Origin of the sequence: Ideonella alba (assembly GCF_018069845.1) — a bacterium.
In the GTDB taxonomy this organism is placed as follows: domain Bacteria; phylum Pseudomonadota; class Gammaproteobacteria; order Burkholderiales; family Burkholderiaceae_C; genus Ideonella; species Ideonella alba.
The window spans coordinates 339,653-397,323 of sequence record NZ_JAGQDD010000001.1 but is presented as its reverse complement, the minus strand read 5'-3'; the positions used below and the strand labels follow the sequence as shown (position 1 = coordinate 397,323).

At 69.2% G+C, this 57,671-nt stretch carries 48 protein-coding genes (2 of these 48 running past the window's edge); 33 read left to right on the top strand and 15 right to left on the bottom strand.

Annotation, left to right across the window (positions count from 1 at the left end; translation table 11 throughout):
- Window positions 1–831 carry the 3' portion of a glycosyltransferase family 4 protein gene (locus KAK03_RS01670; protein ID WP_210851434.1) on the top strand. The gene continues 438 nt to the left of window position 1, outside the view, so only the last 831 of its 1,269 coding nucleotides appear in the window; the start codon falls outside the window, past its left edge; it ends in the stop codon at window positions 829–831.
- Window positions 832–902: 71 nt separating this feature from the next.
- Window positions 903–2,015: a glycosyltransferase family 4 protein gene (locus KAK03_RS01665; RefSeq protein WP_210851432.1), complete on the top strand. Its 1,113-nt coding sequence runs from the start codon at window positions 903–905 to the stop codon at window positions 2,013–2,015.
- A 294-nt stretch (window positions 2,016–2,309) separates the two neighbouring features.
- Here KAK03_RS01665 and KAK03_RS01660 read toward each other — a convergent pair whose 3' ends face one another.
- The 5 genes from KAK03_RS01660 to KAK03_RS01645 form a co-directional block, all read right to left on the bottom strand.
- A complete protein-coding gene (locus KAK03_RS01660) occupies window positions 2,310–3,065 on the bottom strand; it encodes a WecB/TagA/CpsF family glycosyltransferase (protein ID WP_210851429.1) in 756 nt (251 codons plus the stop codon).
- Window positions 3,066–3,100: 35 nt separating this feature from the next.
- The gene (locus tag KAK03_RS01655; RefSeq protein ID WP_210851427.1) at window positions 3,101–4,039 is read right to left on the bottom strand and encodes a GDP-L-fucose synthase family protein; all 939 of its coding nucleotides are present in this window, start codon (window positions 4,037–4,039) and stop codon (window positions 3,101–3,103) included.
- A gap of 23 nt (window positions 4,040–4,062) precedes the next feature.
- Entirely contained in the window at window positions 4,063–6,321 is a 2,259-nt protein-coding gene (locus KAK03_RS01650; RefSeq protein WP_210851425.1) for a GumC family protein, read from the bottom strand.
- A gap of 277 nt (window positions 6,322–6,598) precedes the next feature.
- Window positions 6,599–6,724, bottom strand: a complete 126-nt coding sequence (locus KAK03_RS25250; protein ID WP_259375456.1) for a hypothetical protein — start codon at window positions 6,722–6,724, stop codon at window positions 6,599–6,601.
- Between the two features lie 174 nt (window positions 6,725–6,898).
- Complete coding sequence (locus KAK03_RS01645; protein WP_210851423.1) at window positions 6,899–8,068, bottom strand: nucleotide sugar dehydrogenase; 1,170 nt, start codon at window positions 8,066–8,068, stop codon at window positions 6,899–6,901.
- A gap of 251 nt (window positions 8,069–8,319) precedes the next feature.
- Between KAK03_RS01645 and KAK03_RS01640 the strand changes: the two genes are divergently transcribed.
- Entirely contained in the window at window positions 8,320–10,422 is a 2,103-nt protein-coding gene (locus tag KAK03_RS01640) for a glycosyltransferase family A protein (RefSeq protein ID WP_210851421.1), read from the top strand.
- 38 nt (window positions 10,423–10,460) lie between these two features.
- On the opposite strand, the gene KAK03_RS01635 is transcribed toward KAK03_RS01640, so the two are convergent.
- On the bottom strand, window positions 10,461–11,009 hold the full coding sequence (locus tag KAK03_RS01635; RefSeq protein WP_247660861.1) for a Uma2 family endonuclease: 549 nt from the start codon (window positions 11,007–11,009) through the stop codon (window positions 10,461–10,463).
- Window positions 11,010–11,159: 150 nt separating this feature from the next.
- Between KAK03_RS01635 and KAK03_RS01630 the strand changes: the two genes are divergently transcribed.
- The 13 genes from KAK03_RS01630 (at window position 11,160) to KAK03_RS01570 (ending at window position 24,364) form a co-directional block, all read left to right on the top strand.
- Window positions 11,160–12,578 carry an MBL fold metallo-hydrolase RNA specificity domain-containing protein gene (locus KAK03_RS01630; protein WP_210851417.1) on the top strand — a complete coding sequence of 473 codons (1,419 nt, stop codon included), beginning with the start codon at window positions 11,160–11,162 and terminating at the stop codon, window positions 12,576–12,578.
- Between the two features lie 100 nt (window positions 12,579–12,678).
- Entirely contained in the window at window positions 12,679–12,855 is a 177-nt protein-coding gene (locus KAK03_RS01625; RefSeq protein WP_210851415.1) for a hypothetical protein, read from the top strand.
- Between the two features lie 80 nt (window positions 12,856–12,935).
- Window positions 12,936–13,241, top strand: coding sequence for a hypothetical protein (locus KAK03_RS01620; RefSeq protein ID WP_210851413.1), 306 nt, complete (start codon window positions 12,936–12,938; stop codon window positions 13,239–13,241).
- A gap of 38 nt (window positions 13,242–13,279) precedes the next feature.
- Window positions 13,280–13,900 (top strand): hypothetical protein, encoded by a 621-nt coding sequence (locus KAK03_RS01615; RefSeq protein ID WP_210851411.1) that lies wholly within the window; start codon window positions 13,280–13,282, stop codon window positions 13,898–13,900.
- A 228-nt stretch (window positions 13,901–14,128) separates the two neighbouring features.
- Window positions 14,129–15,949 carry a DUF1800 domain-containing protein gene (locus tag KAK03_RS01610; protein ID WP_310738435.1) on the top strand — a complete coding sequence of 607 codons (1,821 nt, stop codon included), beginning with the start codon at window positions 14,129–14,131 and terminating at the stop codon, window positions 15,947–15,949.
- A 5-nt stretch (window positions 15,950–15,954) separates the two neighbouring features.
- Entirely contained in the window at window positions 15,955–17,463 is a 1,509-nt protein-coding gene (locus KAK03_RS01605) for a DUF1501 domain-containing protein (RefSeq protein WP_210851408.1), read from the top strand.
- 35 nt (window positions 17,464–17,498) lie between these two features.
- Window positions 17,499–18,038, top strand: coding sequence for a dTDP-4-dehydrorhamnose 3,5-epimerase (gene rfbC / locus KAK03_RS01600; RefSeq protein WP_210851406.1), 540 nt, complete (start codon window positions 17,499–17,501; stop codon window positions 18,036–18,038).
- Window positions 18,039–18,099: 61 nt separating this feature from the next.
- Window positions 18,100–19,548 carry a mannose-1-phosphate guanylyltransferase/mannose-6-phosphate isomerase gene (locus tag KAK03_RS01595; protein ID WP_210851404.1) on the top strand — a complete coding sequence of 483 codons (1,449 nt, stop codon included), beginning with the start codon at window positions 18,100–18,102 and terminating at the stop codon, window positions 19,546–19,548.
- A gap of 137 nt (window positions 19,549–19,685) precedes the next feature.
- The gene (locus tag KAK03_RS01590) at window positions 19,686–20,807 is read left to right on the top strand and encodes a UDP-galactopyranose/dTDP-fucopyranose mutase family protein (RefSeq protein WP_210851402.1); all 1,122 of its coding nucleotides are present in this window, start codon (window positions 19,686–19,688) and stop codon (window positions 20,805–20,807) included.
- A 159-nt stretch (window positions 20,808–20,966) separates the two neighbouring features.
- Window positions 20,967–21,347 (top strand): hypothetical protein, encoded by a 381-nt coding sequence (locus KAK03_RS01585; RefSeq protein WP_210851400.1) that lies wholly within the window; start codon window positions 20,967–20,969, stop codon window positions 21,345–21,347.
- Between the two features lie 190 nt (window positions 21,348–21,537).
- Window positions 21,538–22,269, top strand: coding sequence for a CatB-related O-acetyltransferase (locus tag KAK03_RS25305; protein ID WP_210851398.1), 732 nt, complete (start codon window positions 21,538–21,540; stop codon window positions 22,267–22,269).
- Between the two features lie 47 nt (window positions 22,270–22,316).
- The gene (locus KAK03_RS01575; RefSeq protein WP_210851396.1) at window positions 22,317–23,108 is read left to right on the top strand and encodes a sulfotransferase family 2 domain-containing protein; all 792 of its coding nucleotides are present in this window, start codon (window positions 22,317–22,319) and stop codon (window positions 23,106–23,108) included.
- Window positions 23,105–24,364, top strand: a complete 1,260-nt coding sequence (locus tag KAK03_RS01570) for a hypothetical protein (protein WP_210851394.1) — start codon at window positions 23,105–23,107, stop codon at window positions 24,362–24,364. The genes KAK03_RS01575 and KAK03_RS01570 overlap by 4 nt, the downstream gene beginning before the upstream one ends.
- Here KAK03_RS01570 and KAK03_RS01565 read toward each other — a convergent pair whose 3' ends face one another.
- From KAK03_RS01565 to KAK03_RS01540, 6 genes are all read right to left on the bottom strand, one after another.
- The gene (locus KAK03_RS01565) at window positions 24,365–25,687 is read right to left on the bottom strand and encodes a hypothetical protein (RefSeq protein ID WP_210851392.1); all 1,323 of its coding nucleotides are present in this window, start codon (window positions 25,685–25,687) and stop codon (window positions 24,365–24,367) included. It lies immediately after the preceding gene.
- Window positions 25,688–26,019: 332 nt separating this feature from the next.
- Complete coding sequence (locus KAK03_RS01560) at window positions 26,020–27,729, bottom strand: polysaccharide biosynthesis/export family protein (protein WP_210851390.1); 1,710 nt, start codon at window positions 27,727–27,729, stop codon at window positions 26,020–26,022.
- Between the two features lie 3 nt (window positions 27,730–27,732).
- Window positions 27,733–28,860: a KpsE/RkpR family capsule polysaccharide export protein gene (locus KAK03_RS01555; protein WP_210851388.1), complete on the bottom strand. Its 1,128-nt coding sequence runs from the start codon at window positions 28,858–28,860 to the stop codon at window positions 27,733–27,735.
- A complete protein-coding gene (locus KAK03_RS01550) occupies window positions 28,860–29,540 on the bottom strand; it encodes an ABC transporter ATP-binding protein (RefSeq protein WP_210851386.1) in 681 nt (226 codons plus the stop codon). The genes KAK03_RS01555 and KAK03_RS01550 overlap by 1 nt, the downstream gene beginning before the upstream one ends.
- A 7-nt stretch (window positions 29,541–29,547) precedes the next feature.
- The gene (locus tag KAK03_RS01545) at window positions 29,548–30,363 is read right to left on the bottom strand and encodes an ABC transporter permease (protein WP_210851384.1); all 816 of its coding nucleotides are present in this window, start codon (window positions 30,361–30,363) and stop codon (window positions 29,548–29,550) included.
- Between the two features lie 100 nt (window positions 30,364–30,463).
- Window positions 30,464–33,088 carry a glycosyltransferase gene (locus tag KAK03_RS01540; RefSeq protein ID WP_210851382.1) on the bottom strand — a complete coding sequence of 875 codons (2,625 nt, stop codon included), beginning with the start codon at window positions 33,086–33,088 and terminating at the stop codon, window positions 30,464–30,466.
- 279 nt (window positions 33,089–33,367) lie between these two features.
- On the opposite strand from KAK03_RS01540, the gene KAK03_RS01535 reads away from it, so the two are divergent.
- Window positions 33,368–34,594: a glycosyltransferase gene (locus KAK03_RS01535; RefSeq protein ID WP_210851380.1), complete on the top strand. Its 1,227-nt coding sequence runs from the start codon at window positions 33,368–33,370 to the stop codon at window positions 34,592–34,594.
- Window position 34,595: 1 nt separating this feature from the next.
- Here the strand turns inward: KAK03_RS01535 and KAK03_RS01530 are convergent, their stop codons facing one another.
- The 3 genes from KAK03_RS01530 to KAK03_RS01520 are packed head-to-tail and all read right to left on the bottom strand — an operon-like array spanning window position 34,596 to window position 38,164.
- Window positions 34,596–35,534 (bottom strand): glycosyltransferase family 29 protein, encoded by a 939-nt coding sequence (locus tag KAK03_RS01530; RefSeq protein WP_210851378.1) that lies wholly within the window; start codon window positions 35,532–35,534, stop codon window positions 34,596–34,598.
- Window positions 35,531–36,634, bottom strand: coding sequence for a glycosyltransferase family protein (locus tag KAK03_RS01525; protein ID WP_210851376.1), 1,104 nt, complete (start codon window positions 36,632–36,634; stop codon window positions 35,531–35,533). The genes KAK03_RS01530 and KAK03_RS01525 overlap by 4 nt, the downstream gene beginning before the upstream one ends.
- A 3-nt stretch (window positions 36,635–36,637) precedes the next feature.
- Window positions 36,638–38,164 carry a YifB family Mg chelatase-like AAA ATPase gene (locus KAK03_RS01520; RefSeq protein ID WP_210851374.1) on the bottom strand — a complete coding sequence of 509 codons (1,527 nt, stop codon included), beginning with the start codon at window positions 38,162–38,164 and terminating at the stop codon, window positions 36,638–36,640.
- Between the two features lie 245 nt (window positions 38,165–38,409).
- On the opposite strand from KAK03_RS01520, the gene KAK03_RS01515 reads away from it, so the two are divergent.
- From KAK03_RS01515 to KAK03_RS01440, 16 genes are all read left to right on the top strand, one after another.
- Window positions 38,410–39,132, top strand: coding sequence for a TorF family putative porin (locus KAK03_RS01515; protein ID WP_210851372.1), 723 nt, complete (start codon window positions 38,410–38,412; stop codon window positions 39,130–39,132).
- Window positions 39,133–39,157: 25 nt separating this feature from the next.
- Complete coding sequence (locus tag KAK03_RS01510; RefSeq protein ID WP_210802639.1) at window positions 39,158–39,496, top strand: P-II family nitrogen regulator; 339 nt, start codon at window positions 39,158–39,160, stop codon at window positions 39,494–39,496.
- Between the two features lie 31 nt (window positions 39,497–39,527).
- Window positions 39,528–41,063, top strand: coding sequence for an ammonium transporter (locus KAK03_RS01505; RefSeq protein ID WP_247660860.1), 1,536 nt, complete (start codon window positions 39,528–39,530; stop codon window positions 41,061–41,063).
- A gap of 423 nt (window positions 41,064–41,486) precedes the next feature.
- A complete protein-coding gene (locus KAK03_RS01500; RefSeq protein ID WP_210851369.1) occupies window positions 41,487–41,795 on the top strand; it encodes a hypothetical protein in 309 nt (102 codons plus the stop codon).
- A complete protein-coding gene (locus tag KAK03_RS01495; RefSeq protein WP_210851367.1) occupies window positions 41,792–42,766 on the top strand; it encodes a hypothetical protein in 975 nt (324 codons plus the stop codon). Before KAK03_RS01500 ends, KAK03_RS01495 begins: the two co-directional genes overlap by 4 nt.
- A complete protein-coding gene (locus KAK03_RS01490) occupies window positions 42,763–43,839 on the top strand; it encodes a glycosyltransferase (RefSeq protein ID WP_210851365.1) in 1,077 nt (358 codons plus the stop codon). Before KAK03_RS01495 ends, KAK03_RS01490 begins: the two co-directional genes overlap by 4 nt.
- Window positions 43,836–44,879: a hypothetical protein gene (locus KAK03_RS01485; protein WP_210851363.1), complete on the top strand. Its 1,044-nt coding sequence runs from the start codon at window positions 43,836–43,838 to the stop codon at window positions 44,877–44,879. The genes KAK03_RS01490 and KAK03_RS01485 overlap by 4 nt, the downstream gene beginning before the upstream one ends.
- Complete coding sequence (locus KAK03_RS01480) at window positions 44,876–46,240, top strand: hypothetical protein (RefSeq protein ID WP_210851361.1); 1,365 nt, start codon at window positions 44,876–44,878, stop codon at window positions 46,238–46,240. Before KAK03_RS01485 ends, KAK03_RS01480 begins: the two co-directional genes overlap by 4 nt.
- Before the next feature lie 31 nt (window positions 46,241–46,271).
- Window positions 46,272–47,657, top strand: coding sequence for a hypothetical protein (locus KAK03_RS01475; RefSeq protein ID WP_210851359.1), 1,386 nt, complete (start codon window positions 46,272–46,274; stop codon window positions 47,655–47,657).
- A 14-nt stretch (window positions 47,658–47,671) separates the two neighbouring features.
- Window positions 47,672–48,796, top strand: coding sequence for a hypothetical protein (locus KAK03_RS01470; RefSeq protein ID WP_210851357.1), 1,125 nt, complete (start codon window positions 47,672–47,674; stop codon window positions 48,794–48,796).
- A gap of 142 nt (window positions 48,797–48,938) precedes the next feature.
- On the top strand, window positions 48,939–51,470 hold the full coding sequence (locus tag KAK03_RS01465) for a glycosyltransferase (RefSeq protein WP_210851355.1): 2,532 nt from the start codon (window positions 48,939–48,941) through the stop codon (window positions 51,468–51,470).
- Window positions 51,467–52,228 carry a sulfotransferase family 2 domain-containing protein gene (locus tag KAK03_RS01460; protein WP_210851353.1) on the top strand — a complete coding sequence of 254 codons (762 nt, stop codon included), beginning with the start codon at window positions 51,467–51,469 and terminating at the stop codon, window positions 52,226–52,228. The genes KAK03_RS01465 and KAK03_RS01460 overlap by 4 nt, the downstream gene beginning before the upstream one ends.
- Window positions 52,229–52,382: 154 nt before the next feature.
- Window positions 52,383–53,678 carry a glutamate--cysteine ligase gene (gene gshA, locus KAK03_RS01455; RefSeq protein WP_210851352.1) on the top strand — a complete coding sequence of 432 codons (1,296 nt, stop codon included), beginning with the start codon at window positions 52,383–52,385 and terminating at the stop codon, window positions 53,676–53,678.
- 106 nt (window positions 53,679–53,784) lie between these two features.
- Window positions 53,785–55,671: a potassium transporter Kup gene (locus KAK03_RS01450; protein WP_210851351.1), complete on the top strand. Its 1,887-nt coding sequence runs from the start codon at window positions 53,785–53,787 to the stop codon at window positions 55,669–55,671.
- A gap of 13 nt (window positions 55,672–55,684) precedes the next feature.
- Window positions 55,685–56,833: a benzoate/H(+) symporter BenE family transporter gene (locus tag KAK03_RS01445; RefSeq protein WP_210851350.1), complete on the top strand. Its 1,149-nt coding sequence runs from the start codon at window positions 55,685–55,687 to the stop codon at window positions 56,831–56,833.
- Between the two features lie 59 nt (window positions 56,834–56,892).
- Window positions 56,893–57,671, top strand: the beginning of a protein-coding gene (locus KAK03_RS01440; protein ID WP_210851349.1) for a PAS domain-containing sensor histidine kinase. Its footprint extends 1,075 nt past the window's final position; the window shows 779 of its 1,854 coding nt (coding positions 1–779); the start codon lies at window positions 56,893–56,895; the stop codon falls past the right edge of the window.

Below are 57,671 nucleotides of genomic sequence, written 5' to 3'. Positions count from 1 at the left end.
GGTGGTATGGGTTCATTCCCTTGGCGATTCCTCCCTTCGCTTGGTCTGTACGGCGCGCTCTATTATTCAGCTTACAACCTGGTCAATGCGTGGCAAGAACGATTCGCGCCCCGTCCGAAGCTTGCTGCTGCTGCGGCTGGACCATCTTTGATTTCGGCCACCCCGGAAGACCAGACTGGTACGATGACGCACTGGCATAGGCCCAGTCACCTGTTGGCGGAGGTTGGACTCCCCGCCCACACTAAGGACACTCCGACCTACCGCAATAGCGATGAGCCTCTGCGTGTGGTATGGAGTGGCCTGCACATTCCCAGGAAGGCATTGCCCTTAGGTTTGAAGGCATTGTCCATTTTGCCGCCCAATATTGATTGGACCCTTGATATTCTTGGCAAGGGTCGAGAAACAAGGGCCTTGCAGCGGCTGGCTGAGAACCTGGGGATTGGCTCTAGATGTCGCTTTCATGGATGGATTGAACGACGTGTGGCTATTGATGTCATGCACCGGGCGCACGTGATGCTGATCACCAGCCTGCGCGATTTGACATCGACCGTCACAGTTGAAGCACTGGCCGCTGGCTTACCGGTTATTTGTCTCGATCATTGTGGCTTTTCATCAGCAATTGATGAAACTTGCGGTATCAAGGTGCCGGTCACTACCCCAAACGCGGTGATAGATGGTTTTCGTGATGCGCTCATTCAAATGGCGGACGAGACCCGTCGTAGAGATCTAGCAGATGGCGCCCTTAGGCGCTCAAGATTGTTCGACTGGCGCTTGAAGGTGGACCGACTGGAAGAGATCTACCGTATGAGGCTGAGCGTAGACCCGCTATGAGAGTTCTTGTTATTCATAATGCCTACCAGCAGTATGGCGGTGAGGATACCGTTGTTCGAGTGGAGTCAGAGATGCTGTCATCGCATGGCCTATTGGCGGCCTTGCACATCACATCTAATCAGGATATCCAGGGATTCGCAGGTAAAATTTCTGCAGCAGCCGGCGTGGTCTTCTCTTGGACAAGCTATCGTGTGACTCGTCAGCTGATTCGTGATTGCCAGCCCGATGTGGTGCATGTACATAACTTCTTTCCCCGGCTGTCTCCATCAGTCTTCTATGCTTGCAGGGCTGAGGGTATTCCGACTGTTTTGACCCTCCACAACTATCGGATCGTTTGCCCTACCGCCATGTTACTCCACGAAGGGAAGGTCACCGAGCGAAGCCTAACAGAAGGACCTTGGTGGGCATTTCGGCAAAGGGTCTATAGAAACTCATGGGCCGGCACGTTCTTTCTTTGCTTGATGATTTGGTTCCATCAGAGGGCAGGCACGTGGAAGCATAAAGTTGATCGATTCATAGTACTCAGTGAGTTTGGACGTGAGCGCATGAAGGCTGCCGGCATTCCGGCGGAGTTGATGGTTGTGAAGCCGAACTTCGTCGACATTCCTAGACAGGGCGACTATCCACGGGCAGGACTTTTGTTTGTAGGGCGCTTGTCTGCCGAGAAAGGCATCGGCGTTTTGCTGGATGCCGTTGCGAAACTACGTGGCACAGCATCGATCACCGAACGAGACGTGACAATCCTGGGCGGCGGACCGATGGCTAACGTTGTCGCAACGGCCGAGGTGAACGCGCTGGGTCCGAAATCAGGCTCCGAGGTCCGTCAACACATGACCACTGCCGTTGCATTGGTAATGCCCAGCATCTGGTACGAGGGTTTTCCTATGGTGCTGGTAGAGGCCTACGCGTGTGGTCTGCCGATAATAGCCAGTCGTATAGGTGCACTCGCTGAGTTGGTGGAAGATGGGGTCACAGGCCTTTTGAGCGAGCCCGGCAACTCTGACGACTTGGCTGCGAAGATGGAGTGGGCGCTGAACCACCCCGACGAGATCAGACGCATGGGCGAAGCTGCACGGCGGCGCTACGAATCCCTGTACACGCCGTCACGGAATCTCGCGCAATTGACCAGCATCTACGAAGAGGCTATCGCGAACCACCGTGAGGGGCCGCCGAGAGGCGACTAGTCCGGCAGCCTGGACTCCAGTGTGCTGCTCTGTCCTGCCGTGCGGCATAGCGCTAGGACCATTACACCTGAGCATGTTCCGAGCATCAAGCCTGCGATAAACGCTGCAATGATCATTGTGCTGCCCCTTGGCGCTGATGTGATTCAGCACTATCGAGGCGATGCGTGTCTGCAGTGTGACTGCCCTCTAAGCTTCGTCGTCTCGCCGAGCAAACCGAGCCAATTTGATTGGCTCTGTGTGTGAGACGAACACCGAACTTGGCGCGCCAGCGACACAGGTCAGGTTCCATGCGCTTCAGCGCCTTCGCACATAGGTCTGAACCGCTCGGAGAACGAATTGCGTGTTGTTGTAGAGGTATCTTCGCCATAGGCGGCGAGGCTCTGAGGCAAGCCGATGCACCCACTCAAGCCCAGCGCGCTGCATCCACAGGGGCGCTCTCTTGATCGTGCCAGCATGGTAATCGAAGGCAGCTCCCACGCCCACCATTACGGCATGGACGGACTCACGTGACTTGGCCATCCACACCTCTTGCTTCGGACAGCCCAGGCTCACCCAGACGATGCCGGCACCTGATCGATTGATGTGTGCGATGTGCTGCGCGGTCTCTTCTGCTGTCAAGTCTCGGAACGGTGGCGAGATCGAACCGGCAATGGTCAAGTCAGGGAAACGTGTACGCAAGACGGCCTCAAGCCGACGATTGGTGTCTTCAGTGTTGCCATAGAGAAAGATGGAGGGGGCACCTGCTCTGTCGAGCGCCTGACACGTACGCCACATGAGGTCCGGCCCATTGATGCGCTGCTGTCCCCGTGCGCCGGACAGCCGCATGAACCAAGCGACAGGTGCCCCGTCTGCAGTGTTCATGTCTGCACCTTGTAGAACAGCTCCAAACAGCGGATCGTCATGAGCCGTGACTACAGAGTGCGTATTGCAGATGCCGACAACTCTGCCCTCCCGCCGCTCCGCCCAAAGCAATAGGCGAGACACGGCGGTGTCCCATGTCAGCGTATCAATTGGGACCCCCAAGACGCTGACGGTGTTTCGCTCTGCCACCGGGGTCAAACTGCTGCTGACCCTAGCCGTTGTTCTCACCAATGCGCTGCCTCATAGGCAGCCGCAATGCCCTGTCTCAGCTCTGTCTTGGCCGTCCAACCCAAGCCAGTGAGCCTGCCAACATCCATCAGTTTGCGGGGCGTGCCATCCGGCTTGCTGGCATCGAACACGATCTCGCCGGCAAATCCCACCACTTGCATCACGGTCTCGGCCAGTTCGCGGATGGTGACGTCAGTGCCAGTGCCAATGTTCACGAGCGGGCCGTCGTAGCCCATGTTCATCAGATACACGCACGCATCCGCCAAATCATCCACATACAAGAACTCGCGCATCGGCGTACCGCTGCCCCACACGACCAGTTGCTTGTCCCCACGCTGCTTGGCCTCGTGCGCCTTTCGGATCAAGGCGGGCAGCACATGACTGTTGGCCAAGTCGTAGTTGTCATTGGGCCCGTAGAGGTTCGTGGGCATGACGCTGATGTATTGGCGACCGTACTGAGCGTTGTAGGCCTCACACATCTTGATGCCAGCAATCTTGGCAATGGCGTAGGGTTCGTTGGTTGACTCCAGAGGGCCGGTGAGCAGGTACTGCTCCTTCAGCGGCTGGGGTGCCAGCTTGGGGTAGATGCAACTGCTGCCCAGGAACATCAACCGTTTTACGCCCGCCAGATGGGCGCCGTGGATCAGGTTGTTCTGGATGAGCAAATTGTTGTAGAGGAACTCGGCGCGGTAGGTGTTGTTGGCATGGATGCCACCCACCTTAGCAGCAGCGATGAACATGTAGGCAGGCTGATGCTGGGCGAGGTAGGAGTGGACGGCGGGCGTATCCATCAGGTCCAGCTCGGCACGGCCGGGTGCAAGGATGTTGGCGTAGCCGCCGGCTTGCAGGCGGCGCACCAGTGCGCTGCCCACCATGCCGCGGGCGCCGGCCACCAGGATGGGGGCAGTCTTGTCAGGGGTGTAGCTTGTGGTCATCGAAGGGCCCTAAGGCTGAAGATTCAAGAGCGACCCGGATCGACTGCCGCGTCCTTGGCGGCATAACCGGCACCGGCGTAGTTGTAGCCATAGTCGGCCTGGTACTGGCTGTGGTAGCTACCTGCCTTGCTCATGTCCAACTGGTTGAGCACCACGCCCAGCATCTTGGCGCCGGCACGTTGCAGGCGGGTGATGCTCTTGCGCACCATGGGGGTGGGGGTGCTCATGGCCTTGGCCACCAGGATGGTGCTGGTGGCCAGCGGGGCCAGCACCAGCGCTTCAGACACCAGCTCCACGGGTGGTGAGTCAATCACCACAATCTCGAACTGCTCGGTGAGTTGGGCCAACACGGCCTTGAAGCGCTCAGACAGCAACAGCTCCAGCGGGTTGGGCGGCAGGTCGCCCACGGGCATGACCAGCAGGGTGGTGTCGGCCACGGTGTGCAGGCATTCCTGCAAGGTGGCGTCGCCAGCCACCAGGTTGGACAGGCCCTTCAGGCCCGGCGCCAGGTCCAGGCGGCGCGCCACCTGGGGGCGGCGCATGTCGGCGTCAATCAGCAGGGTGCGGCGCGTTTGGGCGTGGGCCAGCGCCAGGTTGATGGAGACGGTGGTTTTGCCCTCACCCGGGATGGTGCTGGTCACCAGCAGGCTCTTGTGGGGCTGGTCGATGTTGCTGAGCAGCACGCCGGTGCGGGCGGTGCGGATGGCCTCGGCATGGGCCGAGTTGGGCTCGTGGATGAACAGCTGGGCCATGGCTGCATGGTCATGCGCCTGCAGGCTAGGCAGTACGGTGAGCATGGGCAGGCGCAGGCGCAGTTCAGCGTCATCGCCACCCTTCAGGGTGTTGTCCAGCTTGTCCAGCAACACCGAGACCAGCGATGCCAGCAGCAGCGACAACACCAGGGCCACGGCCACCAATTGCAGCTTCTTGGGCCGCACGGGCTTGCTGGGGGCTACCGCCGTATCCACCACCCGCGCAATGGCGGCTTGCACTTCACCGGCGATGTCGGTTTCCTTGGCCCGGCTGACAAACATGTTGTAGAGCTCGCGGTTGGATTGCACCTCGCGCTCCAGCACGGCCAGCTGGAATTCCTCTTTGTTCACCTCGGCCACGCCACTGCGGGCGGCGCCCAGGGCGCGCTCCAGACTTTGCTCTGTGGCACGGGCGGCCTGGTATTCGCGGGTAAGGGCGTCTGCGGCCGCAGCCTGCTGGCTACGCAACGTGGCCTTGGCCGATTCCAGCTCGGCCTGCACCTGCAGCAGCAGCGGGCTCTTGGCGCCCTGGGTCTCAGACAGCTGGGCCTGGCGTTGCAGCACCTCATTCACACGGCCTTGGGCCAGGGCCACACCGGCTTCACGCGCCACCCAGGGCACACCGGAAAAATCCCCCTTGGGGGCAGCCTGTACCTGTTGGTAGGCCGATTCCAGTTGCAGCCGACGGGAGCGGGCCTCTACCAACTGCGCATTGGTGCCGCCCACCTGCTGGCCGGCCAGCGTTTGGGCCGAGCCGTCCAGGCTGACGATACCTTTGCTTTGGCGGTAGTCCTGCAGGGCCTGCTCGCTCTTGCTGAGTGCGGTGCGCAGGTCACCCAAGCGGTCTTGCAGGAAGCCGCTGGCCTGCTGGCTCACCTTGAAACGGGCCTCGCGGTCGTTCAGGATGTAGTTCTCAGCCAGCGCATTGGCCAGCCGCGCCGCCAGGGCCGGGTCGGCGCTTTCCACATTCACCTTGGCCAGTTGGCTCAGGCGCACAGGCTCGATGCTGACGTTCTCCATCAGCCGCTTGGTGGCTGCGGCGGCCAGGTCGGCCTCATCCTTGGCGGGCTCGGTGCCCATACCCAATGCTTCTTTCAAGCCATCAAGCAGGCCGGCACCCTTGACGCGCGGGTCGTACTCGGGGTGCTCCCACAGCTTCAGGGCACGCACAGTGCGCTCGGCCACCTCGCGGGATTTAAGGATTTCAACCTGCGTTTGGTAGTGCTCTTTGACCTGGGCACCGGCGCTGTAAATGTCTTGAATGGACACCAGCTTGCCGGGACCCGATTCAATTTGCACCATGGCCGTGGCCTGGTAGATGGGCGTCATGGCCAAAGACACGGCGGCGGCCACCACGGCAGCCACGCCGGCCAGGCTCAGGATGGGCCACTTGCGCTTTTTGATGCTGCGCCAGTGCTCCAGCAGCTCCAGCTTGTGCTCGTCGCTCAGCTGAAAGCCGATGGGCTGGAAGGCGGCGGGGTCGGCCACGTCAGTGCGGGCGGGGGTGGGCGGCAGGCTGGGCAGATTCATGGACATGACTTCGGATGTGCCGCCCCCAAACTTCAGGGGGCGACACCTCAGGGCCCGCAGGCAGTGCCTGTGGCCCGAGATGGGGACGAGAACCTGGCCAGGGCGCCCCACCGCCAAAACGTGGGCCGCACAGGCCCTACGCGGCGTTGCCAGGGCGCTCCTGACCGCAGATTGCGCAGGGAACAGCACCAACGTGGTGCGCTATACCCTCGCAAACCCTGAATGATCGCATGGGCACCGCGCTGGCGGGGCGGGTACACCGGGGGAACCTGTGGGTTCAGGTGGCAGACCGCACGGGTTGGGTGGTGTCTTGCGCGGCCTTGGCGGGTTCGGCCTGCACGCTGACCAGGCCGATCAGGCCCAGGGCCAGCACGGCCACCAGGGCCAGTTTGGCGTTTCTCATGTTGTACTTCCCTCTATTGACTTCGTTGGCTGCCGGGCAATAGCCGCAGCGTTACAGAAGTTAGCAATAGCCGGGCCAGCCGACCATCACTTGAATGGAGGAGGTCGGGGCCTTTCAATCGTCACAGCCGTGACTTAAATCACGCCCAGGCAGGGCCCGGCAGGGCGATGCGGCTCAGTCGCCGCCGAACAGGTCGCGGGTGTAGACCTTGGCCTGCACGTCGTCCAGCTCGGGCACGCGGCGGTTGGCCACAATCAGGTCGGCCTGGGCCTTGAAGCTGGCCAGGTCGCGCTCCACGCGCGAGTTGAAGAAGCTGCTGTCGGGCAGTGCGGGTTCATAAACAATGACCTCCACGCCCTTGGCCTTGAGCCGTTTCATGATGCCCTGGATGCTGCTGGCGCGGAAGTTGTCAGAGCCGGCCTTCATGATCAGGCGGTAAATGCCCACCACCTTGGGCTGGCGCGCCAGGATGTCAAAGGCCACAAAGTCCTTGCGGGTGGTGTTGGACTCGACGATGGCGTGGATCAGGTTTTGCGGCACATCGCGGTAGTTGGCCAGCAGCTGCTTGGTGTCCTTGGGCAGGCAGTAGCCGCCGTAGCCAAAGCTGGGGTTGTTGTAGTGGTTGCCAATGCGCGGGTCCAGACACACGCCGTCGATGATCTGGCGGGTGTCCAGGCCGTGGGTGGCGGCGTAGGTGTCCAGCTCGTTGAAGTAGGCCACGCGCATGGCCAGGTAGGTGTTGGCGAAGAGCTTGATGGCCTCGGCCTCGGTGCTGTGGGTCAGCAGCACGGGGATGTCTTGCTTGATGGCGCCCTGGCGCAGCAGATCGGCAAAGCGCTGGGCGCGCTCGCTGCGCTCGCCCACCACAATGCGTGAGGGGTGCAGGTTGTCGTACAGGGCCTTGCCCTCGCGCAGAAACTCGGGCGAGAAGATCAGGTTGGGCGTGCCCAGCTCTTGCGCCAGCTTGGCGGTGTAGCCCACGGGCACGGTGCTCTTGATCACCATCACCGCGTTCGGGTTGATGGCCATCACGTCCTTGACCACGGCCTCCACGCTGCGGGTGTTGAAGTAGTTGGTCTCGGGGTCGTAGTCGGTGGGGGTGGCAATCACCACAAACTCAGCGTCGGCATAGGCCTGCTGCTTGTCCAGCGTGAACTGCAGGTTCAGGGGCTGGTGGGCCAGGTAGTGCTCAATCTCGGCATCAGCAATCGGGCTGCGGCGCTGGTTGAGCAGGGCCACCTTGGCGGGGTCAATGTCCAGCGCCACCACGGTGTTGTGCTGGGCCAGCAGGATGGCGTTGGACAGGCCGACGTAGCCGGTGCCGGCGATGGCGATGTGGGTCATGCGCAGTGGAAGGGTTGGGCCGGTCCATCCGGTTCGGCCAATGGGGCAGCGCGGTACTGCAATGCCTGCGGATTGTCGATCACTCAAAGTGATGAAGGCCAGCACTTCCGGGTCAGGGTGTGCGCGGCCCGCGCCACAGTTGGTGGGCAGTCGCCGGACATCCGTCACGCCCGGGGGCCTGACCTGATGCCTGAGTCCGTCACCGCACGGCGAAAATCCGCGCCGGTTTTCGCAAGCAAGGCTGGGACGCAATGGCAGAGCAACAGGTGGTGGGCATCGACAGGGTGCGGCAAACATGGCGCGACCAGGGCGTGGACGCCGCCGAGACGCTGTACCTGACCCGCCCCATGCAAGAGGCCCCGCCCACCCGCTGGTGGATGCTGGGCTGTGAACTGGCCGCCGCCCGCGCCGATCTGCCGGCGGTGCTGCTGCGCTGGCAAAGCGGCTGGACCCAGGCGGCGCAGCAGCCGGCCCTGCGCCAGGCGCTGGTGGAATGGCTCTTCACAGCGCCCTGGGACGCCGAGCTGGCCCCGCTGTGGCAACTGGTCAGTGAAGACACCCCCGGCAAGCCGGCCTGGCGCAAGGAACAGGTGCAGCGCGGCGTGGCGCTGCGCCGCCCCACCGGCGCCCGTGCGCTGATGGCGCGGGTGGACCAGGTCGACAACACCGGCAATTGGTGGGCGCATGTGCTGGCCCTGTGGGGCGGTGAAGGCGACGAGGCCTTTGTGGCCACCTGGATGCGTCACTTGGACAGCCGCTGGCTGACGGCCGGCGATGCGCACAGCAATTTCATTCCCGACCCGGGCGCCTTCAGCCGCCTGGAGCACTGGGTGCAGGGCGGTCATGCGGGTGTCATCGCGGCCTGGCGCGAACGGGTGCCTGCCGGGGCCTGGGCCGACTGGCTGGAACAGGCCGAGCGGGTGGCGCATTGGCGTGCGGGCAGTGGCCTGTGGTCGGCATGGCTGATCTGGCCGGACTCGGTGTTGGACGCCTGGCCCAAGGCCATCCAGCGCCAGGCGCTGGCACGCCTGGCGCTGCAGGCCGAACAGGCCCAGGTGCTGCGCCAGCCCTGGCTGGAGACCATGGAGCAGGCGCTGTCGCGGCACTGGCCCCGTCAGGCGGCGCAGCGCACCACGGCGCAGATCGAGCTGAACTGGTTGCTGGACAACGATGTGGACGGCGCGCACCTGCTGGATTGGCTGGAAGCCCGGGCGCCGTTGGAGGAGCTGCGCTCGTGGTGGTCGGCGCGCGCGCTGCGCGAGTGCCTGCGCCATCCGGGCGGCCTGCAGCGCTGGTTTGACTGGTGCGAACGCTATGGCGCCCCCGAGCTGGCGCCGGGCGTGGAGGGCCACGACGCCCTGGCCGCCCTGTGCCTGTCAGGCCGCGAGGCGCAGGCCGAGGCGCTGCTGGCCGGCTGGCGCGACAGCCTGGCCGCTTCGGGCTCGGCCAGCGACCGGGCCTGGCTGGCGGTCAGCCAGATCACGCTGGCCATCCACCAGCAGCAAACCACCCGCGCCTGGCAGACGCTGAACGACTGGTGGCAGACCCTGGGCCTGGCCCCACTGGCCACGGGCACCACGTTTTCGCCGCAGGCCCTGCTGGACGCGGCCCTCGCCACGTCCTGGCCCGCCGCCCAGCCCTGGCCGCTGCCGATGCCGGTGACCGCCGTGCTGCTGTGGCCCGGCATGGGCAACCCCGTCCCGGGCGCCGAGGACGACGCACGCCTGACACTGCGCAGCCTGCTGATGCAGGACGCGCCCGACCTGCAGATCCTGGTGGTGACCGACCGCCCGCTGACCGACGCCGATCTGCCGCCGGGCAGCCGGGCCGTCCAGGAAGTACGCGTGGACCCCGACCTGGAGGTGTCCGGCCGCACCGACGAGGCCATCGACTCGGTCACCACGCCGTGGATGATCTGGGCCACCCCGGGTTGTGTGTGGCACCCGCAGGCCGTGCGGGCGCGCCAGCACCACCTGGCGCAGCACCCGCAGGCCGCAGCCAGCATGGCGCTGCAACTGGCGATCACCGAGGGCGGCGACATCACCGTGCTGGAGCGCCGCTCCGGCCTGCCCGCCGGCCAGGACGGCTACATGCTGCGCACCGACCTGGCCCGGGGCCTGAACCCGGTCACGCCCGGATACCCCGACGGCTGGGCCGTGATCCGCGAACGCATCGAACGCCAGCTGGGCAGCCTGGGCCGCGAGGTCTGGCACGGCCCGATGGGCCTGCAGGTGGTCAGCACCGGCCCCGCCGCCGCAAGCAGCATGCACCGCGGCCTGCGCGCACGCCATCGCCGGGCCCTGCTGAGGCTGGTGGGGGTGCCGCAGACAGAGGATCTGGTGGGCGTGGACTGACTGGGGCGGAATGACGGGGGTGGGCGGGCCCTGGTGGGTCAGTCCACCTGCTCGAACAGCCGCTGTGCGCTGAGGCTCAGGTCCACGCTGGCCAGCGACAGTGCCTGGCCGGGCTCGGTGGGGTGCAGCACCCACAGGCCGTCAGGGCCTTTGCGGTAGAGGTCGCAGCGGCGGGTGTCCAGGTCGATCAGCAGGTACTCGGCCAGGCTGGGCAGTTGGCGGTAATGGGCGAACTTGTCGCCGCGATCGAAGGCGGCGGTGCTGGGCGACAGCACCTCCACCACCAGACAGGGGTGCTGCTTGAGCAGGCGGCTGTCGTGGTCGCGCGGGTCGCAGGTGACCATCACGTCGGGGTAGAAAACGCTGCGCGCGGCATCGACGCGCAGCTTCATGTCACTCATGTAGACGCGGCAGGGGCTGTCGCGCAGGTGTTCGCGCAGGGCGATGTAGACATTGCCGGCCACCATGACATGCCGGTCTTCGGCACCGGTCATGGCGAAGATCTCGCCGTCCACCAGCTGGCTGCGCTCGGTCTGGGTATGGTCCCAGGCGAGGTAGGCGTCGATCTCGAGGCGGTCGCGTTGCAAGGCGTGTCCCATGGGCAGGTCGCTGGTCGTGAATGATAGGCCGCCATGCTCAATGAAGCGGTGGCGTTCTTCACTCCCTCTTCAGGGGGATCGCCCCGCCCCGCGGCCTGCGCCAGACTGGCCTGCACTCATCACTGGCAGCAGGGCGGCATGCAGATCTTCCACCACGGCGCCACGCGCGGCGTCACCGGCTCGTGTCATCAGCTGCAGGCGGCGTGTGGCCGCTCGGTGCTGGTGGACTGCGGGCTGTTCCAGGGGGCGGAAACCTCGTCCGATGGCCGGGCCGGCGCGGGTCGGCTGGACGTGGGCTTTGCGCTGCAGGGCATGCAGGCGCTGGTGCTCACGCATGTCCACATTGACCACGTCGGGCGGGTGCCGCAGCTGGTGGCGGCGGGCTTTGACGGGCCCATCCTGTGCAGCCAGGCCTCGGCCGAGCTGCTGCCGCTGGTGCTGGAAGACGCCATGGAAATCGGCTTTGCGGCCGAGCGCCACCTGGTGGCGCCGCTGCTGGCGCGGCTGCGCCAGCGCCTGGTGCCGCTGCATTACGGCCAGTGGCACACGCTGTGGGACGACGAGCGCGGCCATCTGATGCTGCGGCTGCAGCCGGCCGGCCACATCCTGGGCTCGGCCTTCGTCGAGCTGGACCTGCGCGAGGCCGGCAGCACGCCGCAGCGCATCGTCTTCTCGGGCGACCTGGGCGCCACCGACACCCCGCTGCTGCCCGACCCTGCGCTGCCGCGCGGTGGCGCCGACGTGCTGGTGCTGGAGAGCACCTACGGCAACCGCCTGCACGACGACCGGCGCCAGCGCCGCCTGCGGCTGCAGGCCGTGATCGAACGCGCGCTGGCCAACCGCGGCACGGTGCTGATCCCGGCCTTCAGCATCGGTCGCACGCAGGAACTGCTCTACGAGCTGGAAGACATCATCCACAGCCAGCGCCGGCAGCCGGCGGCGCCCGGCCTGGCCTGGGGCGATCTGACCGTGGTGGTTGACTCGCCGCTGGCCGCCGACTTCACCCGCGGCTACGGCCGCCTGAAGGCCTACTGGGACGATGAAGCGCGGGCCCAGTTGGCGGCGGGGCGGCACCCGCTGGATTTCTCGCAACTGCAGACGGTAGGCCCGCACGACCAGCACCTGCAGGTGGTGAGCCACCTGGCGCGCAGCGGCGAGCCGGCCATCGTCATCGCGGCCAGCGGCATGTGCGCGGGCGGGCGCATCGTGAACTACCTGAAGGCGCTGCTGCCCGACGCCCGCCACGACGTGCTGCTGTGCGGCTACCAGGCGGTGGGCACGCCGGGGCGGCGCCTGCAGGAACAGGCCGGCCGCCCGCCCGACCCCAGCGCCAGCGTCGACCTGGACGGCCAGACCGTGCCCATCCGCGCCCATGTGCACCTGCTGGGCGGCTACTCTGCCCACGCCGACCAGGCCGGTCTGCTGGCCTGGGTGGCCGGTCTGCCCCGGCCGCCGCGGCAGTTGCGCCTGGTGCATGGCGACGCCACCGCCAAGGCCATGCTGGCCGGCCTGCTGCGCCAGCGCTACCCAGGCACCGAGGTCCTGATTCCCGGCTAGCGTGAGAAAGTTGGTAGAAACCCCTAGGCTTAGGGGGCGACCATCGCCCACTCCATCCCTATGCTGCATTGCAACAACCCTCGCATTGAAAGGACCTGCAATGAAGCGCTTCCCATGGGGCCAGCTGCCGGTGCTGCTGACGGGTCTGGTCATGATGCACAGCAGCATGGCAGCCGATGGAGCCCTCCCCGACACCTCCGACCTGGACACCCTGCTGGCCGGCCTGGCCGCGGGCGTGCTGGCGCTGGGGCTGATGGTGCGGCGGCTCAAGCGCTGAGCGGCGGGGGTTCAAACCGCGGCACCAGCCGTCAAAGGCACCGCGTGACGATGCACGGGTGCGGGGCGTAGACTCGCGCCATGGTCAACAAAGGACTCCCCAAGACCGCACGCGCGCGTAATGTGGCCCGCGCCAAGCGCATGACCAGCGGTCAGGAGGCTCCGCGCGGAAAGTGGTTGGACATGCTGGGCTCGTCGAAGTCGAGCAAGCCCGATCGAAGCGAAGCGTCGGTTGCCAGCGTGGCTGTGGCTGGTGTGGAGGTTCGCGTGAAGGCCAAGCGCACCGCCCCATCACGCGGTCGCCGACACCTGGTGCTTGCGCCAGCCATCCGTTCCCGCCGTGTCGATCCCGATGACCTGGACGCTGCAGTACTGAGCGTGGTTTAGCGGTGGGACGGCTTCGGTCGGAGGTCTTCGACCGTTCTGTGTTTGTGAATTGCCCGTTTGACGCGGCATACCTGCCGCTGCTCCACGCCTGCCTGTTCACCATCCACGACTGCGGCTTCGTGGCCAGGTCAGCGCTGGAGGCCAACGGCTCTGGCGAGACCCGGTTGGCCAAGATCGTCCGCATCATTGGCGAGTCACGCTTCTCGATCCACGATATTTGCCGCGTGGAGTGGTCGGCCGAGCAGAGCCTGCCGCGTTTCAACATGCCCTTCGAGTGCGGTCTGGCCGTGGGGGCCAGCAGGTTTGGTTCGACCCGCCGCGGACAACGAGACTTCCTGCTGCTGGCGGCTGAGCGGTTTCAGGACAAGCAGACGCTGAGCGATCTGGCCGGCCAGGATGCTTCGTACCACGACCACCAGCCGGCACTGCTGATCAAGGCCGTCAGAAAGTTCCTGGCGGCCAAAACCAAGGAGTTGTGGCCTGAAGCGCACCGTCCGCGTGGTGATGCGGACATCAGCCAGCGTCTTCGGCGATTTGAAGCCGACCTTCCGGCCATGGCGGCGCGGGTCAGCATCACGATCGACGAAATGAGATCGCTGGACTATGTGCCTGAGTGGCTTGAGCTGGCCACCCGTTGGCAATGGCTGAACGTCCGCTGAATCCGCTTGCGCCAGTACCGGCTTGACCGGCGGTTCTGTGCATTCCACCACCCCCCGCCGCTCAAGGCCCCCGCCCACCTGCCGAAGTACCCGGTCTGATGCGCGTCTCGTTCCGGAGGCGCGCCCGGATGGTGGGTGGCAGCAATGCGGCAGACGAATCGGCGCGGTGGCGCCAGGCGGGGACCGTGGTCCCGGCGGTGGCAAGGGTGGGTAGGGGCCAGCGCGCTGGTGCTGCTGGCAGGCTGCGGCGGAGGTGACCCGGCGGCCACCGACACCTCGGCCGAAGCGGCCCAGGCGGCCGACACCACCGGCCAGGTCAGCACCAGCCAGGGCGGCACCAGCCAGACCGGCACGGCCAGCACCACCACCGGCACCGTCAGCACCTTCGAGGTGGCGCAGGCCACCACCCCGGCCACGCCCACCACCCGGGCCGATGCCTTCCGGCTGCTGACCCAGGCCAGCTTCGGGCCCACCGAGGCAGAGATCCAGCGCGTCATGGCCATCGGCCCGGCGGCCTGGATCGATGCCCAGATGGCGCTGGCGCCGCAAGGCTCGCACCTGTCGCGCTGGCTGGCCGATGACGCCGCGGTGCGCGCGCGCAACCCCAGCCTGTCGGCGGGGGCGGCGTCGGTGAGTTCCTCGTTCCACCAGCAGGCGCTGTTCGGCGCGGACCAGCTGCGCCAGCGGGTGGCCTTTGCGCTGTCCGAGATCATGGTGGTCTCCACCAACGACCTGTCGGGCCGCAAGGCGGTGTCGGCGGCCTCGTACCTGGACATGCTGCGCGCCAACGCGCTGGGCAACTACCGCCAGCTGATCGAGCAGGTGGCGCTGCACCCAGCGATGGGCATGTACCTGTCGCACCTGCGCAACCGCAAGGCCGACCCGGTGGGTGGCCGCGAGCCCGACCAGAACTTCGCCCGCGAGCTGATGCAGCTGTTCAGCATCGGCCTGGTGGCGCTGAACCCCGACGGCACGCCGCGTCTGGTGGGCGGGCTGCCGGTGGAGAACTACGGCCCGGCCGACGTGGAGGGCCTGTCGCAGGTGATGACCGGCTTCTCCTGGGCCGGCCCCGACACCAGCACCGCGCGCTTCGCCACGCCCTTCCTGGCCGCGGGCGACGCCGTGTGGCGCCCGATGCAGGGCTACCCGGCCTTCCACGAAACCCAGGCCAAGAGCTTCCTGGGCACCACGGTGGCGGCGCAAGCCACGGCGCAGCCCTCGCTGAGCCTGCGGGTGGCGCTGGACACGCTGGCCAACCACGCATCGGTGGGACCGTTCATCGGCCGCCAGCTGATCCAGCGCCTGGTGACCAGCCAGCCCAGCCCGGCCTATGTGGCACGCATCTCGGCGGTGTGGGCGAACAACGGCGCCGGGGTGCGCGGTGACCTGCGCGCCGTGGTGCGCGCCATCCTGCTGGACCCGGAAGCGCGCAGCGCCACCACCGCCGCCAGCCCCGGCTTCGGCAAGCTGCGCGAGCCGGTGCTGCGCCAGACCGCGCTGCTGCGCGCGCTGGGGCCGAAGTCCGACTCGGGCCAGGTGCTGATGGAGGTGGACGACGACCCCGCCAGCGGCCTTGGCCAGACGCCGCTGCGCTCGCCCACGGTGTTCAACTTCTTCCGCCCCGGCCATGTGCCGCTGGAAGGCCAGGCCGGCGCGCTGGGCATGACCGTGCCCGAATGGCAGACCACCACCGAGGTCAGCGTGGCCGGCTACGTGAACCACGTGGCCAAACTGGTCACCCTGGGCGTGGGCACCCACAACCGCACCAGCCTGGGCACCCGCCCCGACCTGCACCCCGACCTGAGCGGCCTGCTGCCACTGGCCGACTCGCCCACCCAACTGGTGGAGGCCACCACCGCGCGCCTGCTGGGCCCGACGGCGCCGGCGGCGCTGAAGACCCTGGTCGTGCAGGGCGTCAACGGCATCGCCGTGCCCGTGCTGAAGGCCGATGGCAGCAACCGCGCCAAGGTCAATGACGCCCGGCTGCGTCGAGTCCAGGCCGCGGTGCTGATCACCGCCGCCAGCCCCGAATTCATCGTCCAGAGGTGAGCCCTGTGAGCACTTCCCTGTCCCGCCGCGCCTGGTTGCGCCAGGCCGCCCTGTACACCGCCAGCCCGATGGCGCTGAACCTGCTGGCGATGCAGCAGGCCGCCGCGGCCAGCACCAGCGGCTACAAGGCCCTGGTCTGCGTGTTCCTGTTCGGCGGCAACGACGCCTGCAACACCGTGCTGCCGCTGGACGCCGCGTCCTGGGCCGCCTATGAGGCCGCCCGCGGCGGCGGCAGCGACCCGGTGGCCCTGGCCGCGCCGGGCACGCCGGCCCGGCCCGGGGCGTCCTCGGTGAACGCGCGCCTGGGCGGCGTGCTGCCGCTGGAGCCGGTGACCGCGCTGCCGGGCGGCCGCCAGATGGCGCTGCACCCGGTGCTGGGCACGGTGCGCGACCTGTTCGCGGCACGCCGGCTGGCCGTGGTGTCCAACGTGGGTGCGCTGTCGCAGCCACTGACCAAGGCCGACTGGACCGCCGGCCGCGGCAGCCGGCCCGGGCGGCTGTTCTCGCACAACGACCAGCAGGCCTACTGGCAGTCCTTCGGCAACGAGGGCAGCACCCAGGGCTGGGGCGGCGCCTTCGCGGCGCGCGCCGGGGCCTCGAACACCCACCCGGGGCTGGCGGCCATTGGCGTCAACGGCAGCGCGGTGTGGACCAGCGTGGCCGGCCTGCCGGGCGGCCAGATCGCCGGCACCGGCCCGGTGCGCCTGGGCGGCGCGGGCGAGACGCTGCTGGGCAGCGCCGCCACGCGCCAGGCGCTGCTGGCCGTGGCCAGCCGCCAGCGTGGCAACGGGGTGCTCGAAGGCGACCTGGCGGCGCTGACCCAGCGCTCGGTGAACAGCGAGGCGCTGCTCTCGGCCGCGCTGCCGGGCCTGGCAGCCGGCCCCTGGAGCAGCGCGGGCGCCAAGACCCAGGCCGCCGACCCGCTGCTGCAGTGCACCGATCCGCTGAGCGGCACCGCCGCCTTCAACCCGCTGGCTGGCCAGCTGCAGGCGGTGGCCCGGGTGATCGCGGCGCGCAGCGCGCTGGGCATGGGGCGGCAGGTGTTCTTCGTCAGCCTCAGCGGCTGGGACACCCACGACGACCAGCCCTCGCGCCATGCGCGGCTGCTGGCGCAGCTGTCGCACGGCCTGGGCTATTTCGACCGCACGCTGGCGCAGATGGGCGTGGACCAGTCGGTCACCACCTTCACCGCCAGCGATTTCGGGCGCAGCTTCGTCAGCAACGGCGACGGCACCGACCACGGCTGGGGCGGCCACCACTTCGTGATGGGCGGCGCGGTGCGCGGCGGCGAGCTCTACGGCAGCCTGCCCACCTATGGCCCGGCGCTGGGCAATGGCGAGTTCGACAGCACCGACCAGATCCAGCGCGGCGCGCTGCTGCCCAGCACCGGTCTGGCCAGCTACGCCGCCACGCTGGGGCGCTGGTTCGGCCTGAGCGACAGCGAGCTGCTGGCCCTGCTGCCGGCGCTGGGCAACTGGCCCACCACCGCGCGCCGACTCGCTTTCTTGGGGTGAGCCGCGCCAGGCAATCAGGCGATACTGCGCGGGCCATGCACGTTGAACCCACCGCCATTGACGGCGTCCTGATCTTCACGCCCAAGCGCTTCGGCGACGACCGGGGCTTCTTCATGGAGAGCTTCAACCAGCGCGTCTTCGACGAGGCGGTGGGCCAGCCCACGGCCTTCGTGCAGGACAACCACTCGCGCTCGGCCAAGGGCGTGCTGCGCGGTCTGCACTTCCAGAACGCGCCGCATGCCCAGGGCAAGCTGGTGCGGGTGGCGGCCGGCGCGGTGTTCGACGTGGCGGTGGACATCCGCCCCGGCAGCACCAGTTTCGGCCGCTGGGTGGGGCTGGAGCTGAGCGCCGACAACCAGCGCCAGCTGTGGATCCCGCCCGGTCTGGCGCATGGCTTTCTGGTGCTCAGCGACAGCGCCGATTTCCTCTACAAGACCACCGACTACTACGCCCCGCAGGCCGAGGGCGCAATCCGCTGGGACGACCCCGACCTGGCGATCGCCTGGCCCGACGTGGGCATGGCGCCGCTGCTGTCGCCCAAGGACGCCGCAGCCCCGCGCCTGAACCCGACCTGACCCCTGGCGGGCGCGGATCCTGCGTCTGTCTTCCATCTCCTTCATTGACCGAGACCCTGCAATGACTGACAAGACCTCCGTCGTTCCCGTGATCATGGCCGGCGGCAGCGGCACCCGGCTGTGGCCGCTGTCGCGCGCCGGCTTCCCCAAGCAGTTCCTGGTGCTGTCGGGCGACAGCAGCCTGTTCCAGCAGGCCGCGCAGCGCCTGGCCGACCTGGCCGGCCCCGACCTGGCGGTGCAGCCGCTGGTGGTGGTGGGCAATGCCGAGCACCGCTTCCTGACGCTGGAACAGCTGCGCGAGATCCGCCAGGAACCCGCCGCCGTGCTGCTGGAGCCGGCCGGCCGCAACACCGCGCCGGCCCTCACTCTGGCTGCGCTGCAGGCCCGCGCAGACGGCGCCGACCCGGTGATGGTGGTCACCCCTGCCGACCAGACGGTGGCCGATGGCGCCGCGTTCAATGCCGCGCTGCGCCAGGCCGTGGCCCAGGCGGCGCAGGGCAGCATCGTGATCCTGGGCGTCACGCCCGACAAGCCCGAGACCGGCTACGGCTACATCCGCGCCGAGGCCGGCAGCGGCAGCCCCGCCAAGGTGGCGCGCTTCGTCGAGAAGCCCGACGCCGCCACCGCCGCAGGCTACCTGGCCGAGGGCGGCTACACCTGGAACTCGGGCATGTTCGTGCTGCGCGCCTCGGTGTGGCTGGCCGCGCTGGCCCAGTTCCGCCCCGACATCCTGCGCGCCTGCGAAGCCGCCTGGGCTGGCCGCCAGGCCGACGGCCGCTTCGTGCGCCCGGACAAGGCCGCCTTCGAGGCCGTGCCCTCCGAATCGGTGGACTACGCGGTGATGGAGCGCTGCCCGGGCAGCGCCTTCGACATCCGCGTGGTGCCGCTGGCCGCCGGCTGGAACGACCTGGGCGCCTGGGATGCCGTGTGGCAGGTGGGTGCGCAGGACGAGGCCGGCAACGTGGCCGCCGGCGACGTGATGCTGCACGACACCGAGCGCACCCTGGTGCACGCCAGCAGCCGCCTGGTGACCACCGTGGGCGTGCGCGACCTGGTGGTGGTGGAGACCTCCGACTCGGTGATGGTGGCCGACCGCAGCCGCAGCCAGGACGTCAAGCACATCGTCAACCGCCTGGCCGCCGGCGGCCGCAGCGAGCAGCTGCTGCACCGCAAGGTGCACCGCCCCTGGGGCTGGTACGACAGCATCGACATGGGCGCGCGCTTCCAGGTCAAGCGCATCATGGTCAAGCCGGGCGCCTCGCTCAGCCTGCAGATGCACCACCACCGCGCCGAGCACTGGATCGTGGTCAGCGGCACCGCCGAGATCACCAATGGCGACAAGACCCTGCTGCTGACCGAGAACCAGTCCACCTACATCCCGCTGGGCCAGGTGCACCGGCTGGCCAACCCGGGCAAGGTGGATCTGGAAATCGTCGAAGTGCAGTCGGGCAGCTACCTGGGCGAGGACGACATCGTCCGCTTCGAAGACACCTACGGCCGCACCAGCTGACAGGCGCTGACCCGGCCTGGCCCTGCCCGGCCTGCCCCGCCCGCGGGGTGCGGAAAAGCAGGCGCGGACGGGCGCTTTTGGGCTGAACCGGCCGCCGCCGCCGCCGTGATCATGGCTGCTCCGGACGGAGAGCACCCATGAGCGAATCGATGCACATCGGCATGGCCGGCGCGGGCCTGTCCTGCGCGGTCATTGCCCGCGAACTGGCCGAGCGCGGCCACCGCATCACGATCCACGAGACCCGGCCCCATGTGGCCGGCAACTGCCACACCGAGCGCGACGCGGGCTCGGGCGTGATGGTGCATGTCTACGGGCCGCACATCTTCCACACCGACGACGAGGAGGTGTGGACGCTGGTGAACCGCTACATGGACTTCAAGCCCTACGTGAACCGGGTCAAGGCCACGGCGCGCGGGCAGGTGTTCTCGCTGCCGATCAACCTGCACACGATCAACCAGTTCTTCGGCAAGACCTTCTCGCCCAGCGAGGCGCGCGCCTTCATCGAGAGCCAGGCCGACACCACGATCACCGACCCGCAGAGCTTTGAAGAGCAGGCGCTGCGCTTCATCGGCCGCGAGCTGTACGAGGCCTTCTTCAAGGGCTACACGCTCAAGCAGTGGGAGGTCGATCCGAAGCGCCTGCCGGCCTCCATCCTCAAGCGCCTGCCGGTGCGCTTCAACTACAACGACAACTACTTCGCGCACCGCTTCCAGGGCATGCCGGCCGAGGGCTACACCGTGATGGTCCAGCGCATGCTGGACCACCCGAACATCATCGTGCACCTGGGCAGCGCGCTGCGGCCGGCCGATGTGGGCCAGTACGACCATGTCTTCTGGTCGGGTCCGCTGGACGCCTTCTACGGCCATGCCGAGGGCCGCCTGCCCTACCGCACGCTCGACTTCGAGCGCTTCGAGGGCGAGGGCGACGTGCAGGGCTGCGCGGTGATGAACTACAACGATGTCGAGGTGCCCTACACCCGCATCACCGAGCACAAACACTTCGCCCCCTGGGAGGAGCATGCGCGCTCGGTCTGCTACCGCGAGTTCAGCCGCCGCTGCGGCGAGAACGACATCCCCTACTACCCGGTGCACCTGACCGAGGGCGACCAGCTGCTGCAGGCCTACCAGGCCCGCGCCGCGCGCGAGCAGGGCGTCACCTTCGTGGGGCGCCTGGGCACCTACCGCTACATGGACATGGACGTGACCATCCGCGCCGCGCTGGACGCGGTGCGCGCCTTTATCAACGCGCGCACCGCCTGAGAGCGTGCAAATGTCCCGGCCCGGGCCGCGCGCACTGTGCAAAGCCCCCAGTTTGTGCACCTGTGCGTCCAATGATTGGTCGCATAATTCACCGCGTGCAGTGGCAGGCTCGTCGTCCCGCCTGCACCCTTCGAAAGCTGACACAAGGAAAGTATCGACATGGGTATCAAGGAACTGGCCGCCAAAGTCGCCGCCGCTCACCCCGAGATCGCCGCGCCGCAGATCAACAAGGTGCTGCGCACCGCGCTGACCGCCCTGTCCGAAGAACTCGGCAGCGCCCCCGATGGCGCGGTCAAGATGGCACCGCTGGGCAACTTCCAGGTGGTGACCAAGCCCGCCAAGGGCGAGGAAGGTGGCGAAGCCAAGCGCCGCGTCGTGCTGAAGCTGGCCAAGGCCAAGGACGCCGAAGCCAAGGCCGAGCGCGCCGCCGGCAAGAAGACCGTGGGCCCCGAGCGCATCGCTGCGCGCGCCGAGAAGAAGGCCGCCCGCCAGGCCGGCAAGGGCGCCAAGCAGGCCACCAAGGCCGCCAAGCCGGCCTGATCGAGCCAGGCCGCCTCGTCGGCCTGATCGACCTGCCCTGCCCGGGCTGGTTGGCCCTGACGGCCCGCATCAGTTCGATCGGGCCCTGATGGCCCGCATCAACATGATCGGGCCTTGATGGCCCGAGTGCCCCGCGCTCGGGCCTTGTGCTTTCTCGACGGCCCGGCCGTCGTCTCATTGCCGTCCGCGCATGCCGATCAAACTCACCTCGGGACTCATCGACAAGATGGCCGCTCGCGGCGTGTCGACCCTGCTGTCCCCCGGCGCGACGCTGCCGGACAACGTGGTCTTCGAGCCGCCCTGCAGCCTGAAGTGGATGCAGGTGGCGCACTCGCTGCACCTGGGCGCCTTCAGCTACGCGGTCAGCGGCTTCTACTTCGGTTGCCGCATCGGCCGCTACTGCTCCTTCGGCGAGAACGTGCAGATCGGCCGCCATCCGCACCCGATGCACTGGTTCAGCACCTCGCCGTTCTTCTACCAGGACTTCAAGAGCGTGCTGGACATGCCGCCGCCCGACGGCCACACGATGCAGCCGGGCAAGGACTTCCCGCGCACCGCGCCGCCGGTGACCGCCAAGCTCACCACCATCGGCAACGATGTCTGGATCGGCCACGGCGCCTTCATCCTGCCGGGCGTGACGATCGGCGACGGCGCGGTGATCGCGGCGATGTCGGTGGTCACCAAGGACGTGCCGCCCTACGCGGTGGTGGCCGGCAGCCCGGCGGTGGTCAAGAAGTACCGCTTCCGCGACAAGCGGGTCGAGCGCATGCTGCGCACCCGCTGGTGGGAGTTCGCGCCCTGGGACCTCAAGGGCGCGCCGGTCGACCAGTTCCCGGCCTTCCTCGACTTCGTCGAACAGCTGCGTGCCGATGGCAAGCAGACCTACCAGCCCGAAAAGATCCAGCTGTCCTCGCTGACCTGATCGGCCTCTCTGCCGCGCGGCCCTGTCGGCCGCCGGCCCGGTGATCCATGCGCGTCGTCTTTCTCCACATTCCCAAGACCGCCGGCCAGTCGGTGCATGCCGCCCTGGAGGCGGCGTTCGAACCCTCGGTGATCTGCCCGGCCCGGGTCAACGACCAGCTGCGGCCGATGAGCATTGCCGAGCTGAACCGCTACCAGGTGTTCTCGGGCCACTTCGACTGGTGCCTGCTGGACTGCCTGAAGGGGCCCAGCTACCGCTTCACGATCCTGCGCGATCCGATGGAGCGCATCCTGTCGTTCTACTTCTTCCTGCGCAAGCAGGGCGAGGCGCTGTCGCCGCAGGAACGCGCCAAGCCGCAGCACACCGGCATGCGTGCCGCGGCCGAGATGTCGCCCGACGAGTACTTCCTCGCCGGGCCGCCGCATCTGCGCAACTTCCTGAACGACCACTACGACAACTTCTACACCTACTACTTCGCCGGCCGCACCTACCGCGGACGCACCGGCCTGATCGGGCTGCAGAACCGCGGCCTGATCAGCCGCACCCAGCTGATGGACATGGCCCGCGCCAACCTGGCCGAGCTGGACCGGGTGTTCACGGTGGACGAGATGCCCGCCGTGTTCCAGACCATCCGCGACCTGGCCATGCCCGGGCGCAGCGTGCCCGAGCGCGAGTTCCGCAACAACGTCAACGACGGCCTGCCGGTGGCCTCGCGCGTGCAGCGCCTGCGCGAGCTGGGCGCCTCGGACGAGACCATGGCCTGCATCGCCTCCTGGTGCGAGATGGACAACGAGCTCTACGCGCTCTACCGCCAGCGCGTGGGCAGCCCCGCCGCATGACCCCCACCCGGCGCCCGCTGGCCCTGGCTGTCAGCCTGGCGCTGTGCGGCGCTGCTGCAGCGCAGGAGCGCCAAGGCGCCACGCTGCCGCTGTTCGGGCCGGGCAACTACCAGCGCCTGGCCACCTCGGACGTCTGGCGCTCGTGGAACGGCGGCCCGACCGACGCGATCCTGCGCCCGGGCCTGAAGCTGATGTTCTTCGGTGAGCTGGAGGGCTGCCCCAGTGGCACCGAGGCGCCGCAGGGCGGGCCGCTGCAGGAGTCCTTTGACGGCGCCCGCTGGCGCCAGCTGGCCGAGCTGACCGGCCTGCCGCCAGGCCGCCAGGGCCAGCGCCACCGCTGGGCGCCGGCGCCGGACCCTCGGCTGTGCCGCGGCAGTGCGGCGGATGATGCGCCGGGCGAGCTGGCCTTCGCGCAGCTCAACACCGACCCCGACGAGGGCGGCCTGGGGCTGTACAGCGTCAGCGGCCCGCAGACCCGCTTCAAGGCCTACGGCCCCGGCGGCCAGGGCCGCACCGGCGCGAACGCCGACATCCAGGGCAGCTTCGTGCACTTCCGCCAGGCCTGGAACGGGCCGGACCCGTTCCGCCCCTGGGCCGGCGGCCCCGAATCCACGCTGCAGCTGCGCTCGCGCCAGGGCGTGGCCCAGGTGCAGGCCGGCTCGGCACGCACGCCCGAAGGCGAGGTGCAGGTCAAGCAGCAGCTGGGGATGACCGTCATCAACCCGCGCTGCCTGCGCGAGAACCGCCCCGGCCAGCGGCGCCTGTGCCAGATCCAGTACCTGTTCAACACCGCGGTCTACCGCAGTGGCGTGAATGACTGGTCGCGCGTGGCCTGGTTCCAGCAGGCCTCGGTGATGGGGGACCCGGCCCAGGGCGCGATGCCGGTGGTGCATGGTCCGGTGGGCGAAGCGGGCCGCGTGGCGGTGGACGCCGGCAGCCAGCTGCCGCTGTACCGCTCGGAGGGCGCGGCGTCACAGCACCAGCCCTTCGCCGATCGGCTGTTCGACCTGCGGGTGCGCTTTCGCGACCTGCTGGCGGCGCAGCGGGTGATTGTCGGGCGGCAGCTGCGGCGCGCGCCCGAGAACCTGCGCGCCGAGGAGCTGGAGGCCGAGTTCGGCCCCGACTGGAACCGCCCCGAGGCCTGGGTGCTGCTGGATGTGAACGTCGGCCAGGAGGCCTACAACCGCGGCAGCCGCGAGACCGCCGCGATCGGTGGCCAGCTGCGGCTGCTGGAGATCAGCAGCCTGCCGCGCTGATCAGGACTGCGGCGCCACGTAGAGCTGCTTGAGGTTGCCGCCGATGCTGACGGTGCGCTGCTGCGACTCGGGGTTGTAGATCTCCTGACCCACGGCCGTGCTGAGCAGCGCCCAGGCGCTCGGATCGTTCCAGCGCGTGCCCCAGTCGGCGGCGAGCAGGTCGTCGCTGACATCGGCCGGCGCCACGCCGGCCTTGCGGCCCGAGATCACCCGCAGCACGTTCTGCAGCTGGGTGAAGCTGATGCGCAGGTCGAAGGTCTTGCCGCTGAAACTGCCGTGCTGCGTGGCGTCGCCCTTCGAGCTGAACAGCGCCAGGCCGCTGGTGCCGTCCACCACGGTCTGGCCCGAGGCCTTGACCGGGCCGTCGATCACCGGCACGCCGCCCTGCGCCGGGTCGAACCAGACGCTGCCCTCCTGGAACCAGCCGACGCTGGACCAGTCGCTCACGCCGTAGCGGTAGATCGCGGTGTTGAACAGGTACTGCAGCTGGCACGGCCGCTTGGCGCTGAAGCCCTCGGCCATGCACTGGGTGTTGATGAAGCTGACATCGATCTGCTGCTTGGCCTGGATGGTCTGGCCGGTCACGTCGACACCCAGGTCGGCGGCGCCCACGCCCAGCGTGGCCACCACCCGCGCGGCGGCCTGCTGCGCGGTGGACTTCAGGCCCACCCAGGGCTTGATCGCCGAGCTGCTGCTCCAGTTCTGCCGGAAGGCCGAGAAGGTGCCGATGATGTGGGCGTTGCTGCCCTTGCCGTCCTGACCATCGGCGCCATAGGCGTCGACCAGGCCGTTGCTGCCGTCGCTGCGCGGACCGGCATGCGTGTACATGGCCAGGCCGCCGGTGGTGTCGGTGGGGTTCAGGTAGGTCATCGACGGGCCGCTGAGCACCTTGGAGGCGCTGTTGCAGCCGCTGGACTGGCCGGAGGGGGCCCAGCGCCACAGCGTCGAGGCGCTGCTGCTGATCGCTGCCGCCGCGGCCGCCACGCCCAGGTCGCGCGCCTCGCCGTCGCCGACCGGGCCGTCACGCGTCGTGGGGCAGCCGCTGGCCTTGCCGAAGAACGTGACCTTCAGGCCGGCCGACAGCAGCTTGCTGCTGCTCGCCGGGTTCCAGGCCGCATAGGTGCTGCCGCCGGTGGCGCCCTTCAGGCCGGTGTCGGTGGCCAGCGTGGCGCCCACCTTGAAGTGGAACACGCCGGTGCCGCTGGACAACGCGTCGATCGTGGTGGTGCCGCCGCCGCCCTGCGGCTGGTCGACATTGCCGCCGGTGTCGGTGCTGCTGCCTCCGCCACCGCCGCCGCCGCAGGCGCTGAGGGCTGCGGCCATGGCCAACAGACTGAGGGCATGAAGGGGGCGGGCCGGCAGGGCACCGCGGACAGGAGTGACGGAGACAGACATCGCGAAACCTCGGCTGGTGGCGCGCGGCGCGTGCTGCGCGGCGCATGGCCTGGGTTTCGGAGGGCTGGGCTTCGCCGTTGAGGCGTGTGTGGGGGACCTTTCTGGCGCTGTTGCCGCTCAAGTTCGCAGCGCTGCCGCCGATCACGACAACAGCAGCAGCGACTGAATCGGGGGAATGCGCCCCTGCCAAGGGGCTGATCCAAAGACAAAGGGCGCCGGACTCTCGTCCGGCGCCCTGGTCAGGCGGGGGGTGAGGCGGGTTACAGGCCCAGCGCCACCTTCGCCGCGATGGCGATCTGGTAGATGATCTGCGTGAGGCCGCGGGCCACCTCGACGTTCTTCGAGTCGATCTTGGGCAGGACCATGATCTCGTCGCCCGGGCCGGGCGCGCTGCCCGAGGGCGCCACGCTGCCGTTGGCGCGCAGCACCAGCACCTTGGAGGTGTCGGCCTTCTGGGTGAAGCCGCCCGCCAGGTCGACATAGTCGTTGACCGCGGCCTTCTGGCTGTAGACCAGGGCGTTGGGGAACAGCACCTCGCCGCTGACCAGCACCAGGTTCTTGGACTCGGGCACGTTGACCACGTCGCCGTCTTCCAGCAGCAGCGTGTCGGCCGATTCGCGGTCGGCCAGCACCACCTGCCCCAGCGGCTGCACGTTGCGGGCGCGCTCGACGAAGGCCAGCATCAGGTCGGCCTCGGTCTTGCGCAGCGCGGCTTCCTCGGCGGTGGTGGAGCGTGCCGTCAGGGCCGAGGTCTCGAGGTTGCGCAGCGCCACCTCCAGCGTCTGTTTCTGGCGCGCCTGCACCGACTTGCGGTAGAGCTGCAGGCCGGCCATGTTGGCCTGCGGCGAGGGGTTCAGACGGGCGATCAGGTCCTTCAGTGTGGCGCCGTTGGGCAGCACGATGGAGCGCTCGCCGCGCTGCGCGCCTTCCACCCGCACCAGCAGCGTGGTGGGGTACTTGTCGGCGGTCAGCGTGACCAGGTCACCCGACTGCACCATCACCTGGTCGGCCTTGCCGATCGCGTGGTATTCGCTCTTCAGCTCGACACCGGTGTTGCGCACCACGCTGAGGTGGGTGGCCGAGGGCTTGGGCACGGCGTAGCGCAGCAGGTCGGCGGCGGGGATGGTGTTCTGGCGGATCTCGAACAGGTAGGGGTTCTGCGCCTCGCCGGTGACGGTGACGGTGTGGCGGCGCGGCTGCACGACGATGGTGTCGCCGTCCTGCAGCTGCGGGCGCTCGATCACGCCGTCGAGCAGGAAGCGGTAGAGGTCGATCGTCGCCCGGGTGCGGCCGGCGCGCAGCACCTGCACATTGAGGTAGCTGCCGCGCTCGGGGTCGATGCCGCCGGCGCGGTCCAGGTAGGCCAGCACCGAGTCGGACGACAGGCCGGCATACAGGCCCGGCGCGCGCACGAAGCCGGTGACGAAGAGCTTGACCGGCTGGGCCGAATCCAGCGTCGCGTAGGTGCCGACATTGGAGCGGAAGACGCGCTTGACCGCTTCCTCGACCTGGCGGTTGAGGTCGGTGTTGCGCACGCCCAGCACAGCCACCGGGCCGACGTTGGGCACGAAGATGTTGCCCTGCGGGTCGACGGTCTGGTAGGCCTCGTAGACCTGCGCGCCCCACATGCGCACCATCAGCCGGTCGCCCACGGCGATCTGGTAGTCGGGGTTGAAGCCGCTGAAGGTCTGCTGGGCGAAGCGGCCGGTGAACATCTGCGAGCCGAAGACCACCGGCTTGAGGCTGGTGGCCGGATCGATGGGCAGCGGCGCCAGCGGCACGGTGGCGGTGGTGGCCGGCGTGGCCGGCGCCGGTGCGCTCGTCGGCGGCACGATGACCAGGGACGGTGCGGGGGCGGTCGGCGCCGGCGCAGACGCCGCCGCGGGCGCCTGGGCCTGCGCCAGGGGCTGACCCAGCAGGGCCAGCGAGACCAGCAGCAGCGACAGGGCGTGGTGGAGACGGTTCTTCATGGGTCAGTCCTGGTGCTCGCGGATCGTGGCCAGGGTCAGGCGCATGATCAGGTAGGCCATGATGGCCAGGGCGATCACGGTCAGCAGGTTGTAGATGCGGCGCGGATAGAGCGCTTCCTGGGGCAGCGTGGGGGGTTCGATGACGACCACCGTCTTGAGCTTGCGCGAGGCGTCCAGGCGGGCATGCTCGTAGGCGATCAGCGAGGCCTTGTGGGTCTCCTCGGCGAAGACGGCCGTGGCCAGCAGCTCCTGGAACTTGATGTTCAGGGCCGGCAGCTGGGCGCTGTCGACGCTGGCCCCGGTGGTGCGCAGGCGCTCGGACTCGAGCTGGGCGCGGGTGGCGGCCAGCTGGGCGCGCAGCGTGCGCACCTGGAAGGAGTCGTCCTGCATGATGGCCAGCGCGGCGCGCAGGTCGGCTTCCTGCTGCGCCAGCCGGGCCTGCAGGCCGGCCGTCAGGGAGCTGGCGGCGGCGGCCTGCGAGCCGGGGTCGAGCAGCTTGTAGGTGGTCTGGAAGGTGGCCACCTCCTGCTTGGCCTTCTCCAGGCGCTTGCGCGTGTCCTGCAGCTCGCCCTCGGCGAAGCGCATCTTCTCGCGCGCGATGCGGTGCGAGTACTCGTTGATGAAGGCTTCGCTCTCCTGCAGGATGCCCTGGGCCAGGGCCTGGGCGAAGCGTGGCTCGAAACCCTGCACGTCAATGGTCAGCAGGCCGGAGTAGTCGTCGCGCGTGATCTCCACCCGATTGCGGTAGAAGTCCAGGAAGGACTCCTGGGTGGTCCAGCTCCAGACGCGGTAGATCGGGTCCAGGCCGGAGTGGCTGTAGTGCTCGCGCAGCTTCAGGCGGGCGTCCAGCTTGTTCAGCAGATCCATCGACAGGATGTAGTTCTGCAGATAGAAGGTGTCGCCCAGCGAGGTGGGCGAGCCGCCGCCGCCCAGCAGCATGGACGCGGCGCCGGCCAGGCCACCGCTGCCACCGGAGGAGCCGCCGTCGCTGGTGTCCTTGACGCCGACCACGGCGTGGCTGACGTAGCGGTCGGCGGCCAGGCCGGCGTAGTAGACGGTGCCCAGCGCCGTCGGCAGCACCAGCGTCAGCAGGGCGACGACGCGCGGGTTGAGGATCTTGAGGATGTTCATCAGCGAGGTGTCGCCGCAGGCGACTTCATGTTCTGGTAGACCTTCAGGCCTTCGGCGACGTCTTCATAGAGCGTGACGGCACCGCCCTCGAGGATGACGACGACGTCACACAGGTCCTGGATGTCCTTGATGTTGTGCGACACCAGGATCAGGTTGGCCCGGCTGACGCGCTCCTTGAAGGCGGCATGGGCCTTCTTGCGGAAGATCGGGTCGCCCGCGGCCATGCCCTCGTCGACCAGGTAGTAGTCGAAGGCGAAGGCCATGCTCAGCCCGAAGCTGACCCGTCCTCGCATGCCGGAGGACAGGGTCTTGAGTGGCATGTCGAAGAAGCGGCCGATCTCGGCGAACTCCTCGACGAAGCGCACGCGCTCGCGCATCGCCTCGCCATGGGCGCCGTAGACGCGGCAGACGAAGCGCACGTTGTCACGGGCGCTGAGCGAGCCCTGGAAGCCCGAGCCGAAGCCCACCGGCCAGGAGATGCTGTTGTTGGTGCGGACCTCGCCGCTGTCGGGCGAATCCAGCCCGCCCATCATGCGCATCAGGGTCGACTTGCCGGCGCCGTTGCGCCCCATCAGGCCGATGCTGACGCCGTCCGGGAAGGTGAAATTCAGGTCGCGGAAGACGTAGTAGCGCCCCTGCGGGGTGGGGTAGTACTTGGTGAGGTTGACGAGCTCGATCATCCGACGCTCACGAGGCGATCAGCTGACGATGGCGCCAGCGGTACAGCATCAGGGCCAGCGTGGTGGTCACGATCACCCACATCATCGGGTAGTAGATGTTCGCGCCCTGCAGCGGCCGGTAGGTGGGCAGGTAGGCCAGCCGCGACATCTCGACCAGGTGCAGCAGCGGGTTGTAGAGCAGCCACTGGATGACTGCGGGCGGCAGGTCATGCAGCTGGAAGATCACGCCGGAGATGACCATCAGCGGCATCGTCAGCACCGAGGTGACCAGGTCCAGGCGCGGCGCCAGGTCCAGCAGCACCGCAAACATGATGCCCAGTGACAACCCCTGCAGCACGAACAGGATCAGCACGCCCATGAAGGCCAGGATGTCCCGGGGAATCAAGGGGCCGTAGCCCATGCGCGCCAGCAGCAGGGCGGTCATCAGGAAGATCGCAACCTCCATGGCCACGTACAGCAGGGTGCGGGCGACGAAGGCATCCATCGGCTTGACCTGCTTGAAGCCGAACAGGCCCCGGTTGGCCGCGGCCGCGTGGCTGAGCCGGCCCCACAGTGCGCGGAACATCCGGAAGCCGGTGGCGCCGGCGAGCAGGAAGATGATGAAGTCGTAGCCGTCGCGCGAGATGCGGCCGCGGATGGCGGTGTTCATCCACAGGAACATCATCAGCTCGGCGATCGGCTCGGCGAACATCCAGAACACGCCGGTCCAGTGACCGCCGAAGCGGGTCTTGAGCTCGCGCATCACCAGCGCGAAGACCACGGCCTTCTGGATCTGCCAGGGCGTGCGCCGCTTCAGGACCTGGTTGACCGCCGACAGGCTCATGCGATGGCCCCCCGGTGCAGGACGAGGCGGGCGCGGCGGGCGGCCAGGTACGGAACGACGATCACCCGCCTAGTGTAGTGGGGGCGGCTGTTGCACTGCATCATGCCCCCCCCTGCGCACGCACCGGCTCGGCGCCGCTGGCCAGCTCGGGCGCGCGCGCCGAGCCCACCAGCAGCCGCGCCAGTTCCTCGTGGCGGTCGGCCAGCGCCAGGGGCAGCACCAGGTGGTGCGGGTCGTGCTGGCGGGCGCGGTCGGCCTGGGCGCCCAGATCGAACACCGCCACCCGGCGGCCGCTGTGCAGCGCGCCGGAGAGCACGTAGCAGTAGGTCTCGGGCCAGACCGAGGGCACCAGGATCAGGTGCGGGTCGGCCTGGTGGATGCGCTCGCCCAGCTCGTTGTCGAAGTAGCGGCCCAGCAGGCGCACACCGTGGCTGCCGAGCTCGCCGTCGTTCATCGAGTAGCCCAGCAGCGACAGCTCCAGCGGCAGCTGGGCCTCGCGCGCGGCCCGGGCCAGGCCCAGCACCACGTCGAAGCCCTTGATGCGGCTGATCGCGCCGATCACCATCACCCGCACCGCCTGACCGGCCGGCACCAGCGGCGAGGCCGAGATGCGCGGCGGCGGCTCGTCCTCGTGCGGCTCGACCTCGGGCTTCAGGCCCGGCATCAGGCGCACCATGCGGCGCGCGACGTCCTCGGAGGGCACCACCAGTTGGTCGGCCACCGACAGCAGCTTGGCATGGCGGCTGCGCCAGGCCTCGATCGGGCCGGTCTGGCTGATCATCTGGTCGGCGCTCAGACAGCGGTTGCAGGTCTCGCCGTCGGCGTCGCCGCAGTAGCGGCCTTCGGCATTGATCAGGTTCACCCGCGGGCAGACGCTGTAGTAGTCGTGCACCGCCACGCGCAGTGCCAGCGAGCGGGCGGCAGCGATCTCGGTCAGGCGCTCGGCGGTTCGCGGCGCGAAGTCGATCAGATGGTGGACGTGGATCTCGTTGAGCCCGAGTTCCTCGACCGCCTCGTCGAACAGGCCGCCGGGCGCCAGCGACAGCGCCGCCAGGTTGTGCAGGCCGTACAGGCCGGGGTGGACCAGGGCCACCGCATCGGCCTGCGGCGAGGGGCGCAGCTCGAACACGCCCGATCCCTCGGCCAGCAAGCGCTGGGACTCTTCCAGCAGGTGGCGTTCGGTGCCGCCGCCGCGGCTGTGGCAGACCAGCAGCACGTTGCGCTCGCGCCGCAGGCGCTTGAGCCGCGCCAGGTCCAGGCGCGCGCGGTAGGGCAGCGCAGGGTCGGCGGCGATGTGGCGGGCGACCTGCTGGTTGTAGTCGGGGTAGAGCCGCTCCAGCGTGCGGATCGCGCGGGCAGTGCGCTGCGCGGCTTCGCCCTTGAAGCTGACCGAGCCCACATGGCGCACATAGATGTCGCAGGCGATGGCGTTGGTCCAGCCGCGCTGCAGCATGCGCTGGCACAGGTCGTTCTCTTCGCCATAGCCGCGGCCGAAGCGGCGCTCATCCAGCAGGCCGACGTCGCGCAGCGCCGCGCGGCGCAGGTACATGCAAAAGCCCACGCCGGTGGGCGCGGTGACATGGCGCAGGCGGTTGACCTCGGCGGCGAGGCGGTCGATCTCGTCGTGCGGCAGCTCCAGCGGCAGGCGGTTGTCGCCCAGGGTCTCGGGGTAGCTGCAGATCGTGGCGTTGTTCGACAGCGGTGTGATGCTGCCCAGGCGCGGGTAGGCGCGGGCGTGGGCCAGCAGGCGGTCGAGCCAGTCGTTGTAGACCTCGGTGTCGCTGTTGAGGATGACCACGTCGCGCTGCCTATGCATGCGCAGGCCCTTGTTGACGGTGCCGACAAAGCCCAGGTTGGCGCGGTTGACCTCGAGCGTGATCAGGCCGCGGCCCGCCAGCGTGCGCAGCATCGCTGACAGCTCGGGCAGCGGGCTGGCGTCGTTGACCACCACCACCTCGTGCGGCGTGCGCACCGGCGTGGTCAGCACGGTGTAGAGGCAGCGCAGGGTCTCCTGCAGACCGCCGTAGACCGGGATCAGCACGTCCACCTGCGGTTCCGCCGGCCACTGGCGCGGCTGCACGCCCTGCCACAGCTCGGGGTCGAGCATGTCGCGCTCCAGCGGGCTGTCGGTGCGGCGCACCGGCACCGGCGCCGGCACCCGGCCGGCGCGCTCCTGCGCATTGGCCTGCACATGGCGGGCGATCGCGTCGGTGGCGAACAGCGCCAGTGCATTGCCCTTGACCACCCTCAGCTCGGGCTGACTGGCCAGCAGGCGGCGGATGTCGACGCCGGGCAGCGGGTTGCGGCCCTCGCGCCAGCCCCAGCGCACGAAATGGCGCAGCGGCTCGACGCCCGACTGCGCGACGTCCGGGTTGCAACGCAGGTAGTACTCGGCGTCGAACAAGGGCGAGGGCGACAGGCCCTGGAAGCGGCCGATCAGGCCGTAGTGCAGCAGGCGGTTGATGCCCTGGCGGTCACTGCACTGGGCATCGTAGTGGCGCACATCGAGCAGCGGGCTGGGCGACAGGCCGGCGGCGTCGCCGCGCAGCACGTAGTGGCGCAGCGGCTTCATGCCGTCGAGTTCGGCGGCGTCGACCTGGGACAGGTAGAACGGCGTGTCGAACAGGCCCATGCCCCGGGTCAGCTCGGCCTCGAAGCGCACCAGCGCATTCGAGCGGCCCACCGCACGGCCGAGCGAACGCAGCAGGCGGATGCTTTGCAACATCACCCGCGCGTCCAAGGCGCGCTTGGGCACCTCGATCAACGCTCACCCCGCCAGCCGCTCAACTGATACCTCTGAAGAAATCGCCGGGCCGCCCCATGTCGTCCAGCCCCTTGTCGGGAGTGGGCGGGGCCTGGCCCGGCCCTTGGGGGGTGCTCATCATCTGCCGCGAACAGCGGCCCCGGTACCCTATGGGTCTCCCTGAGTCCGGGGAATGTAGCAAAGCGGCCTGTTTAGACTCCCCCTAAAGTGGGTGGACAGGCGCCACTATTCCTGCTTTCGATGCGGATTCTGTTCATCCACCAGAACTTTCCGGGCCAATTTCGCCACCTGGCGCCCACGCTGGCGGCGGCCGGACACGAGGTGCATGCGCTGTGCGTGCACCCCTGCGAGCCGCTGCCCGGCGTGCAGATCCACCGTTACCAGGTGAGTCGGCCTGAGGGCCTGCCGCTGCCCCACATCCTGCTGCGCGACGCCGAGACCAAGGTGCTGCGCGGCGAGGCCTGCGCCCGGGCGATGCTGGCGCTCTCGCGCGCCGGCCGGGTGCCCGACATGGTCATCGCCCACCCCGGCTGGGGCGAGGCGCTGTTCGTCAAGGACATCTTCCCGCGCGCCCGGCTGATCTGCCTGATGGAGTTCTTCTACGGCAGCGACGGCGCCGACGTGGGCTTCGACCCCGAATTCGACCGCGTGGGCATAGACGAGCGGGTCAAGCTGCGGATGCGCAACACCGCCTTGAGCGAAGCACTGTTGCAGATGGACCACGGTGTGGTGCCCACCGCCTGGCAGGCCAGCCGGATGCCGGCGGCGTTCGCGTCCAAGCTGAGCGTGGTCTTTGACGGCATTGACACCCAGGCCATCGCGCCCGACCCGCAGGCCCGCTTCCAATGGCCCGCCCTGGGGCTGGACCTGGGCCCGGGCGACCGGGTGCTGAGCTTCGTCAACCGCAACCTGGAGCCCTACCGCGGCTACCACCGCTTCATGCGCGCCCTGCCCCGGCTGCAGCGCCTGGTGCCCGACGCGCAGGTGGTGATCGTGGGTGGCGACGGCGTCAGCTACGGCGCCGCGGCGCCCGCCGGCAGCACCTGGAAGCAGCACTTCCTGGCCGAGGTGCAGGACCAGCTGGACCTGTCGCGGGTGCATTTCACCGGCCTGCTGCCGCGCGCCGCGCTGAGCCGGCTGCTGCAGGTGGCGCGCGCCCATGTCTACCTGACCTATCCCTTCGTGCTGAGCTGGAGCTGCCTGGAGGCGATGAGCGTGGGCGGCCATGTGATCGGCAGCCGGACCGCGCCGGTGCAGGACTTCATCGAGGACGGCGTGAACGGCAGCCTGGTCGACTTCTTCGACACCGAGGGTCTGGCCGACGCCGCGGCGCGCGTGCTGCTGGCCCCGCCGCAGGCCGACGCCGCGCTGCGCGCCGCCGCGCGCCGCACGGTGGTCGAGCGCTGTGACCTGCGCAGCGTCTGCCTGCCGCGGTGGCAGCAGGTGATCGCACAGGTCTGCGGCTGACTCAGCCCAGGCCCTGGGCGCGCCAGCGCGCCACCAGCGCCGCTTCGGCCGCCCAATCGTGGCGGCTGCCCGGCCGCGCGCCGGGACGCGCCAGGTGGTAGCTGCCGGGCGTGGCCAGTCCCTGGCCGATGCCCAGCGCGCGCAGGCCCTGCCAGCCCCCGCCCAGCTGCGACAGCCAGGCCAGCGCCAGCACGCCGGCGCTGGGCGGCGCCTGCAGCGCCTCGACCGCCGCGCGCCAGGCCGGCAGCGGCACCGTCAGCACCGCCACGCCAGCCGCCTGCAGCCGCTGCGCCAGTGGCCAGTGCCGCCCCTGGAAGCGCATGTCCGGCCCGCTGACCACGGCCCAGCGCAGGCCCGGCGGCAGCGGCGCGTCCTGCAGCGCCGGTGACAACACCCAGACATCGCAGCGCGTGCCGACATCGGCCGGCGCGGCCTGGCCGCCCTGCCACTGGTTGAAGCGCCAGACGGCGCCGGCACGGTCGATCTGCACGCCCAGGCCGCACCCGGCCAGCGCCGCGGCGTTGCCCACCAGACAGTGGCCCTGGGCGCAGTGAGCCAGCACCCACTGTTCGAATTGGGCCCGTTGCGCCAGGCTGGCCAGCGCGGACGGCCGGCCCAGCCATTCGGCCACGCCGGGCAGCTGCGCAGCTTGCACAAGCCAGTCTTCGGGCAAGCCATCGAGCGAGCGGGGCGCCACCTCGGCCAGCAGGCCCAGCGCCCGGCTGCGCTGCGCGGCGGACAGCTGCGCCAGGCCCTGGCGCAGCGGCACCACCCAGCGGCGGGGCAACGGACGGCCCAGGTCGCGCCGCCACTGGGCCGCCACCAACAGCCCGGCGGCCGAGCCCAGCGGCTGGGCGTGGGCAGCAGCCAGCAGGCGCCGGTCGTAATGGCCCTGGCGCCGGCGCCAGGCGGCCAGCCAGCGTTGCAGCCAGGCCGTCACCGCCCCACCCCCAGCGCGCTGACCACGAAGCGGCGCCAGTCGGCGGCGATGCGCTGGCCGTCGGCCTGCGCCAGTACACGCTCGCGCAGGCCGCTCGACGCGGCGGCCAGGCGCGCGGGATCGGCCATCAGCGCCTGCAGCGCGTCGGCCCAGTCCTGCGGCCGCTCGACCGTGACCAGGCCGGGACCGGCAAAGCGCCGTGCATCGGGCAGCGGCGAGGCCAGCACCGGCACGTTCCACCAGCCTGCCTCGATCAGCTTGAGCGCCGACTTGCAGCGGTTGAAGCGCGTGGGCTGCAGCGGCAGCAGGGCCAGCGCCACCTGGCGCAGCGCGTCGGTGTAGCCGTTGTCGAAGGGCAGGCGCGGCAGTCGGCGCAGGCGCGCGGGGTCCACGTCCACCGCGAAGTCGCCGCGGCCCACCAGTTGCAGCCGCCAGCCGGGCTGGCCGCGCAGCGCCTGGGCCAGGCCGGGGGCGGCTTCAGCCAGGTCGCGGTCGTGGCTGTGGGTACCGCTGAAGTAGCCGATCGCCGGCCCCGCCGGGTCGGCCGGCCAGGGCGTGGCCGGCAGGCCGCGCCAGGCCGGCGGCACGGCGTTGGGGACGCAGGCCACCGGGCGCGCCAGGCCGTCGCGGGCGAGCACGGTGTGCAGCTCCTCGGCCAGCGCCTGGGTGGCCACGGTGAAACCGTCCACCTGGGCCAGCACCGCGCGGTGGGCCTGGTAGCGGCGCGCCATCTCGGCCTCGGGCAGGCGGCGGTTGAGCACCGCGGGGCTCTCGGGTGCCAGCGCGGGCTCGAACACCAGGTCGTCAAAGTCGGCCAGCACCGGCACGCCGGCGCGGCGCCACGCGGCCAGGCGCCGACGCAGCCAGAAGCCGTCGGCCGGGCGGTGCAGCAGCACCAGGTCGGGTCGCCAGGGCAGCGGCGCCAGGCCGTGTCCCAGGTGCACCCGGTGGCCGCGCGCCTGCAGCGCCTGCGCCAGGTGGGCCATGCGGTAGCGCCAGGAGCCGTCGTCCACGGTGCGGGCGCGCTCGCCCCCCACCGCCAGGAAGGCCAGCGACCAGGGTCGGGCAGGCGCAGGGCGGGCGGCGGGGGTAGGCGTCACCCCTCAAGTATCGGGCAGGGCCCGGCGGTACTGGATGGCCTCGGCCACCGCGGGCACGTCGATCTGGGCCTGGTCGGCCAGGTCGGCGATGGTGCGCGCCACGCGCAGCACCCGGTGCAGGCCGCGGCCCGACCAGCCCAGGCGGCTGGCGGCCGATTCCAGCAGCGTGCGCGCCGCCGGCACCAGCGGCGCGTGGGCCTGCAGGCGCGGACCGGCCAGCCAGGCGTTGGGCAGCTCGCCCTGGCGCGCCTGGGCGCGGGCCGCGGCGGCGGCCACGCGCTGGGCCACGGTGGCGCTGGGCTCGCCAGGCGTGGCGGCCAGCAGCTCGGCCGGGGTCAGTGCGGGCACCTCGACCTGCATGTCGATGCGGTCCAGCAGCGGGCCCGACAGCCGGCGCTGGTAGCGCGCCACGGCCTCGGGCGTGCAGCGGCAGGCCATCGGGCCGCCATCGGGCGTGCCCAGCCAGCCGCAGGGGCAGGGGTTCATCGCCGCGACCAGCTGGAAGCGCGCCGGAAAGCGCGCCTGGCGCGCCGCCCGCGAGATGGTGATGTGGCCGTTCTCCAGCGGCTCGCGCAGCGCTTCGAGCGCGCTGCGCGGGAATTCAGGCAGCTCGTCCAGGAACAGCACGCCGCCATGGGCCAGCGAGATCTCACCCGGCCGCGGCGGGCTGCCGCCGCCCACCAGCGCCACCGCGCTGGCCGAGTGGTGCGGCGCGCGCCAGGGCCGCTGGCGCCAGCCGGCGGCGTCGAAGCCACTGGCCGCCAGGCCTTGCAGCGCGGCGCTGTCCAGCGCCTCGGCGCGGGTCATCGGCGGCAGCAGCCCGGGCAGGCGCTGCGCGAGCATCGACTTGCCGGTGCCGGGCGGCCCCACCAGCAGCAGGCTGTGGCCGCCAGCGGCCGCGATCTCCAGCGCCCGCCGTGCCGCCGCCTGGCCGCGCACCTCGGCCAGGTCGGGGGCGGCGGCCGGCGGCGCGGGCGCGCGCGGCTGGGCCGCCGGCAAGGCCTCGGCCGCCTGGGGCAGCAGCGCCGCCACCACTTCCGACAGGTGGCGCGCGGCGCGCACGTCCAGGCCGTCGACCAGCGCCGCCTCGGCCGCGCTGTCGGCCGGCAGCACCAGGGTGCGGCCCTCGCCGTCGCGCTGCGCCGCCAGGGCCAGCGCCAGTGCGCCGCGCACCGGGCGCAGCTCGCCCGCCAGCGACAGCTCACCCGCCAGCTCCAGCCGCGCCAGCCGGGCCTCGTCCAGCAGCCCCTGGGCGGCCAGCAGGCCGATGGCGATCGGCAGGTCGAAGCGGCCCGACTCCTTGGGCAGGTCGGCTGGCGCCAGGTTGACGGTGACGCGGCGGTTGTGCGGGAAGTCATAGCCGCACTGCTGCAGCGCGGCGCGCACGCGCTCGCGCGCCTCTTTGACCTCGGTATCGGCCAGGCCGACCAGCGTGAAGCTGGGCAGGCCGTTGGCCAGGTGCACCTCGACCCGCACTTCGGGCGCGCGCAAGCCGTCCAGCGCGCGGCTGACCACCACTGCCAATGACATTCCAGGACCTCCCCTGGGGACCTGACGGCCCCGTGCGCCCCATCGATGGGCAAAGCCGGTACATCGCCGGCGGATGCGCCCCATTGTGCCGCGTCGCCGCGCTGGACTGAAGCCCCGCGCACCAAGACGGTGCACCAATCCAGGGCATGACCGCGCCACACCCCTGGGAGGCTCATGGCACGGAAGCTGCAGAAAGACCGCCGATCGCACGGATCTTTCCATCCCACACCTGGAGTCACTCCCACATGAACAAGTCGCTCATCGCCCTCGCCGCCAGCCTGCTGCTGACCGCCCTGCCCACCGTCAGCCAGGCCGAGGAAGCCAGCCCGCTGTCGTTCAACGTCAGCCTGACCAGCGATTACCGCTACCGCGGCATCTCGCAGACCCGCGTGAAGCCCGCGCTGCAAGGCGGCATGGACTTCGCCGGCCCCAACGGCCTGTACCTGGGCACCTGGGCCTCGACCATCAAGTGGGTCAAGGACGGTGGTGGCGACGCCAACGTCGAGATCGACGTCTACGGCGGCTGGAAGGGCGAGGTCTCCAAGGACCTGACCCTGGATGTCGGCGTGCTGACCTATGTCTACCCGAGCAACAAGCTCAGCCCCAGCGCCAACACCACTGAAATCTACGGCGCGCTGAGCTACGGCCCGGCCACGCTGAAGTACTCGCACAGCGTGACCAACCTGTTCGGCTTCCCCGACAGCAAGAACAGCGGCTACCTGGACCTGAGCGCCTCGTTCGACCTGGGCGACGGCCTGATGCTGGCCCCGCACGTGGGCTACCAGAAGGTCTCGCACCTGAGCGCCGCCAGCTACACCGACTACTCGCTGACCCTGAGCAAGACCTTCGGCATCTGGACGCCGTCGATCGCCGTGGTGGGCACCGACACCGACGTCTACGTCTCGCCGGTCAACAACAAGGACCTGGGCAAGGCTGGTCTGGTCCTGGCCATCAAGGCCGCCTTCTGATCCCGCAGTCTGAAAGGACCCCGCCATGAAGATGGTCACCGCGATTGTCAAGCCCTTCAAGCTCGACGAAGTCCGCGAAGCCCTGAGCGCCATCGGCGTGCAAGGCATCACCGTCACTGAAGTCAAGGGCTTCGGCCGCCAGAAGGGCCACACCGAGCTCTACCGCGGCGCCGAGTACGTCGTCGACTTCCTGCCCAAGGTCAAGATCGAGGCGGCCATCGACGACGCCCTGGTCGACCGCGTCATCGAAGCGATCGAAGGCTCCGCCCGCACCGGCAAGATCGGCGACGGCAAGATCTTCGTTTCGCCGCTGGAACAGGTCGTTCGCATCCGCACCGGCGAGACCGGCAAGGACGCGCTCTGACACCGCAAGACCCACCAGAGACACGCACATCATGAAGAAGTTGATTGCCTCCCTCGCCCTGGGCCTCGCGGCCTGGGGCTTCGCGGGCGCCGTCCTGGCCCAGGACGCTGCCTCCGCGCCCGCCGCCGCCGCCTCCGTGGCAGCGGCGGTGGCCGACGCCGCTTCCGCGGCGGCTCCGGCCGCTGACGCCGCCTCGGCCCCTGCGGAAGCCGCCTCGGCCGCCGCGGCCCCCGTCATCAACAAGGGCGACACCGCCTGGATGATGGTCTCCACCCTGCTGGTCATCCTGATGACCGTGCCCGGCCTGGCGCTGTTCTACGGCGGCCTGGTGCGCAGCAAGAACATGCTGTCGGTGCTGATGCAGGTGCTGGTGACCTTCTCGCTGATCGTCGTGCTGTGGGCCATCTACGGCTACAGCCTGGCCTTCACCGAGGGCAACGCCTTCTTCGGCGGCTTCGACCGGCTGTTCATGAAGGGCATCTGGGACAACGTGGGCGGCACCTTCGCGCCGGCGGCCACGTTCAGCAAGGGCGTCTACATCCCCGAGATCGTCTTTGCCGCCTTCCAGGCCACCTTCGCGGGCATCACCTGCGCGCTGATCGTCGGTGCCTTCGCCGAACGCGCCAAGTTCTCGGCCGTGCTGCTGTTCATGGTGATCTGGTTCACCTTCAGCTACGCCCCGATCGCCCACATGGTCTGGTACTGGATGGGCCCGGACGCCTACACCGGCGCTGAAGTGGTCGACGCGATGAACGCCAAGGCGGGCTTCGTGTGGCAGATGGGCGCGCTGGACTTCGCCGGCGGCACCGTGGTGCACATCAACGCCGCCGTGGCAGGCCTGGTGGGCGCCTACATGATCGGCAAGCGCGTGGGCTACGGCAAGGAATCGATGGCGCCTCACAGCCTGACGCTGACCATGGTCGGTGCCTCGCTGCTGTGGGTGGGCTGGTTCGGCTTCAACGCCGGCTCCGCCCTGGAAGCCAACGGTTTCGCCGCCCTGGCCTTCATCAACACCTTCGTCGCCACGGCGGCTGCGGTGCTGGGCTGGAGCGTGGGTGAAGCGCTGCACAAGGGCAAGGCCTCGATGCTGGGTGCCGCCTCCGGTGCGGTGGCTGGCCTGGTGGCCATCACCCCGGCCGCCGGCAACGTCGGCATCGGCGGTGCGCTGGTGATCGGTGCGGTCTCGGGCTTCGCCGGCCTGTGGGGCGTGTCGGGCCTGAAGAAGATGCTGGGCGCCGACGACTCGCTGGACGTGTTCGGCGTGCACGGTGTCTGCGGCATCCTGGGTGCGCTGCTGACCGGCGTGTTCAACTCGCCCAACCTGGGCGGCCCGAGCGCCGTCGGCGACTGGGTCACCGCGGGCATGATCGCCCCGGACGCCTACAGCATCGCCAGCCAGGTCTGGGTGCAGGCCAAGGCCGTGGCGATCACGGTGGTCTGGTCGGGCGTGGTGTCGCTGATCGCCTACAAGGTGGTCGACATGGTGATCGGCCTGCGCGTGACCGAGGAAGAGGAACGCGAGGGTCTGGACATCACGACCCACGGCGAAACCGCCTACAACAAGTGAGTTGAGCGGGTCGGGGCGGCACCTGCGGGTGCGCCCCACCCCCCTAAAAGTTCGGAGCGAGTTCGGGGCCACGGTGACGTGGCCCCGTTTTTTTTCCTGCGTTCACCCTCAGGAGCCACCCAGGCCAAACGCCCGCTCAGCCGCGCCTAGCAACATTTCCGGCGCTGCGCAAGCGCGCGATCAGTGGGGTGGGTGACATCAACGCTACGCCTATAGTTCGGCGCCTGGCTACCGAAAGAGCAAAGACAATCCGTGCAGTCGTCCCTGGCAGATTTGGCGCCGTTCGCGCATGCTCACAGGTCTTACAAACTTCAGGTAGCCACCATGCAGATGCAATTCGCTTTCCGGTCGGGCACTCGCCCGGCTGCCTCCCTCGCGGCCAGCCACCGCGCCGCCGGTCTGGGGGAGGCCTGAGCCATGAACATGACCTTCTCTGACTTCATGAAGCGCGTCAAGGACGAGGGCGGTCCCGACGTCCGGGCGCTGCCCAACGCCACGCTGGCTGCGGCGCTGGAGACCGCCTTCGGCGTGATCACTGCCGAGATCCGCGACGCTGGCGAGGGCGACACCCGCATTCCCCGCCTGGGCGTGTTCCGTTCGAAGTCGGTCACCGCCAAGGAAGGCCCGTCGGCCGGCAAGCCGGTGATGCGCACGGTCTTCGTACAGCTCAAGCCGGCCGGTGACAAGGCCGACGACGGCGCCGCCGATCTGCAGGATTCGTCGGTCGAATGAACCCCTCGGCAGTACAGGTGACCCCGGCTCCGGCGGCCGAAGCCCGGCTGGCGTCGGGTCGCCCGCCGCTGCTGCTGTTCGCCACCTCGCACGTCTACGGCCGGCGACCGGCCGCCGACGAGGTGGCCGACCTGTCCTTCGCGCTGGCCCGCATCCTGGTGGAAACGGCCCAGCGCCACGGCCTGCCCAAGGCGGCGCATCTGGCGCTGCCCGAGTACTTCGCCAGCCGCGCCGAGCTGCTGTCCGAGTTCGAGGTCGACGACGACACGCCCATCGTCTTCTTCAGCCTGCGCGCCCCCGAGGACCACCGCTACCTCAAGGGCGCCGATATCGGCTACTACGTCGACATCCAGGGCGACTACGTGGGCGACCACGCGCTGGGCGCCAGCCTGCCCACCGCCAACCTGGCCGGCGACGACCTGCTGCAGCGCTTCGTGCAGCATTGCCCCACGCCGCCCGTGTTTCCGCTGGATCCCAGCCATGTGCGGCTGCCGATCAAGCACAAGCTGGCGATGTCCAAGCTGCACATCCGGCTGCTGCAGCAGCGCTCCGACGAGATCCGCGCGCGCAACCTGCTGGTGGTCCAGCCTGACCTGGACGAGATCACCCGCCTGGGTTTTGCGCTGGACCTGGCCGCCCGTCGCCTGGACGTGGTGCTGAACCTGATGATCGTCTTCAGCACCGAGGACGGCCACGACGACCCGGTGGCCGAGGCGCTGGAGCGCCTGGCGCAACGGCACAGCGGCGTGGTGCTGCTGCAGACCATCGACATCGAGCTTGGCCTGATGGCCGCGCTGCGCGACCTGGACTTCGAGCTGTTCAGCACCGGCTACCGCAGCCGCCACCTGTTCGAGAACGCCTTGTCCCAGCTGATCGGCCTGCGGGTCGCCACGCAGGACTTCGACGGCACCTACGAGCCCGATCGCCAGCCGCTGTGGCGCCGCCTTCGCCTGGACCAGTTGCTCGCATGAAACCCGTCGTGTATTTCGAGGTGTCGCCGCTCTTCGAGCGAAACTTCAGCGGCATCCCCAACGTCGCCAAGGAACTGGCGCGCCGTTTCCTGGCCGACGCCGACACGCTGGAGACCCGGTTCTTCATCAACTGGCACGAGATCCCGCAGTCCTTCGTCCGCCTGGCCATCGACGACGCCAGCGGCGCCCGCCTGGCCGACATGGCCCGCATGCCGCTGCGCCAGATCGCCCCGGCACCGGGCAGCATCGGCTTCTTCCCGAACTACAAGTCGATCCGCGGCGTCTTCAGCACCGAGGGCTTCATCGTCCACGACCTGAGCACGGTCACCACGCCGCAGTTCCACTCCAAGGAAACCATCCGCCACCACCGCACGACGGTGGCGCGCGACATCGAGACCTCGGACGTGATCTTCGCCGTCTCGCAGGCCACGCTGCGCGACCTGGAGCTGTACTTCCCGCAGTCCATGAAGAAGCGCCGGGTGATCTGCAACCCCGGGGCGGTGGTGGCCGATTTCTCGATGCCCTCGTTCCATGACGAGCGGCCGATCGTCACCGTGCTGGGCACGCTGGAGCCGCGCAAGAACATCCGCCAGGTGCTGGAGTACATCGCCGAGAGCCCCACCTTCGCCTCGCGCTTCGCCTTCATCCTGCCGGGCAAGTTCGGCTGGGGCGAGTCCATGCACCGCCTGATCGAGCGCCTGGGCCTGGAGCCGCAGGTCGAGGCCGGCACGATCCAGTTCCCGGGCTACATCTCGGAAGAAGCCAAGCTCGACCTGATCCGCCGCTCGCACCTGCTGATCTACCCGTCGGTCTTCGAGGGCTACGGCATGCCGGTGCGCGAGGCCTTCGTCTGCGGCGCGCCGGTGCTGACCACCCGATCCAGCTCCATCCCCGAGGTGGCGCCCAGTCACGTGCATTACTTCTCTCCCTTCAAGCGCGGCGATTTCGGCCGCCAGTTCGAGGCCCTGGCGGCCCGCTTCACCGCCAACGCGGCGGACACGCGTGGCCAGGCGATCGCCGAAAGCCACTGGGACAGCTCCTATGAGACCGTCAAGTCGGCGCTGCTGCGATGAGCTCCCTGCTGGTCCGTGTCGAGGCTGACCACTGCCACATCGAGTGCGGCAGCCTGGGGTCGCATGGCCTGCACCCACTGGTCATCGTCTGGTTCCGCGGTGACCCGGTGCAGGTGCTGCGACCGGCCGCGCCTGATGCCGGTGGCCTGTACCAGCTGCGCTGGCCGCTGAGCCAGGACATGCCGCTGGCCTTCGTGGCCTTCACGCTGCTGGACCTGCCGCTGGCGGCGCTGCGCGCCACCTGGGATGCGGCCGACCAGCGCTTTCGCACGCAGATCCGTGAAGACCTGCTGCTGCCCGCGCTGGAGCGCCTGGACGCGCATGTGCCGCTGCTGCTCAAGGACGCCGACCGGATGGCGGTGTATGCCTACCTGACGCTGCTCTCGCGCATGCCCTCAGGCGGTGACCTGGAGGAGTTCGCGCGCCACCACGCGCCCCACATCGACCGCCTCAACGGCGTGCGCAGCGGCATCCTGGGTGCCCAGGAGTTCAGCGACAAGCTCAAGGCCATGCGGCCGCGCTACTCGCTGCTGTCCGACGCCAACCTGCCGCGCCTGCTCGAGGACGTGATCCACATCCTGCGCGTGCAGGCGCCGCCGCAGCAGCTCGACCTGGGCGACCCCGACCCGAGCCGCCTGATGCTGAGCGATGAAGCGCTCGGTGCCGCGGTGCACATCCACGACGGCCATCGCTACGACGACGACTGGATCAGCAGCACGCTGCGTCTGCGCTGCACCACCCAGCGGCCTGGTGCCTGTCTGCGCCTGAAAGGCTGGCGCGAGGGCATCAGCGGCGCGCTGCATGCCTTGCGCATCCGCACCGACACCAGCGACACCCAGGTGCAATACGACGGCGATATGTTCGAAGTCGTGTTCACCATGAACGCACCGGCCCGCTACCACGTGGAGCTGGAACTGCCCGCCTTCCCGACCCGCAACGGGGATGCGCGCAGCCTTGGTTTCGTTCTCGTTGAGTCGCAGTTGCAGAGCAGCCCACAAGGCACGCTCGGCACCCCTGAACCCCCCAGGAGTTCTCCATGAAGCAGTTCAAACAAGTCATCATTCACGTTGGGACAGACAAGACCGGCAGCACCTCGATCCAGAAGGCCTTCGGCACCATGCGCGAGCCGCTGCGCAGCCGCGGTCTGGCGGCCTACCTGCCTGGCGATGTGCACCCGATGCTCGGCTCGGCCTTCTGCGCCGAACCTGAAAGCTACGTCTTCAACCGCAATGTCGGCATCGCCGACCGCGCCAAGATCCAGGCCCGCGACAAGCAGTACCTGGTCGAGGTCGAGGACTTCATCAAGTCGGCGCAGAACTGCGAGACCCTGGTGGCCTCCTACGAAGGCTTCATGCACCTGCCGGACGAGGCGCTGGAGGGCATGTACAAGTGGGCGCGCCGCTACGCCGACTCGGTGATCGCGGTGATGTACGTGCGCGAGCCGCATTCCTACGCGGTCAGCGCCATGGGCCAGAACGTGCGCATGGGCAAGGAGCCCTGCCCCAACGGCCGCATCCCGATCCACAACTTCCCCGAGAAGATCGGCCGCCTGGTCAAGCTCTTCGGACGTGATTCGGTGATGGTGCGCTCCTTCGAGTCCGACCAGCTGACCGGCAAGGACGCGGTGATCGACTTCCTGCACATCGTCGGCGCCGCGGACATCATCGATTCGCCGGACTACGTCACGCCTGAGCGCACCAACCAGCGCATGACCTCGCGGGCCATGATGTTCGGTGGCGCCTTCGCCAAGGCGCTGCTGGACGCGGGCATCAAGCTGCCGTCGGCCGAGTACCAGCGCAAGTACGGCGGCCTGATCGCCGACCTGCCCGGCCCCTCGATCAAGCTGACGCCGGAACAGGCCGAGGTGGTCGCCCAGACCAGCCGCACCGGCCTGGACTACCTGCGCAGCGAGTTCGGCATCGTCTTCAAGGACCCGCCCGAGAAGTACATCGCGCCGGCCGACACCGCCTCCGAGGAGATCCTGCGCGACATCGCCGGCGTCGTCACCGGCATGGTGCTCAAGCAGTGCCTGCTCGAGAACGCCTTCGGCCACATCGAGGTCGACAACCTGCCCGCCCAGATGAAGGCCGGGGCCGAGCTGAAGCTGGGCGTCACGCTGTTCAACGAGTCCAGCGTGCTGTGGCAGTCGACCAATCCCAACCCGATCAACATCGGCTACCGCTACCGCGGTGCCGACGGCAAGCTGATCGGCGGCGGTGGCCGCACTGCGCTGCCCCACGCCCGACTGCGCGCGCGCGACAAGTGCAAGCTGGAACTCAAGGTGAAGGCGCCCAAAGCCCCGGGCGACTACACCATGGAGATCAGCGTGGTGCAGGAGCAGCACGCCTGGCTGGACCAGAAGGGGTTCACGAAATTCTCGGCCAAACTCAGCGTGGCGTGACGCACGCTGCCTTTGAGGCAGACTTCGACTGATGACCGACAAGCCTTTCGACACCGCGATCCTGCACTTCGGCCTCGACAAGACCGGCTCCACCGCCATCCAGGATGTGTGCGACCAGGCTCGGGCCGAGTTGGCATCGCGTTGCTCGATCGTCTACCCGCCGGGCAGCTGGCACGCCCAGCTGGGCTCGTGCTTCTCCAGCCACCCGGCGCGCTATGTCCTCAACGTCGAGAACGGCCGCACCGACGAGACCGCGATCCGCGCCGCGGACAGGCGCTACCTGCAGGAGCAGAGCGCCTGGATCCGGGCCCAGCCGCGGGCCCGTCAGCTGCTGTTCTCGTACGAGGGCTTCATCAGCCTGAACCTGCCCGACCTGATCGCGCTGCGCACCCATTGCGAGAACTTCGCCGAGCGGGTCAAGGTGCTGCTCTACGTGCGGCCACCGCTGTCCTATGCGGTCAGCGCGATGAGTCAGCGCGTCAAGATGGGCCGCCCGGCCTGGGCGCCCGACGAGGAACGCCCGGTCTACCGCTTCAAGGAGCGCTTCAAGCGCCTGGCTTCGGCCTTCGGCCGCAACGCCCTGGAGGTGCGGGTGTTCACCCGCCAGGCCCTGACCGAAGGCGATGTGGTGATCGACTTCTTCAGCGCCCTGGGCCTGGACCTGGAACAGGCGCGCGCGCTGTCCAAGCTGCAGCGCAGCGCCAACGAGAGCCTCAGTGCGCGCGGCCTGGCCTTCGGCATGGCGTTGCGCGAGCACCTGGCGGCGCTGGACATCCGCCTGTCGCAGGCCGACTTCAACAACCGCCACGGCAGCCAGCTCAACCGCATCACCGGCGCGCCGATCAAGCTCAGCGCCGAGCAGATCGAGCTCATCCAGACCGAGTTCCAGCCCCATGCCGAGGTGCTGCGCCGGGAGTTCGGCATCGAGTTCGACGAGGCGCCCGAGCGCTTCCTGCGCGCCGACGACGACCAGGACGCCGACGCCACCCGCTTCGCCAACGAGGCTGCGCTGCTCTACATGGAAGCCTCGCTGGGCCCGCAGCGCCTGGAATGCGCCCAGGGCCACCTGGTCTGGGACACGGCGCCGACGACGATGCGGGCCTCCGAGACGGTGCGCCTGCCGCTGACGCTGCAGCAGCAGAGCTGCCACTGGTGGCGCGGCACGCCCGAGCTGCCGCTGCGCCTGTGCTACCACTGGCTCCACGAAGACCGCCAGATGGCCCACTTCGAGGGCCGACGCACGCCGCTGCCGGTGCAGGTCCTGGCCCCCGGGCAGCGGGTCCCGGCCGAGATTGAGGTGCTGGCGCCCGCCGAGCCCGGACGCTACATCCTGCAGGTCACCGGCCTGCAGGAGGGCTGGTGCTGGTTCGAGCAGAAGGGCTTCACCCCGCTCGAGTGTCCGGTGCACGTGACCTAGACTGCGAACACGCCATGACCTCTTCCCCGCGCAAGACCCTGTTCATCCACGGCGGCATGCAGAAGACGGGCAGCACCTCGATCCAGGTGACGCTCAGCGAGACGCCGACCACGCCGAACTACCAGTTCCTCTACCGAGAGAACGGCAACTCGGGCTACTACCTGCGCTCGATGTTCGACGCCAGCTTCACCGGCAACGTCCACGAGAAGGGCAAGGGTCGCGTCGCGGGCCTTCACAATTTCGGCGACCGGATCGAGAAATTCCTCGAGCGCCCGAAATCGATCTTCGTGATCTCCTCCGAGATGATCGGCTCGGCCTTCGGCACCGCCAGCCTGACCATGATGCGCGACTGGTTCGCGCGCAAGGTCGACGAGATGCAGGTGGTGCTCTACGTCCGCGAGCCCTACGGCTACATCGAGAGCCTGTTCCAGGAACAGCTGAAGAAGCGCTCGGTCGACTTCGTCAAGCTGGCGCGCATGAGCCCGCCCTACCAGGCCTGGTTCAGCGAGGTGGAAGAGGTCTTCGGCGCCGACAAGGTCATCTACCGCCACTTCAACAGCGCCAAGCTGCGCAACGGCGACGTGGTCAGCGACTTCATCGCCACCACCGGGCTGGACCTGCCCGAATCCTCGATCGTGCGCAAGAACGAGGGCCTGTCGCGCCGCGGCGTGACCGTGATCGCCAACTTCAACCACCAGCTGGCCAGCCGCACCCACAGCCGCGACCTGAAGGCCACGCGCTGGATCACCCGCCTGGCCTCGCAGCTGCCCGGCCCCAAGCTGCGCCTGAGCAACGAGCTGCTGCTCGAGGCCGCCAGCGGCACCGCCGGGGACATCGCCTGGATGGAATCGCGCCTGGGCTGCCCGCTGGGCCATCTGAAGCGCAAGCCGGCGCCGGATGGTCTGACCGAGCTGCGGCAGGTGCTGGACCTGGACGAGGAAACCCGGCGCTGGGCGGTGGATGTGCTGGGCGTGCCGGCGCAGTCGGCCGACATCGGCGCCGCCATGACCGAGAAGCTGCAGGTGGCCGCCCAGGCCGAGGACGCGGCCATCCTGCGCCAGACCCGACGCCACTTCGCGGTGGAAGACCCCGAGAAGGCCGAGCGCCGCGAGAAGCGCGCGGCCCAACGGGGCGACTGACCCGGCCCCGATCGCCGCCGCGATGACCGCGCCTTCCCCTCCCCCCGCACCCGACGGCTGGGGCGCCTGGTTCCGGCAGCGCCGCAGCGGCCCGGCGCCTGTGGCGCCTTCGGCCCCTGGCGCTGCGCAGACAATCTCCTCCATGAGCACACCCTCCGCGCACGAGCTGGTGGCCCGCTTCGGCAGCGGCCACGTCGACGAGGTCTCGGCCACCCAGATCTCGGGCTGGGCCTGGGACCCCGAGACGCCCGACCGGCCGGCGATCGTGGAGATCCTGGACGGCGGCGAGCGCCTGGCCACGATCGAGGCCAACCTGTTCCGCCCCGATGTGCGCGACGCCGGCCTGGGCAACGGCTACTGCGGCTTCGTGCTGAGCTTCAGCCCCTCGCTGCTGCCGCGCTCGCGCCACCGCATCACCGTGCGCCGGCTGCGCGATGGCGTCGATCTGATGGGCTCGCCGCGCGAGCTGGTGCGCGAGGACGGCGGCCTGGACCTGGCCGCGCAGCGCCACCTGGCCATGCTGTGCCGCAACCAGGCCGACACCGCGCGCCGCGCCGCCGACCTGGACCCGCCGCTGGCCTTCCTGGTGGACCAGCTGGGCCTGCTGATGCGCCGCCGCGCCGAGCTCACCGCCGCGCCAGCCCTGCCCGACCTGGGCCCACTGAGCGAGCTGATCGACGCCGCCACGCCGGCGCAGTGGGTGCAGGGCGCCAGCGTGGCGCTGTCCACCCGCTACCGCCCGCTGCGCCTGCCGCTGGCCGAGGCGCCGCTGGTGTCGGTGGTGATCCCGGTGTATGGCAAGTTCCAGCTGACCTACGACTGCATCGACGCGATCGCCAAGGCGCTGCCCGAGGCACCGATCGAGCTGATCCTGGTCGACGACTGCTCGGCCGACGAGACCCTGCTGGCGCCGCTGGTCTTCGGCGGCACGGTGCGGGTGGTGCGCAATGACGTCAACCTGGGCTTCGTCAAGAGCTGCAACCGCGGCGCCTCGCTGGCGCGCGGCGAGTACCTGTTCTTCCTGAACAACGACACCCTGGTGCGTCCGGGCTGGGTGGACGAGCTGGTCAAGACCTTCGAGCAGGTGCCGCGCGTGGGCGTGGCCGGCTCCAAGCTGCTGTTCGGCGACGGCTCGCTGCAGGAGGTGGGCGGCATCGTCTGGCGCATGGGTGACGCCTGGAACTGGGGCCGCCACGGCAACCCGGCCGAGCCGCGCTACAGCCACCTGCGCGATGTCGACTATGTCTCCGGCGCCGCGCTGATGATCCGCAAGGCCCTGTTCGATGAACTGGGTGGCTTCGACCTGCACTTCGCCCCCGCCTATTACGAGGACACCGACCTGTGCTTCCGCGTGCGCCAGGCGGGCTGGCGGGTGGTGGTGCAGCCGCAATCGGTGGTGGTGCACCTGGAGGGCGTGACCAGCGGCACCAGCGTCACCGGCAGCGGCATGAAGCAGTACCAGGCCGTCAACCACCGCAAGTTCTACGAGCGCTGGAAGGACGTGCTGGGCCGCCACAGCTTCAACACCGGCCAGCCCGACCTGGAGGCCGAGCGCGGCGTGACCAAGCGGGCCCTGTTCATCGACGACGTGGTGCCCACGCCCGACCAGGACGCCGGCAGCAACGCCGCGATGCAGCACATCCGCTCGCTGATCCGGCTGGGCTACAAGGTCACCTTCATCCCGGCCGACAACATGGCCCGGATCAGCCCCTACACCGAGGCGCTGCAGGCCCTGGGCGTGGAATGCATCTACCACCCGTTCTACTGGAGCGTGGAGGAGTACCTGCGCAAGTGCCCGTGGTCGATCGACGTGGTCTACCTGCACCGCTTCACCAACGGCACCAAGTACGCCGGCATGCTGCGCCGCCACCAGCCGCAGGCGCGCATCCTCTACAACGTGGCCGACCTGCACCACCTGCGCATGGAGCGCGAGGCCCGTCACACCGACAACGCCGCGCTGGCCCAGCGCGCCGCCGAGGTGCGCCAGGTCGAGCTGTCGGTGATCCAGTCGGTGGACGCCACCATCGTGCACTCCAGCGTCGAGCAGGCCCTGCTGGCCGAGGCCACGCCGCGCTCGCGCGTGCACGTCGTGCCCTGGACCTATGCGCTGCGCCCGGTCAAGACCGAGGCCCGCCAGCGCCAGGGCGTGGTCTTCGTCGGCGGCTTCCGCCACACGCCCAATGTCGACGCCGCGCGCTGGCTGGTCGAGCAGATCATGCCGCTGGTCTGGCAGACCGCCCCGGACATCACCGTCACGCTGGTGGGCAGCTACATGACCGACGAGGTGCGCCGCCTGGGCAGCGCCCGCGTGCGCGCGCTGGGCTACGTGCCCGATGTGCATGAGGTCTATGAGCGCAGCCTGCTCAGCGTGGCGCCGCTGCGCTACGGCGCCGGGGTCAAGGGCAAGGTGCTGGAGGCGCTGGCCGCCGGCCTGCCCTGCGTGATGACGCCCTGCGCCGCCGAGGGCATTCCCGTGAACGGCCCGCTGGGTGAACTGGTCGCCGAGGACCCGGCCGCCTTCGCCGCGAAGATCCTGGCCCTGCACGCCGACCGCGCGCTGGCCGAGCGCCTGGCCCAGGCCGGCCTGGCGATGATCGCCGACCACTGTTCCGCCGAGGTGGTGGATGCCGCGATCGCCGCGGCCATCGACGCCAGCCCGGCCAGCACCGCATGACGCCACCCCGCCCGCGCCGCAAGGTCATCCTGCACCACCACCTGTTCAAGAACGCCGGCACCTCGGTGGATGAACTGCTGCGGGCCTGCTTCGGCAGTCGCTGGGTGACGCGCGAATTCGCGGCCCGCGCCAACCCTGCGCCGCACCGGCGCGAGGTGGCCGAATGGATCCGCGAGCACCCCGAGGCGGTGGCCTTCTCGTCGCACACCGTCGAGTTGCCGCCGCCCGACATGGGTCAGGTCGACATCCTGCCGGTGATCTTCATCCGCCACCCGATCGACCGCATCGCCTCGGCCTACGCCTTCGAGCGCAAGCAGGGCGGTGACGGCTTTGGCAGCGTGCTGGCCCGCCACACCACGCTGGCCGGCTACATCGAGGTGCGCCTGTCGATGGGGCGCGACCGGCAGTGCCGCAACTTCCACGTCAGCCGCTTCGCGCCGATGTTCCCGCCGGCCGAGGGCACCGAATTCGAGCGCGCCAGCCGCGCGGTGGAGACCCTGCCCTTCGTGGGGGTGGTCGAGGAGTTCGACCGCTCGATGGCGCTGCTGCAGTCGCTGGTGCAGCAGGATCTGCCCGAGTTCGTCGCCCGCAGCGTGCATGCCAACGTCAGCCGCGACACCAGCGCGCCGCTGGAGGAACGCCTCGAGCGCCTGCGCGCCGAGGTGGGCGAGGCCTGCTACACCGCCTTGCTGACCCACAACGCCGACGACCTGCGCCTGCACGAACAGGCCCTGGCCCGGCTGCGCGCCCGCACCTGAGGCGGCACGGCGCCCGCTGGGTTGGCGGGCGGCGTCTTCCCCGGGCGCACCGCCGGGGTGCGGCCACTTTTTGGGACCGGGTGGCTGGAAATCCCCCCGGCGGGCCCCATCTGCCTAGAATCAATCGCCCACCGCACCCCCGCTGCCCGCCGCCATGGTCCCCCACCTTGTCACCGCACTCACCGGCCCGATCAACGAGCTGGAGCAGCGCATCCTCGAGTCGATGCCGGCGATCGAGCGCTGGTTCCGCCTGGAATGGATGGAGCACACGCCGCCCTTCTACACCTCGGTGGACGTGCGCAACGCCGGCTACAAGCTGGCCCCGGTGGACACCAACCTGTTCCCGGGCGGCTTCAACAACCTGACCGACGAGATGATGCCGCTGGCGGTGCAGGCGGCGATGGCGGCGATCGAGAAGATCTGCCCCGAGGCGCGCAACCTGCTGCTGGTGCCCGAGCGCCACACCCGCAACATGTTCTACCTGATGAACGTGCAGCGGCTGGTGCGCATCTTCACCAACGCCGGCCTGAACGTGCGCCTGGGCACGCTGGACGAGGCGATCACCGAGCCCACCCCGATCGAGCTGCCCGACGGCACCAGCCTGACGCTGGAGCCGCTGCTGCGCACCCAGCGCCGCCTGGGGCTGAAGAACTTCGACCCCTGCACCATCCTGCTCAACAACGACCTCTCGGCCGGCATTCCCGCGGTGCTGGAGGGCCTGCACGAGCAGTACCTGCTGCCGCCGCTGCACGCCGGCTGGGCGGTGCGGCGCAAGACCCGCCACTTCGAGGCCTATGAGGAAGTGGCCAAGAAATTCGCCAAGCTGCTGGGCATGGACCCCTGGCTGATCAACCCGATGTACGCCCACTGCGGCGAGGTCGACTGGCAGGCCGGCACCGGCCTGGAGTGCGTGCAGACCCAGGTCGATGCGCTGCTCACCAAGATCCGCCGCAAGCACAAGGAATACGGCATCGGCGAGAAGCCCTTTGTCGTCGTCAAGGCCGACAACGGCACCTACGGCATGGGCATCATGACGGTGCGCGACGCCAAGGACCTGGACGAGGTCAACCGCCGCACGCGCAACAAGATGGACGTCGTCAAGGACGGCCAGCGCGTGACCCAGGTGATCATCCAGGAAGGCGTGCCCACCTACGAGCGGGTCAACGAGGCGGTGGCCGAGCCGGTGGTCTACATGATCGACCGCTACGTCGTGGGCGGCTTCTACCGCGTGCATGCCGAGCGCGGCATCGACGAGAACCTCAATGCCCCTGGCGCCAGCTTCGTGCCGCTGGCCTTCGAGAAGAGCAACCAGCTGCCCCGCCCGGGCGAGAAGCCGGGCGTCAGCGCGCCCAACCGCTTCTACATGTACGGCGTCATCGGTCGCCTGGCGATGCTGGCCGCGGCCTACGAGCTGGAAGCCACCGACCCGAACGCCGAAACCTACGACTGATCGCCGGATGCAAGGCCCGGTTGTGGCGGTGGCGCCACGCCCGGGCGTCCACGGCAGGGGGGGCTGCAGCGCACAATAGGCGCTTCGCCGCACCGCACCCGATCCTTTGAGCGCCTCCTCGCAAGACAACCGCTCCCTGCCCGCCCTGGCCGCCCTGACGCTGGCCGCGCTGGGCGTGGTCTATGGCGACATCGGCACCAGCCCGCTCTACGCGCTGAAGGAAGTCTTCCACGCCGGGCATGTCGAGGCCTCGCCCGGCAACATCCTGGGCGTGCTCAGCCTGATCTTCTGGACGATGACCATCATCGTCTCGCTGAAGTACGTGCTGCTGATCCTGCGCGCCGACAACAACGGCGAAGGCGGCCTGATCGCCATGCTGGCCCTGGCCACCACCGCCGTGAAGGACAAGCCGGCGCTGCGCCGGGTGCTGATGGTGGTGGGCCTGTTCGGCACCGCGATCTTCTACGGCGACGGCGTGATCACGCCCGCCATCTCGGTGCTGTCGGCGGTCGAGGGCCTGGAGGTGGCCGCGCCGGCGCTGCACAGCTGGATCATCCCGATCACGCTGCTGGTGCTGACCGGCCTGTTCGCGGTGCAGCGCTTCGGCACCGGCGGCATCGGCAAGTTCTTCGGCCCGATCACGCTGGTCTGGTTCATCGTGCTGGTGCTGCTGGGCATCCCGCACATCCTGGACAACCCGGCGGTGCTGGTGGCGCTGAACCCGGTGCATGCGGCGGGCTTCTTCATCGCACAGCCACTGGTGGCCTTCATCGCGCTGGGCGCGGTGGTGCTGTGCGTCACCGGCGGCGAGGCGCTTTACGCCGACATGGGCCACTTCGGCAAGCGGCCGATCCGCATCGCCTGGTATGGCTTCGTGATGCCGGCGCTGGTGGTCAACTACTTCGGCCAGGGGGCGATGCTGCTCAAGGAACCCGAGGCGGTGGCCAACCCCTTCTTCCACATGGCGCCCGACTGGGCCCAGCTGCCGCTGGTTTTCCTGGCCACCGCGGCCACGGTGATCGCCTCGCAGGCGCTGATCTCGGCGGCCTTCTCGGTGACCAAGCAGGCCATCCAGCTGGGCATCCTGCCGCGCATGGCGGTCAAGCACACCTCGGTCAAGGACACCGGCCAGATCTACGTGCCCTTCATCAACTGGAGCCTGTACGTCTTCATCGTGCTGGCGGTGGCGCTGTTCAAGAACTCGTCCAACCTGGCCTCGGCCTACGGCATCGCGGTGACGCTGGACATGTCGATCACCACGGTGATGACCTTCTTCGTGATCCGCTACGGCTGGAAGTACCCGCTGGGCCTGTCGATCCTGGTCACGGTGTTCTTCTTCACGATCGACATCACCTTCTTCCTGTCGAACATGCTCAAGCTGGTGGCGGGCGGCTGGTTCCCGCTGCTGATCGGCGCCGGCATGTTCCTGCTGATGCTGACCTGGAAGCAGGGCCGGCGCCTGATGCGCGACCGCGTGCGCGACGAGGCGATCGACCTGGCCGGCTTCCTCGAGGCCATCTTCGTCAGCCCGCCGGTGCGGGTGCCCGGCACCGCGGTCTTCCTGGTGGCCGAGCAGGGCCTCACGCCCAACGCGCTGATGCACAACCTCAAGCACAACAAGGTGCTGCACGAGTACAACCTGTTCGTCACCGTGCGCCACCACGAGGTGCCCTGGATCGGCTTCGACAAGCGCCTGCAGCTGGAATCGCTGGGCCATGACTGCTGGCAGGTGACGCTGAACTTCGGCTTCAAGAACGACCCCGACGTGCCCGAGGCGCTGCAGCAGCTCAAGGACCGCGGCGTGCCGCTGGACGACATGGACACCAGCTACTTCCTCAGCCGCGACACGGTGATCCCCACCTTTGGCGCCGGCATGGCCATGTGGCGCGAAAAGCTCTTCGCCAGCATGCACCGCAACGCCGCCGACATGGCCGACTTCCTGAACCTGCCGTCCAACCGCATCGTGGAGCTCGGTGCGAAGGTCGAGATCTGAGGGCGCTTCCTCGGTGCTGAAGGAGCTGTCCCTGCCGGCGGTTGTCGCCGGCTTCATCGCCGTGCTGGTGGGCTACACCAGTTCGGTGGCCATCGTCTTCGCCGCCGCGCAGGCGCTGGGCGCTACGCCCAACCAGACGGCCTCGTGGCTGTGGGCCCTGGGTCTGGGCATGGCGGTCACCAGCACCGGCCTGTCGCTGTGGTACCGCCGACCGGTGCTGACCGCCTGGTCCACGCCCGGCGCCGCGCTGATCGCCGCCAGCCACGGCCTGGCCCTGCCCGAGGCCACCGGCGCCTTCGTCGTCTGCGCGTTGCTGATCGCGCTGGCGGGCTACAGCGGCCTGTTCGAGCGGCTGATGGAGCGCATCCCCGCGGCGATCGCCCAGGCGCTGCTGGCCGGCATCCTGGTGCGCTTTGCACTGGATGCGGCGCTGGCCACTGCGGTGGACCCGCCGCTGGTGCTGGCGATGCTGGCGGCCTTCCTGGCCGGGCGGCGCTGGTGGCCGCGCTACGCGGTGCCGGGCGTGCTGCTGTGCGGGCTGGCGGTGGCCGCCGTGGGCGGTCGGCTGGCCCTGGGCGGCGTGACACTGGCCTGGACCCAGCCGGTCTGGACCACGCCCGTGTTCGCACCGGCAGCGATCATCAGCCTGGGCCTGCCGCTGTTCATCGTCACCATGGCCTCGCAGAACCTGCCGGGCGTGGCCGCGCAGCGCGCCGCCGGCTACGACACCCCGGTCTCGCCGGTGGTGGGCACCACCGGCCTGGTCAGCCTGCTGCTGGCGCCCCTGGGCGGCTACGCGATCAACCTGGCCGCGATCACCGCGGCGCTGTGCATGAGCCCCGAGGCGCACGACGACCCGCGCCGCCGCTACTGGGCCTCCGCCTCGGCCGGCGTGTTCTACCTGGCCACCGGCCTGGCCGGCGGTGCGGTGGTGGCCTTGTTCAGCGCGCTGCCGCGCAGCCTGGTGGTGACGCTGGCCGGCCTGGCGCTGCTGGGCACGATCGCCGGCGGCCTGCACGGCGCGCTGAAGGACGAGTCGCGCCGCGACGCCGCGTTGCTGACCTTCCTGGTCACGCTCTCGGGCGTGAGCCTGCTGGGCATCGGCGCGGCCTTCTGGGGCGTAGTGGCAGGAGCAGCCGCACTGCTGCTGCGGCCGCGCTGATGCGCTAAGCTCGCTGGCTGAGCGTGGCAGGGGTCACGCCACCGCGCGTCAGGCCCGTCGTGCACGACGACTTCTCCAGCTTCTTCGATTTCCTGCCCATCGGAGCCTACCGCTCGCACCCCGATGGCACGATGCTGCGCGCCAATCCGGCGCTGGTACGCATCAATGGCTACAGCACCGAGGCCGAACTGCTGCACGCAGTGCGCGACATCGGCAGCGAGTGGTACGTGCAGCCCGGACGGCGGCGCGAGTTCATGCGGCTGCTGGCGCGCGACGGCCAGGTGCAGGGCTTCGTCTCCGAGATCCACCGCCACCGCACGCGCGAACGCATCTGGGTGCGCGAACACGCCCATGCACTGCGCGACGCCGAGGGCCGCGTGCGCTGCTACGAAGGCACGGTCGAGGACATCAGCGACCTCGAGCACAGCCGCGACCAGGTGGACCGCATCGCCGACCAGGTCTCGGGCATGGTCTTCCGCACCGTGATGCAGCCCGACGGCACGCGGATCTTTTCCTACGTCAGCCGCGGTGTGCGCGAGCTGCTGGGCCTGACGCCCGAGCAGGTGATGGCCGACGGCAACGCGATCCGCCGCCTGTGGCACCCGGCCGATGCCGCCCGCGTGGCCGCCGCCAGCGAGGCCGCGCGGGCCAGCGGCCGCACGCTGTCGATCGAACACCGCGTGCTGCTGGCCGACGGCTCAGAGAAGTGGCTGCACGTGCGCTCCACGCCGGTCCACCTGACGCCGCAGCGCAGCGAGTACGCCGGCGTGGTGATCGACGTCACCGCCCGCAAGCGTGCCGAGGCGCGGCTGCTGGAGAGCAACGAGCGCTGGAAGCT

Coding starts and splice junctions, on each gene's coding strand:
- KAK03_RS01665 (WP_210851432.1), top strand. CDS start 903: ATGCTGTCATCGCATGGCCTATTGGCGGCCTTGCACATCACATCTAAT.
- KAK03_RS01655 (WP_210851427.1), bottom strand. CDS start 4,039: ATGACCACAAGCTACACCCCTGACAAGACTGCCCCCATCCTGGTGGCC.
- KAK03_RS01650 (WP_210851425.1), bottom strand. CDS start 6,321: ATGAATCTGCCCAGCCTGCCGCCCACCCCCGCCCGCACTGACGTGGCC.
- KAK03_RS25250 (WP_259375456.1), bottom strand. CDS start 6,724: ATGAGAAACGCCAAACTGGCCCTGGTGGCCGTGCTGGCCCTGGGCCTG.
- KAK03_RS01645 (WP_210851423.1), bottom strand. CDS start 8,068: ATGACCCACATCGCCATCGCCGGCACCGGCTACGTCGGCCTGTCCAAC.
- KAK03_RS01640 (WP_210851421.1), top strand. CDS start 8,320: ATGGCAGAGCAACAGGTGGTGGGCATCGACAGGGTGCGGCAAACATGG.
- KAK03_RS01630 (WP_210851417.1), top strand. CDS start 11,160: ATGCAGATCTTCCACCACGGCGCCACGCGCGGCGTCACCGGCTCGTGT.
- KAK03_RS01625 (WP_210851415.1), top strand. CDS start 12,679: ATGAAGCGCTTCCCATGGGGCCAGCTGCCGGTGCTGCTGACGGGTCTG.
- KAK03_RS01620 (WP_210851413.1), top strand. CDS start 12,936: ATGGTCAACAAAGGACTCCCCAAGACCGCACGCGCGCGTAATGTGGCC.
- rfbC (WP_210851406.1), top strand. CDS start 17,499: ATGCACGTTGAACCCACCGCCATTGACGGCGTCCTGATCTTCACGCCC.
- KAK03_RS01595 (WP_210851404.1), top strand. CDS start 18,100: ATGACTGACAAGACCTCCGTCGTTCCCGTGATCATGGCCGGCGGCAGC.
- KAK03_RS01590 (WP_210851402.1), top strand. CDS start 19,686: ATGAGCGAATCGATGCACATCGGCATGGCCGGCGCGGGCCTGTCCTGC.
- KAK03_RS01585 (WP_210851400.1), top strand. CDS start 20,967: ATGGGTATCAAGGAACTGGCCGCCAAAGTCGCCGCCGCTCACCCCGAG.
- KAK03_RS25305 (WP_210851398.1), top strand. CDS start 21,538: ATGCCGATCAAACTCACCTCGGGACTCATCGACAAGATGGCCGCTCGC.
- KAK03_RS01575 (WP_210851396.1), top strand. CDS start 22,317: ATGCGCGTCGTCTTTCTCCACATTCCCAAGACCGCCGGCCAGTCGGTG.
- KAK03_RS01570 (WP_210851394.1), top strand. CDS start 23,105: ATGACCCCCACCCGGCGCCCGCTGGCCCTGGCTGTCAGCCTGGCGCTG.
- KAK03_RS01565 (WP_210851392.1), bottom strand. CDS start 25,687: ATGGCCGCAGCCCTCAGCGCCTGCGGCGGCGGCGGTGGCGGAGGCAGC.
- KAK03_RS01560 (WP_210851390.1), bottom strand. CDS start 27,729: ATGAAGAACCGTCTCCACCACGCCCTGTCGCTGCTGCTGGTCTCGCTG.
- KAK03_RS01555 (WP_210851388.1), bottom strand. CDS start 28,860: ATGAACATCCTCAAGATCCTCAACCCGCGCGTCGTCGCCCTGCTGACG.
- KAK03_RS01550 (WP_210851386.1), bottom strand. CDS start 29,540: ATGATCGAGCTCGTCAACCTCACCAAGTACTACCCCACCCCGCAGGGG.
- KAK03_RS01545 (WP_210851384.1), bottom strand. CDS start 30,363: ATGAGCCTGTCGGCGGTCAACCAGGTCCTGAAGCGGCGCACGCCCTGG.
- KAK03_RS01540 (WP_210851382.1), bottom strand. CDS start 33,088: ATGTTGCAAAGCATCCGCCTGCTGCGTTCGCTCGGCCGTGCGGTGGGC.
- KAK03_RS01535 (WP_210851380.1), top strand. CDS start 33,368: ATGCGGATTCTGTTCATCCACCAGAACTTTCCGGGCCAATTTCGCCAC.
- KAK03_RS01520 (WP_210851374.1), bottom strand. CDS start 38,164: ATGTCATTGGCAGTGGTGGTCAGCCGCGCGCTGGACGGCTTGCGCGCG.
- KAK03_RS01515 (WP_210851372.1), top strand. CDS start 38,410: ATGAACAAGTCGCTCATCGCCCTCGCCGCCAGCCTGCTGCTGACCGCC.
- KAK03_RS01510 (WP_210802639.1), top strand. CDS start 39,158: ATGAAGATGGTCACCGCGATTGTCAAGCCCTTCAAGCTCGACGAAGTC.
- KAK03_RS01505 (WP_247660860.1), top strand. CDS start 39,528: ATGAAGAAGTTGATTGCCTCCCTCGCCCTGGGCCTCGCGGCCTGGGGC.
- KAK03_RS01500 (WP_210851369.1), top strand. CDS start 41,487: ATGACCTTCTCTGACTTCATGAAGCGCGTCAAGGACGAGGGCGGTCCC.
- KAK03_RS01495 (WP_210851367.1), top strand. CDS start 41,792: ATGAACCCCTCGGCAGTACAGGTGACCCCGGCTCCGGCGGCCGAAGCC.
- KAK03_RS01490 (WP_210851365.1), top strand. CDS start 42,763: ATGAAACCCGTCGTGTATTTCGAGGTGTCGCCGCTCTTCGAGCGAAAC.
- KAK03_RS01485 (WP_210851363.1), top strand. CDS start 43,836: ATGAGCTCCCTGCTGGTCCGTGTCGAGGCTGACCACTGCCACATCGAG.
- KAK03_RS01480 (WP_210851361.1), top strand. CDS start 44,876: ATGAAGCAGTTCAAACAAGTCATCATTCACGTTGGGACAGACAAGACC.
- KAK03_RS01475 (WP_210851359.1), top strand. CDS start 46,272: ATGACCGACAAGCCTTTCGACACCGCGATCCTGCACTTCGGCCTCGAC.
- KAK03_RS01470 (WP_210851357.1), top strand. CDS start 47,672: ATGACCTCTTCCCCGCGCAAGACCCTGTTCATCCACGGCGGCATGCAG.
- KAK03_RS01465 (WP_210851355.1), top strand. CDS start 48,939: ATGAGCACACCCTCCGCGCACGAGCTGGTGGCCCGCTTCGGCAGCGGC.
- KAK03_RS01460 (WP_210851353.1), top strand. CDS start 51,467: ATGACGCCACCCCGCCCGCGCCGCAAGGTCATCCTGCACCACCACCTG.
- gshA (WP_210851352.1), top strand. CDS start 52,383: ATGGTCCCCCACCTTGTCACCGCACTCACCGGCCCGATCAACGAGCTG.